Annotated in this window: 56 protein-coding genes, 5 tRNA genes and 1 pseudogene (2 of these 62 running past the window's edge); 24 read left to right on the top strand and 38 right to left on the bottom strand. The window is 70.9% G+C overall.

The window, feature by feature from the left end; all coding sequences use genetic code 11:
• The 3 genes in view from ACWH4W_RS03490 to ACWH4W_RS03500 are tightly spaced (each overlapping or abutting the next) and all read right to left on the bottom strand, a layout consistent with a single transcriptional unit that may run on beyond the window.
• On the bottom strand, positions 1-314 hold the 5' portion of the coding sequence (locus tag ACWH4W_RS03490) for an SDR family oxidoreductase (protein WP_473074379.1). The gene continues 571 nt to the left of window position 1, outside the view; 314 of the gene's 885 nt are visible here — the first part of the coding sequence; the start codon lies at positions 312-314; the stop codon falls past the left edge of the window.
• Complete coding sequence (locus tag ACWH4W_RS03495; RefSeq protein WP_473074380.1) at positions 311-1,249, bottom strand: alpha/beta fold hydrolase; 939 nt, start codon at positions 1,247-1,249, stop codon at positions 311-313. Before ACWH4W_RS03495 ends, ACWH4W_RS03490 begins: the two co-directional genes overlap by 4 nt.
• Positions 1,246-2,763: a flavin-containing monooxygenase gene (locus tag ACWH4W_RS03500; protein WP_473074381.1), complete on the bottom strand. Its 1,518-nt coding sequence runs from the start codon at positions 2,761-2,763 to the stop codon at positions 1,246-1,248. The genes ACWH4W_RS03495 and ACWH4W_RS03500 overlap by 4 nt, the downstream gene beginning before the upstream one ends.
• A gap of 176 nt (positions 2,764-2,939) precedes the next feature.
• Here ACWH4W_RS03500 and ACWH4W_RS03505 point away from each other — a divergent pair, with 176 nt between their 5' ends.
• Positions 2,940-3,560, top strand: coding sequence for a MerR family transcriptional regulator (locus ACWH4W_RS03505; RefSeq protein WP_473077402.1), 621 nt, complete (start codon positions 2,940-2,942; stop codon positions 3,558-3,560).
• Between the two features lie 39 nt (positions 3,561-3,599).
• Here ACWH4W_RS03505 and ACWH4W_RS03510 read toward each other — a convergent pair whose 3' ends face one another.
• The gene (locus ACWH4W_RS03510) at positions 3,600-4,106 is read right to left on the bottom strand and encodes a cupin domain-containing protein (protein WP_473074382.1); all 507 of its coding nucleotides are present in this window, start codon (positions 4,104-4,106) and stop codon (positions 3,600-3,602) included.
• A gap of 177 nt (positions 4,107-4,283) precedes the next feature.
• On the opposite strand from ACWH4W_RS03510, the gene pdxR reads away from it, so the two are divergent.
• Positions 4,284-5,720, top strand: coding sequence for a MocR-like pyridoxine biosynthesis transcription factor PdxR (gene pdxR, locus ACWH4W_RS03515; protein WP_473074383.1), 1,437 nt, complete (start codon positions 4,284-4,286; stop codon positions 5,718-5,720).
• Positions 5,721-5,814: 94 nt separating this feature from the next.
• Here the strand turns inward: pdxR and ACWH4W_RS03520 are convergent, their stop codons facing one another.
• Entirely contained in the window at positions 5,815-6,615 is an 801-nt protein-coding gene (locus ACWH4W_RS03520; RefSeq protein ID WP_473074384.1) for an exodeoxyribonuclease III, read from the bottom strand.
• A 51-nt stretch (positions 6,616-6,666) separates the two neighbouring features.
• Between ACWH4W_RS03520 and ACWH4W_RS03525 the strand changes: the two genes are divergently transcribed.
• Positions 6,667-7,146 (top strand): GNAT family N-acetyltransferase, encoded by a 480-nt coding sequence (locus ACWH4W_RS03525; RefSeq protein ID WP_473074385.1) that lies wholly within the window; start codon positions 6,667-6,669, stop codon positions 7,144-7,146.
• A gap of 66 nt (positions 7,147-7,212) precedes the next feature.
• On the opposite strand, the gene ACWH4W_RS03530 is transcribed toward ACWH4W_RS03525, so the two are convergent.
• Positions 7,213-7,575, bottom strand: coding sequence for a hypothetical protein (locus ACWH4W_RS03530; protein WP_473074386.1), 363 nt, complete (start codon positions 7,573-7,575; stop codon positions 7,213-7,215).
• A complete protein-coding gene (locus ACWH4W_RS03535; protein WP_473074387.1) occupies positions 7,575-7,910 on the bottom strand; it encodes a hypothetical protein in 336 nt (111 codons plus the stop codon). Before ACWH4W_RS03535 ends, ACWH4W_RS03530 begins: the two co-directional genes overlap by 1 nt.
• Positions 7,911-8,073: 163 nt before the next feature.
• Between ACWH4W_RS03535 and ACWH4W_RS03540 the strand changes: the two genes are divergently transcribed.
• Together ACWH4W_RS03540 and ACWH4W_RS03545 are read left to right on the top strand one after the other, a co-directional pair.
• Positions 8,074-8,370 (top strand): GntR family transcriptional regulator, encoded by a 297-nt coding sequence (locus ACWH4W_RS03540; RefSeq protein WP_473074388.1) that lies wholly within the window; start codon positions 8,074-8,076, stop codon positions 8,368-8,370.
• Positions 8,371-8,548: 178 nt separating this feature from the next.
• On the top strand, positions 8,549-9,241 hold the full coding sequence (locus ACWH4W_RS03545; protein WP_473074389.1) for a hypothetical protein: 693 nt from the start codon (positions 8,549-8,551) through the stop codon (positions 9,239-9,241).
• A gap of 55 nt (positions 9,242-9,296) precedes the next feature.
• On the opposite strand, the gene ACWH4W_RS03550 is transcribed toward ACWH4W_RS03545, so the two are convergent.
• The 7 genes from ACWH4W_RS03550 to galU form a co-directional block, all read right to left on the bottom strand.
• A tRNA-Ala gene (locus ACWH4W_RS03550) sits at positions 9,297-9,370 on the bottom strand.
• A 60-nt stretch (positions 9,371-9,430) separates the two neighbouring features.
• Positions 9,431-10,648: a divisome protein SepX/GlpR gene (gene sepX, locus ACWH4W_RS03555; RefSeq protein WP_473074390.1), complete on the bottom strand. Its 1,218-nt coding sequence runs from the start codon at positions 10,646-10,648 to the stop codon at positions 9,431-9,433.
• A 173-nt stretch (positions 10,649-10,821) separates the two neighbouring features.
• A complete protein-coding gene (locus tag ACWH4W_RS03560; protein ID WP_473077403.1) occupies positions 10,822-11,475 on the bottom strand; it encodes a GNAT family N-acetyltransferase in 654 nt (217 codons plus the stop codon).
• Between the two features lie 26 nt (positions 11,476-11,501).
• The gene (locus ACWH4W_RS03565) at positions 11,502-12,044 is read right to left on the bottom strand and encodes a MogA/MoaB family molybdenum cofactor biosynthesis protein (RefSeq protein ID WP_473074391.1); all 543 of its coding nucleotides are present in this window, start codon (positions 12,042-12,044) and stop codon (positions 11,502-11,504) included.
• Positions 12,041-12,556 carry a cyclic pyranopterin monophosphate synthase MoaC gene (moaC, locus tag ACWH4W_RS03570; RefSeq protein WP_473074392.1) on the bottom strand — a complete coding sequence of 172 codons (516 nt, stop codon included), beginning with the start codon at positions 12,554-12,556 and terminating at the stop codon, positions 12,041-12,043. Before moaC ends, ACWH4W_RS03565 begins: the two co-directional genes overlap by 4 nt.
• 86 nt (positions 12,557-12,642) lie before the next feature.
• Entirely contained in the window at positions 12,643-13,965 is a 1,323-nt protein-coding gene (gene glp / locus ACWH4W_RS03575) for a molybdotransferase-like divisome protein Glp (RefSeq protein WP_473074393.1), read from the bottom strand.
• On the bottom strand, positions 13,962-14,873 hold the full coding sequence (gene galU, locus ACWH4W_RS03580) for a UTP--glucose-1-phosphate uridylyltransferase GalU (protein WP_473074394.1): 912 nt from the start codon (positions 14,871-14,873) through the stop codon (positions 13,962-13,964). Before galU ends, glp begins: the two co-directional genes overlap by 4 nt.
• A gap of 167 nt (positions 14,874-15,040) precedes the next feature.
• On the opposite strand from galU, the gene ACWH4W_RS03585 reads away from it, so the two are divergent.
• Positions 15,041-15,613: a 5-formyltetrahydrofolate cyclo-ligase gene (locus tag ACWH4W_RS03585; RefSeq protein ID WP_473074395.1), complete on the top strand. Its 573-nt coding sequence runs from the start codon at positions 15,041-15,043 to the stop codon at positions 15,611-15,613.
• Between the two features lie 66 nt (positions 15,614-15,679).
• Here ACWH4W_RS03585 and ACWH4W_RS03590 read toward each other — a convergent pair whose 3' ends face one another.
• A complete protein-coding gene (locus tag ACWH4W_RS03590) occupies positions 15,680-18,526 on the bottom strand; it encodes a penicillin acylase family protein (protein WP_473074396.1) in 2,847 nt (948 codons plus the stop codon).
• 276 nt (positions 18,527-18,802) lie between these two features.
• Between ACWH4W_RS03590 and ACWH4W_RS03595 the strand changes: the two genes are divergently transcribed.
• The 6 genes from ACWH4W_RS03595 to mscL all read left to right on the top strand — a co-directional run bounded on the left by ACWH4W_RS03595 (position 18,803) and on the right by mscL (position 24,876).
• A complete protein-coding gene (locus ACWH4W_RS03595) occupies positions 18,803-20,344 on the top strand; it encodes a potassium/proton antiporter (protein WP_473074397.1) in 1,542 nt (513 codons plus the stop codon).
• Positions 20,345-20,568: 224 nt separating this feature from the next.
• A complete protein-coding gene (locus ACWH4W_RS03600) occupies positions 20,569-21,861 on the top strand; it encodes an MFS transporter (RefSeq protein WP_473074398.1) in 1,293 nt (430 codons plus the stop codon).
• A 67-nt stretch (positions 21,862-21,928) separates the two neighbouring features.
• The gene (locus ACWH4W_RS03605; RefSeq protein WP_473074399.1) at positions 21,929-22,246 is read left to right on the top strand and encodes an FmdB family zinc ribbon protein; all 318 of its coding nucleotides are present in this window, start codon (positions 21,929-21,931) and stop codon (positions 22,244-22,246) included.
• Between the two features lie 167 nt (positions 22,247-22,413).
• Complete coding sequence (locus tag ACWH4W_RS03610) at positions 22,414-23,247, top strand: S-methyl-5'-thioadenosine phosphorylase (RefSeq protein WP_473077404.1); 834 nt, start codon at positions 22,414-22,416, stop codon at positions 23,245-23,247.
• 378 nt (positions 23,248-23,625) lie between these two features.
• Positions 23,626-24,225: a hypothetical protein gene (locus ACWH4W_RS03615; RefSeq protein WP_473074400.1), complete on the top strand. Its 600-nt coding sequence runs from the start codon at positions 23,626-23,628 to the stop codon at positions 24,223-24,225.
• Between the two features lie 138 nt (positions 24,226-24,363).
• The gene (mscL, locus tag ACWH4W_RS03620; RefSeq protein ID WP_473074401.1) at positions 24,364-24,876 is read left to right on the top strand and encodes a large conductance mechanosensitive channel protein MscL; all 513 of its coding nucleotides are present in this window, start codon (positions 24,364-24,366) and stop codon (positions 24,874-24,876) included.
• A 75-nt stretch (positions 24,877-24,951) separates the two neighbouring features.
• Here mscL and ACWH4W_RS03625 read toward each other — a convergent pair whose 3' ends face one another.
• Entirely contained in the window at positions 24,952-25,128 is a 177-nt protein-coding gene (locus ACWH4W_RS03625) for a hypothetical protein (RefSeq protein WP_473074402.1), read from the bottom strand.
• A 43-nt stretch (positions 25,129-25,171) separates the two neighbouring features.
• Between ACWH4W_RS03625 and ACWH4W_RS03630 the strand changes: the two genes are divergently transcribed.
• Positions 25,172-26,224 carry a P1 family peptidase gene (locus tag ACWH4W_RS03630; RefSeq protein ID WP_473074403.1) on the top strand — a complete coding sequence of 351 codons (1,053 nt, stop codon included), beginning with the start codon at positions 25,172-25,174 and terminating at the stop codon, positions 26,222-26,224.
• A 263-nt stretch (positions 26,225-26,487) separates the two neighbouring features.
• Positions 26,488-27,234 (top strand): DUF6227 family protein, encoded by a 747-nt coding sequence (locus ACWH4W_RS03635; RefSeq protein WP_473074404.1) that lies wholly within the window; start codon positions 26,488-26,490, stop codon positions 27,232-27,234.
• 19 nt (positions 27,235-27,253) lie between these two features.
• Here ACWH4W_RS03635 and ACWH4W_RS03640 read toward each other — a convergent pair whose 3' ends face one another.
• Positions 27,254-27,541 carry a hypothetical protein gene (locus tag ACWH4W_RS03640; RefSeq protein WP_473074405.1) on the bottom strand — a complete coding sequence of 96 codons (288 nt, stop codon included), beginning with the start codon at positions 27,539-27,541 and terminating at the stop codon, positions 27,254-27,256.
• A gap of 309 nt (positions 27,542-27,850) precedes the next feature.
• Positions 27,851-29,380 (bottom strand): MFS transporter, encoded by a 1,530-nt coding sequence (locus ACWH4W_RS03645; protein ID WP_473074406.1) that lies wholly within the window; start codon positions 29,378-29,380, stop codon positions 27,851-27,853.
• 62 nt (positions 29,381-29,442) lie between these two features.
• Between ACWH4W_RS03645 and ACWH4W_RS03650 the strand changes: the two genes are divergently transcribed.
• Positions 29,443-30,414, top strand: coding sequence for a helix-turn-helix transcriptional regulator (locus ACWH4W_RS03650; protein ID WP_473074407.1), 972 nt, complete (start codon positions 29,443-29,445; stop codon positions 30,412-30,414).
• Here ACWH4W_RS03650 and ACWH4W_RS03655 read toward each other — a convergent pair.
• From ACWH4W_RS03655 to ACWH4W_RS03665, 3 genes are all read right to left on the bottom strand, one after another.
• Entirely contained in the window at positions 30,411-31,145 is a 735-nt protein-coding gene (locus tag ACWH4W_RS03655) for a TetR/AcrR family transcriptional regulator (protein ID WP_473074408.1), read from the bottom strand. The two genes, ACWH4W_RS03650 and ACWH4W_RS03655, sit on opposite strands and share 4 nt — an antisense overlap.
• 671 nt (positions 31,146-31,816) lie before the next feature.
• Positions 31,817-32,815, bottom strand: coding sequence for a sigma-70 family RNA polymerase sigma factor (locus ACWH4W_RS03660; protein ID WP_473074409.1), 999 nt, complete (start codon positions 32,813-32,815; stop codon positions 31,817-31,819).
• A gap of 598 nt (positions 32,816-33,413) precedes the next feature.
• Positions 33,414-34,199, bottom strand: coding sequence for a dioxygenase family protein (locus ACWH4W_RS03665; protein WP_473074410.1), 786 nt, complete (start codon positions 34,197-34,199; stop codon positions 33,414-33,416).
• Between the two features lie 261 nt (positions 34,200-34,460).
• Between ACWH4W_RS03665 and ACWH4W_RS03670 the strand changes: the two genes are divergently transcribed.
• The 4 genes from ACWH4W_RS03670 to ACWH4W_RS03685 all read left to right on the top strand — a co-directional run bounded on the left by ACWH4W_RS03670 (position 34,461) and on the right by ACWH4W_RS03685 (position 37,600).
• Complete coding sequence (locus ACWH4W_RS03670) at positions 34,461-34,979, top strand: MarR family winged helix-turn-helix transcriptional regulator (protein ID WP_473074411.1); 519 nt, start codon at positions 34,461-34,463, stop codon at positions 34,977-34,979.
• Positions 34,980-35,160: 181 nt separating this feature from the next.
• Positions 35,161-36,453, top strand: a complete 1,293-nt coding sequence (locus ACWH4W_RS03675; RefSeq protein ID WP_473074412.1) for a M6 family metalloprotease domain-containing protein — start codon at positions 35,161-35,163, stop codon at positions 36,451-36,453.
• Positions 36,454-36,534: 81 nt separating this feature from the next.
• On the top strand, positions 36,535-37,353 hold the full coding sequence (locus ACWH4W_RS03680; RefSeq protein ID WP_473074413.1) for an SAM-dependent methyltransferase: 819 nt from the start codon (positions 36,535-36,537) through the stop codon (positions 37,351-37,353).
• 174 nt (positions 37,354-37,527) lie between these two features.
• Positions 37,528-37,600: transfer RNA gene (locus ACWH4W_RS03685), tRNA-Arg, on the top strand.
• 124 nt (positions 37,601-37,724) lie between these two features.
• On the opposite strand, the gene ACWH4W_RS03690 is transcribed toward ACWH4W_RS03685, so the two are convergent.
• From ACWH4W_RS03690 to ACWH4W_RS03755, 14 genes are all read right to left on the bottom strand, one after another.
• Positions 37,725-38,198: a YxiG-like protein gene (locus tag ACWH4W_RS03690; RefSeq protein WP_380796658.1), complete on the bottom strand. Its 474-nt coding sequence runs from the start codon at positions 38,196-38,198 to the stop codon at positions 37,725-37,727.
• Positions 38,199-38,292: 94 nt separating this feature from the next.
• The gene (locus ACWH4W_RS03695) at positions 38,293-39,426 is read right to left on the bottom strand and encodes a tyrosine-type recombinase/integrase (protein WP_380796660.1); all 1,134 of its coding nucleotides are present in this window, start codon (positions 39,424-39,426) and stop codon (positions 38,293-38,295) included.
• Complete coding sequence (locus tag ACWH4W_RS03700) at positions 39,426-39,638, bottom strand: excisionase family DNA-binding protein (RefSeq protein ID WP_380796662.1); 213 nt, start codon at positions 39,636-39,638, stop codon at positions 39,426-39,428. The genes ACWH4W_RS03695 and ACWH4W_RS03700 overlap by 1 nt, the downstream gene beginning before the upstream one ends.
• Entirely contained in the window at positions 39,631-40,977 is a 1,347-nt protein-coding gene (locus tag ACWH4W_RS03705; RefSeq protein ID WP_380796664.1) for a replication initiator, read from the bottom strand. Before ACWH4W_RS03705 ends, ACWH4W_RS03700 begins: the two co-directional genes overlap by 8 nt.
• 111 nt (positions 40,978-41,088) lie before the next feature.
• Complete coding sequence (locus ACWH4W_RS03710) at positions 41,089-41,394, bottom strand: SpdD-like protein (RefSeq protein WP_380796666.1); 306 nt, start codon at positions 41,392-41,394, stop codon at positions 41,089-41,091.
• A gap of 20 nt (positions 41,395-41,414) precedes the next feature.
• Positions 41,415-41,570, bottom strand: coding sequence for a hypothetical protein (locus ACWH4W_RS03715; RefSeq protein WP_380796668.1), 156 nt, complete (start codon positions 41,568-41,570; stop codon positions 41,415-41,417).
• A gap of 15 nt (positions 41,571-41,585) precedes the next feature.
• On the bottom strand, positions 41,586-41,765 hold the full coding sequence (locus ACWH4W_RS03720; protein WP_037930767.1) for a mobile element transfer protein: 180 nt from the start codon (positions 41,763-41,765) through the stop codon (positions 41,586-41,588).
• Positions 41,766-41,780: 15 nt separating this feature from the next.
• On the bottom strand, positions 41,781-42,482 hold the full coding sequence (locus ACWH4W_RS03725; RefSeq protein ID WP_380796671.1) for a DUF2637 domain-containing protein: 702 nt from the start codon (positions 42,480-42,482) through the stop codon (positions 41,781-41,783).
• Between the two features lie 86 nt (positions 42,483-42,568).
• Positions 42,569-43,933, bottom strand: coding sequence for an FtsK/SpoIIIE domain-containing protein (locus ACWH4W_RS03730; protein WP_473074414.1), 1,365 nt, complete (start codon positions 43,931-43,933; stop codon positions 42,569-42,571).
• Positions 43,934-43,938: 5 nt separating this feature from the next.
• Positions 43,939-44,286 carry an SCO3933 family regulatory protein gene (locus tag ACWH4W_RS03735; protein ID WP_370163740.1) on the bottom strand — a complete coding sequence of 116 codons (348 nt, stop codon included), beginning with the start codon at positions 44,284-44,286 and terminating at the stop codon, positions 43,939-43,941.
• A 181-nt stretch (positions 44,287-44,467) separates the two neighbouring features.
• Positions 44,468-45,289, bottom strand: a complete 822-nt coding sequence (locus ACWH4W_RS03740; protein ID WP_380796675.1) for a protein phosphatase 2C domain-containing protein — start codon at positions 45,287-45,289, stop codon at positions 44,468-44,470.
• Positions 45,286-46,137: a sigma factor-like helix-turn-helix DNA-binding protein gene (locus tag ACWH4W_RS03745; RefSeq protein ID WP_370163742.1), complete on the bottom strand. Its 852-nt coding sequence runs from the start codon at positions 46,135-46,137 to the stop codon at positions 45,286-45,288. Before ACWH4W_RS03745 ends, ACWH4W_RS03740 begins: the two co-directional genes overlap by 4 nt.
• A gap of 175 nt (positions 46,138-46,312) precedes the next feature.
• Positions 46,313-46,702: an ATP-binding protein gene (locus ACWH4W_RS03750; protein WP_380796677.1), complete on the bottom strand. Its 390-nt coding sequence runs from the start codon at positions 46,700-46,702 to the stop codon at positions 46,313-46,315.
• Between the two features lie 97 nt (positions 46,703-46,799).
• Entirely contained in the window at positions 46,800-47,651 is an 852-nt protein-coding gene (locus ACWH4W_RS03755) for a helix-turn-helix domain-containing protein (RefSeq protein ID WP_380796679.1), read from the bottom strand.
• A 715-nt stretch (positions 47,652-48,366) separates the two neighbouring features.
• Here ACWH4W_RS03755 and ACWH4W_RS03760 point away from each other — a divergent pair.
• Together ACWH4W_RS03760 and ACWH4W_RS03765 are read left to right on the top strand one after the other, a co-directional pair.
• Positions 48,367-48,438 (top strand) — tRNA-Gln (locus ACWH4W_RS03760).
• Positions 48,439-48,477: 39 nt separating this feature from the next.
• A tRNA-Glu gene (locus tag ACWH4W_RS03765) sits at positions 48,478-48,550 on the top strand.
• Between the two features lie 447 nt (positions 48,551-48,997).
• Here ACWH4W_RS03765 and ACWH4W_RS03770 read toward each other — a convergent pair.
• Both ACWH4W_RS03770 and ACWH4W_RS03775 read right to left on the bottom strand, forming a co-directional pair.
• Positions 48,998-50,563, bottom strand: coding sequence for an SAM-dependent methyltransferase (locus ACWH4W_RS03770; RefSeq protein ID WP_380796681.1), 1,566 nt, complete (start codon positions 50,561-50,563; stop codon positions 48,998-49,000).
• The gene (locus ACWH4W_RS03775; RefSeq protein WP_380796683.1) at positions 50,556-51,221 is read right to left on the bottom strand and encodes a type II restriction-modification system restriction endonuclease; all 666 of its coding nucleotides are present in this window, start codon (positions 51,219-51,221) and stop codon (positions 50,556-50,558) included. Before ACWH4W_RS03775 ends, ACWH4W_RS03770 begins: the two co-directional genes overlap by 8 nt.
• A gap of 537 nt (positions 51,222-51,758) precedes the next feature.
• On the opposite strand from ACWH4W_RS03775, the gene ACWH4W_RS03780 reads away from it, so the two are divergent.
• The 3 genes from ACWH4W_RS03780 (at position 51,759) to ACWH4W_RS03790 (ending at position 52,719) form a co-directional block, all read left to right on the top strand.
• A tRNA-Arg gene (locus ACWH4W_RS03780) sits at positions 51,759-51,825 on the top strand.
• A gap of 184 nt (positions 51,826-52,009) precedes the next feature.
• Positions 52,010-52,276, top strand: a complete 267-nt coding sequence (locus tag ACWH4W_RS03785; RefSeq protein WP_473074415.1) for a hypothetical protein — start codon at positions 52,010-52,012, stop codon at positions 52,274-52,276.
• The gene (locus ACWH4W_RS03790) at positions 52,273-52,719 is read left to right on the top strand and encodes a hypothetical protein (protein ID WP_473074416.1); all 447 of its coding nucleotides are present in this window, start codon (positions 52,273-52,275) and stop codon (positions 52,717-52,719) included. The genes ACWH4W_RS03785 and ACWH4W_RS03790 overlap by 4 nt, the downstream gene beginning before the upstream one ends.
• Positions 52,720-53,020: 301 nt before the next feature.
• Here ACWH4W_RS03790 and ACWH4W_RS03795 read toward each other — a convergent pair.
• Positions 53,021-53,466, bottom strand: a pseudogene (locus ACWH4W_RS03795) (tyrosine-type recombinase/integrase) (its annotated part continues 52 nt past the right edge of the window); the annotation flags it as partial.

Consider the following 53,466-nt stretch of genomic DNA (forward strand, 5'->3'; position numbering starts at 1 on the left):
GCGTCCGGGTCGGACTCGGTGAACGGACCGCCCGTCGCCACACCGGCGTTGGCGACCACGATGTCCACCCGGCCGAACCGCTCCCGCACCTCCCCGGCGACCCGCGTCATCGCCTCGTGGTCGGTGACGTCCGCATACCAGTGGTCGCTGTCGCTGTGCAGCCGGGCGGAGACGTCCTTCAGCGCGTCCGGCTCCAGACCGACCAGCGCCACCTTCACACCGCGCGCGGAGAGTTTGCGGGCCAGCAGCTCCCCGACCCCGCGCGCCGCCCCGGTGACGACGGCGACCTTGCCTTCGAGACTGACCCTGCTCATGCGCTCTCCTCGACGGGTACGGCGGGCTGTCGGGCACTCACGTGGGCGGCGACGAGGTCCCGGATCCGCGCGGTGACCAGGTCGGGCGCCTCGACGGGCGTCATGTGGCCGACGCCGGGCAGTTCGGTGACGCCGCGGCAGTCGGGCAGCGCGGCGGCGAGCGCGCGGGCGTGCACGGGCGGGGTGAGCCGGTCGGCGGTGCCGACGACGATCTGTGCCGGCACCCTCACCTCGCGTACGGCGTCGTCGAGGTCGAGGCCGGCGAGCACGTGCGACCAGGCGTGGCGCACCGTGCGCGGGCAGGCGTGCACGATGCGGGCGCAGGCCTCCACCATGTCCGGCGCCGAAGCGGGGCCCATGGTCGCGTACTTGAGGATGCGGCGGGCGGTGGGCGTGACCGGGCCCAGCGGGAGGCCGCTGCCCAGGATGCGCGCGGTCAGCCAGGTCCGCGGCCGGCCCGGCCGCAGCGGCAGCACGGTCGACTCGGCGACCAGCCGTCCGCTGCCGGTGCTGCACAGCAGGACGGCGGCGGCGTGCTCGCGGAACGCGGGCCGGCCGGCGGCGGCCAGCACCGTCATGCCGCCCATGGAGTGCCCGGCGACCACGGCCCGTTCGCCGGGGGCGAGGGTGGCGGTGAGCACGGCCTCGAGGTCGTCGGCGAGCGCGTCCGTGCCGCACGCGGGGCTCGCCGGGGTGCGCCCGTGACCGCGCTGGTCGTAGGCGATCACCCGGTGGTCCGCGGCGAGTTCACGGATCTGCGCGGCCCAGAACGCGGTCGAGCAGGTCCAGCCGTGCGCGAGGACGACGGCGGGCGCGCCCTCGGGGCCGTGCGCCTCGACGTGGAGCGGGGCGCCGTCGGCGGAGACGGCGGTCAGCTCGCGCGCCGGGGCGGGCGGCGCGTAACGCCCGGTGGTGACGGGGGTGATACGGCTCACGCGGCCACCTCCGCGCTCTCCGCGCCGGCCTTTGGACGCTCCGCCGGGGCGCGCAGCACGGTGTACTCGGCGAGGTCGACGCGTCGGGTGGCGCGCCGGAACTCGGCGGTGGTGCCGGGCCAGATGGTGGTGTTGCGGCCGCTCGCGTCGAGGTACCAGCTGGTGCAGCCGCCGGTGTTCCACACCGTGCGCTTCATCCGCTCCTGCACCCGGTGGTTCCAGGCGCGCACCGCGCTCGGGCGGGCGTCGAGGGCGACCCGGCCCCCGAGGACGTCGAGCTGACGCAGGTAGTCGGCCATGTAGGTGAGCTGGGACTCGATCATCAGGATCATCGAGGAGTTCCCGAGGCCGGTGTTGGGGCCGATGATCGTCATCCAGTTGGGGAACCCGGCCGCGGAGGCGCCGCGCAGCGCCTGCATGCCGCCCGCCCAGGACTCGGCGAGGGTCCTGCCCCCGGGGCCGACGACCCGCTCGGCGATCGGCATGTCGGTGACGTGGAAGCCGGTGCCGAACACGATCGCGTCGGCCTCGGCCTCGGTGCCGTCGGCGGCCACCAGGGTGGAGCCGCGCACCTCGCTCAGCCCGCTCGCGACGACGTCCACGTTGGACTGCGCGAGCGCCGGGTAGTACGTGCTGGACAGCAGGATCCGCTTGCAGCCGATGCGGTAGTCCGGGGTGAGCTTGGCGCGCAGCGCCGGGTCCTTGATCGCCCGCGCCATGTTCCGCTTGGCGAGCTGCTCGACGAAGCCGAGCTCGCCCGGGTGCTTGGTGAACGCCTGGACCTGCAGCTCCCGGATGCCCCAGAGCACCCCGCGGCGCAGCTTGGCGGTGACGGGCAGCGCCCGGTGCACGGCGCGCTCGGCGGCGCCGATGGGCCGGTCCATGCGGGGCAGGACCCAGGCGGGGGTGCGCTGGAACAGGGTGAGCCGGTCCACCTGCGGCTGGATCGCCGGGACGATCTGGATCGCGGAGGCGCCGGTGCCGATCACGGCGACGCGCTTGCCACGCAGGTCGTAGTCGTGGTCCCAGCGGGCGGAGTGGAACACCTTGCCGGGGAAGGCGTCGAGGCCGGGGACGTCCGGCAGCTTGGGCTCGGACAGCGGCCCGGTGGCGGAGACGACGACGTCCGCGCTCCAGTTCCCGCCGGTGGTCTCGATGTCCCAGCGCAGCCGCTCGGCGTCCCACGTCATCCGCTTCACCTCCGCGTGGAAGCGGAGGTGCGGGCGCAGCCCGAAGACGTCGGTGACGTGCTCCAGGTAGGCGCGGATGTGCTCCTGGCCGGAGAAGGAGCGCGGCCAGTCGGGGTTGGGTGCGAAGGAGAAGGAGTACAGGTGCGAGGGCACGTCGCAGGCGCACCCGGGGTAACTGTTGTCGCGCCAGGTGCCGCCGACGCTGCCGGCCCGTTCCAGGACGACGAAGTCGGTGATCCCCTCACGGCGCAGCCGTACGGCGGCCCCGAGTCCGCCGAAACCCGACCCGATCACCGCGACCCGTACATGCTCGTGCTCGGCCATCCCAAAGCCTCCGCGCATCGCTCCGACCATGCCAGTGAACACTGGCGCAATGGGGAGCGTAGAGCAGTGCCGTACTCATGGGTAGGGGGTGCGCGAGGAAAGTTACCGTCGGTACGACCTAGGGTTCAGGTGTGGCAGACGACAGCGAGGAACCCACGCAGCGGCGCGAGTACCGCATGGAGGAGCTGGCGCGGCTCGCCGGCATCACCGTGCGCACGCTCCGCTTCTACCGCGAGCGGAAACTGATCCCGCCACCGCGCCGCGAGGGCCGCATCGCCTGGTACGACGACCACCACCTGGCCCGGCTGCGCACCATCACCGCGCTGCTGGAGCGCGGCCACACGCTGAACGGCATAGCCGAGCTGGCCGAGGCCTTCGACAACGGGCGCGACGTCGGCGACCTGCTCGGCATGGAGGCCCCCACCGAGGAGACCCCGGTCCGCCTGACCCCCGAGGAGCTCGCCGACCACTTCGCGGGCGAGGTCACCCCCGAGAACCTGGCCGCCGCCCTGGACCTCGGCTACCTCGGCGTCGACGGCGAGGAGATCGTCCACATCAGCCGCCGCCTGCTGGAGGTGTCGTCCGCACTGGTCCGCGAGGGCATCCCGCTCGGCGAGGTGCTCCGCGCCGGCGCGGAGGTCCGCACCCACGCCGACGCGCTGGCCGACCTCTTCGCCGGCCTGATCCTGCGCCACGCCCCGCAGGAGGCCCTCCACCGCCTGCGCCCGCTGGCCCGCAGCGTGGTGGACGCGGAGCTGTCGCTGGCGCTGGACCGGAGGCTGCCCCAGCGCGACTGAGCCGCGCCGAAGGCCGGGGGGAGCCTTCCCGGCGGCCGGTCAGACCCCGGCCGTCTCCGCCTGCCAGAGGGGGCTGGCGCAGTAGTGGTTGTCGTACCGCTCGGAACTGGCCTTGATGTCCTCGACGGTGGCCTCGCCCCGGTGGACGCGCTCCAGCAGGCGGTAGTAGTCGAAGCGGTCCATGCCGGGGGTGAAGGCGACCAGCACGTCGGCCTCCTCGCCCCGGGCCGGGGCGAAGGCGTGCGGCAGCCGCGGCGGCACCGTCACGAAGTCGCCCGCCTCCAGGGTGACGATCCGGTCGCCCAGCAGCACGCGCAGGCTGCCGCCGAGCACGAAGAACACCTCGGTCGCCCTGGTGTGGAAGTGGGCGGGCGCGCCGGGAGAGCCCTTGCGCAAGGTGGCCCGGTTGGCCGTCAGCGCTCCCTGGGTCCCGTCGGAGTCGGCGAGCAGGGTGATGAGACTGGCGGCCCCGTCCTGCAGCGTCTCGGCGGAGTCGGCGCGGACGAGGACGGGACGGGCGGACGTGTGCGCGGCGTTCTCGGACACAGGGTTCTCCTCGGGCGTGGTCGGGGCGGTGCGGCAACGGGGAGCGGCACCGCGCGGGCCCCTGCGGGCCGGCGCCGGGCCCCCGGCGTCGCGCCGGGCCCCCGGCGTCGCGCCGGGCCCCGTTCCCCGTGACCACCACGCTAGGCGTCACAATGACCCCGCGTAGGGTGCATTCCCGTGACGGATTCATGGGTCAATCACGCCGGGCGCACCGGCAACGACCTCCATCTGGACCTGGACCCGGCCGGAGGCGGCAGCCGCCGCGCCGTGCTCGGCCGTGCGCTGCGTGAGGCGATCAGGGAGGGACGACTGGCACCGGGCACCCGGCTCCCTCCCTACCGGTCGCTCGCCGCCGACCTCGGACTGGCCCGCAACACCGTCGCCGAGACCTACGCCGAACTCGTCGCCGAGGGCTGGCTGGTCGCCCGTCAGGGGTCGGGGACCCGGGTGGCCCCCGGAGCGAGGCCGGCCGCTCCCCCGCGCGTTCCCGAACCCGTGCCGGCCTCCCCGGAACCACCCGCCCACGACCTGCGGCAGGGACTGCCCGACGTCGCCTCCTTCCCCCGTGCGGCCTGGCTGGCCTCCGCCCGGCGGGCGCTGAACGCCGCGCCCCACGAGGCGTTCGGGCCCGGTGATCCCCGCGGACGGCCGGAGCTGCGGCGCGCCCTCGCCGGATACCTGTCCCGTGTCCGGGGCGTCCGCGCACGCCCCGGGGCGATCGTCGTGTGCTCCGGCGTCGCGCACGCCCTGCGCCTGCTCTTCGACGGCAAGGTGGTGCGCGGCCCTCTGGCCGTGGAGTCCTACGGGCTGCCGTTCCACCGGTCGCTCCTGGCGGCGGCACGGGTCCGGACCGTGCCCCTGACGCTCGACGAACACGGCGCGCGCACCGAGGAGTTGTCCACCCTGAAGGGGGTACGGGCGGCCCTGCTCACCCCCGCCCACCAGTTCCCCACCGGGGGAGCACTCCGCCCCGAGCGGCGGGCCGCCGCGGTGGACTGGGCGCGCACGGCCGGGGGCGTGCTGCTGGAGGACGACTACGACGGGGAGTTCCGTTACGACCGGGAGCCGGTGGGCGCCGTCCAGGGACTCGACCCGCAGCACGTCGTGTACCTGGGCTCGCTCAGCAAGAGCCTCTCCCCCGCGCTGAGACTGGGCTGGATGGTGCTGCCGGAGCACCTGGTGGAGCCCGTGCTGCGCGTCAAGGGGGAGCGCGAGGCGTGGGCGGGGGTCACTGACCAGCTGACCCTCGCCGATTTCATCGAGTCGGGCCACTACGACCGTCACATCCGCCGGACCCGGCAGCGTTACCGGGACCGAAGGGACCGTCTGGTCGCGCTCCTCGCCCGCCGGACGCCGCACATCGCGCCCACGGGCGTCGCCGCGGGCCTGCACGCGGTGCTGGACCTGCCGCCCGGCACCGAGCGGTCCGTGGCCGAGGCCGCGGCCCGGCAGCGCGTCGCGGTGGACTCACTCGCCGGTTTCCGGCACCCGGACGCCACCATGCCCGCCCGCGACGGCCTGGTCGTCGGCTATGCCGCGCCTCCCGACCACGGTCTCAAAGCGGCGTTCGACGCCCTCTGCGGCATCTTGCCTCCCCCGCCGGGCGGGGGGTGACGGCCACGGCCGCCCGGGCGCCCCAGGGCGGCCGCACGCTTGGCGGGGCCACGCGCGGGCCCGCGTGCCCGGCGGCTCGTCGCCCGTGGGGCGTCTACGCGTACACCACCGTCACCGGCGCGTGGTCCGACCAGCGCTCGGCGTGCGTGGCCGCCCGCTCCACGTACGCCTTCACCGCGCGGTCCGCGAGGCCCGGGGTCGTCATCTGGTAGTCGATGCGCCATCCGGCGTCATTGTCAAAGGCCCGCCCCCGGTACGACCACCACGAGTACGGCCCGTCGACGTCCGGGTGCAGGGCCCGCACCACGTCGACGTAGCCGCCCTCGGCCGGGTCGAGGACGCGGGAGAGCCACTCCCGCTCCTCGGGCAGGAAGCCGGAGTTCTTGGTGTTGCCGCGCCAGTTCCTCAGGTCGGCCTGCTCGTGCGCGATGTTCCAGTCGCCGCAGACCACGACCTCGCGCCCGTCGGCGGCGGCCTTCTCCCGCAGCTCCTTCAGGTACGCCAGGAACTCGTCCATGAAGCGGACCTTCTCGTCCTGCCGCTCCGTGCCGACCTCGCCGGACGGCAGGTACAGGGAGGCGACGGTCACACCGGGCAGGTCCGCCTCGACGTACCGCCCGCTGCCGTCGAACTCCGCCGAGCCGAACCCGACCCGGACCCGCTCGGGCTCGCGCCGGGTGTACAGCGAGACGCCCGCGCGCCCCTTCGCGGCGGCCGGCGCGTGCACCACGTGCCAGCCCTCGGGCTCCCGCACCGTCTCCGGGAGCTGCGCCGCCTCGGCCCGCACCTCCTGGAGGCACAGCACATCGGCGGAGGTACCGGCGAGCCACTCCACGAAGCCCTTCCTGGCGGCGGCGCGGAGTCCGTTGACGTTGACAGAGGTCACAGTGAGCACCAGGGCACGATACGGCACGCGCAGGTCCGGGCATGTTTTACGGTGTTCGTCATGGAAATCCGCCGGGTCCCCTACGACCACCCCGACGCCGTGAAACTGGACGCAGAGGTCCAGGCCGAATATGCCGTCCGCTACGGCGACGGCGGCGACGAAACCCCCATGGACCCCGCGGACTTCCGGCCCCCCAACGGCGTCTACCTGATCGCCTACGACGAACTGGGCGTCCCGGTCGCCTCCGGCGGCTGGCGCGTCCAGGACGCCAACGGCGAGGGCAACCGCGACGGCGACGCGGAACTGAAGCGCATGTACGTCGTCGAGCAGATGCGCGGCCGCGGCCTCGCCCGCCGCATCCTCGCCGCCCTGGAGGAGGACGCCCGCGCCGCCGGCCGCGTCCGCATGGTCCTGGAGACCGGCACCAAGCAGCCGGAGGCCATCGCCCTCTACACCTCCAGCGGCTACGAGCCCTGCGAGAAGTTCGGCTACTACCGCTTCCACGAGTCCAGCCGCTGCTACGCCAAGAAGCTGAGGTGAGGGGTACCGGGGGCGTGCCTCACCGGACTTCAGGCCGCGTACGGAGCGGGGCGGTGGGGACGCCGGTCAGGAGGACCGCTCCGGGGTGGGGGCGCCCCCGGGGTCGTCACCGGGCGTGGTGACGTCGTGGTCGTCGCCTCCGGCGGCGGGCCGGGGCAGACGTCGCCCCCGGGACTCCGCGATCCGCAGGGCGTCGGCGAGGCACTCGGTGAGCCGGATGGCGCCGTACCGCACCTCGACGTGCGGGGACAGCGGGTCCTCCAGCACGTGCCGGGCGCGCTCGAGCACGTCCAGGCCGTCGGCGAGTTGCTGAGCCTCCATTTCGTCGGCCAGCCGCGAGACGTATCCGTCCTCGCCCTCGGCGAGGAAGCAGGGCTTTCCGTCCGGCGTGGACCAGGGCAGCAGCCGGAGCGAGGCGTACGACTCCATCAGGCGGCCACCCTTCCCGCGCCGGTGGTGAGCTGGTCGAGGTCGATCCCGAAGTCGGTGGCGAGGACGAGGGTGGCCCTGCGGCGACGCCGCTGACGTGCGCGTTCCTGTTCGTGGGCGGTGAGGTAGGGGCGGACGAGCCGGGAGTCCGCGCCGTCGAGGGGGAGGTGCAGGCAGTACGGGGAGCGGTGGAGGGGGAGGCGGACGGAGTCGGCTGCGGGGGCGGGACCGGCGGTGAGGTACGCGGGGCGGGGGGCGCCTGCGCGGTGGATTCCGGTGCCGGGACCGAGGAGAAGGCCCAGCCGATGGGCGGGGCGGCGGATAAGGTCGTGCATGTCGACGCTCCTTCGTAGCGTGGGCCGCGCCCCGGGAGGTCTGGATCACCTCGCCGGGGTCTCTTGTTCTCCACCTTGCAGCAGGATGCGTTAGGTAGCAATAGGAAGCATGCGGTTGCACCCATACGTGGTGGGCTGCTTTTCCCCGCCTTAGCGTGCATCCATGGCTGAGGAGCGTGAGTGGAGACCCGACCCAACGAGTCATGTCTACGTGTATCTACAGGTCGTGCACCACATCGCTGAGCAGATCCGCACCGGGCGGCTCCCCGCGGGCGCACGTCTCCCTGCTGAACGCGACCTCGCGGAGCAGTACGGCGTAGCCGTCAACACCATCCGTCGAGCCGTCCGTGACCTACGCGACCAAGGACTGGTCATCACTGTTCCCATCAAGGGGACGTTCGTACGCCCTGAAGCACCCTCCAGCAATGCACCGGCAAACGAAGACGGGACCGCCGGCTGACGATCCCGTTTCACTGCTGTACCGCTGTTGCTCGGCGGCCCTTGTTCAGCACCGCACGGCGCATCGGACGCGGCGCCGGCGTGCCCAAAGCAGGGAGCGAAGGCCGCAGTTGGCGTCCCGTGAGGCATCCGTCCAGGTCACATAGCATGATCGTCCGTTTCTCATCCGAGGGGGCCTCATGCGAAAGATCCCGGCCGCTGTGACAGCGGCTCTGGTGTGCCTGGTGACGGGAGTCGCCGTGACCGGCTGTTCCGACGACGGCGCGGCAAAGTCGCGCTCCGCCGATCAGCTGCTCGACGACGCGAACGCCGCGATGAACGCGCTGACATCGGTGACCGTCGACATCGTCAACAGGACGACCGAGGACGGGGAGCTGTCCACCCGCCTCGTGACCGACCTCGAGGACACGTGCAGGTTCACCTCGAACGGGCCCTCGGGTTCCCGCCTGGAGCAGATCCGGATCGACGGGTCGGACTACGTGCGCCCGAACCGGGCCTACCTGGAGGAGTCGGGGCGGCAGATGTCCGGTGCGGGCGAGCAGGAGCGCTGGGTCAAGACCCCTGCGAGCGAGTCGGAGCCGGGTGACGGGCTCGCGCAGTGCACGTACGAGTTCGCCTCGTTCGGCGAGGCGGACGAGAAGGGCGGGCAGACCGAGGTCGGCGGGATAGCGGCGACCTCGCTGGAGGTGGCCGACGGCGAGGACGGCTCCTTCACCTTCTCCATCGCCGCCGAGAGCAAGCCGTACATCCTCAGGGTCGTCTACAAGGACGACGAGCGGGTCGTCACCACGTCCTTCAGCGCCTTCGACGAGCCGTTGGACATACGGCCTCCGGACGAGGCCAAGGTGCTGGACATGACCGGCATCGACTGACAGCCGGAACAAGTCGAAGCCCCGGCCGGGTGAACCCGGCCGGGGCTTCGTTGCGTGGACCTGAGGGGATTTGAACCCCTGGCCCCCTCGATGCGAACGAGGTGCGCTACCGGACTGCGCCACAGGCCCTTGCAACGAGTGAAACTTTAGCATCCCGATCGGGGTGCTCAAAAATCCGATGTCCGGGTGCTACTCGTTCGCGGCCTTGGGGCGGTCGCCGTCCTCGTACTGGTCGAAGAGCGGGGTGCGGCCGCGCTCGCGGGAGCGGCGGGCGGAGGCGGCGCGGCGGGCGTCGTTGCGGCCGTCGCCGGTGTCCTGGTCGTCGGCCGCCGGCGGCTGCGGCTCCTCGGCCGCCGCCTGCGTCCCGTCCACCGGTACGGCGCTGGAGCGGGCGGAGCTCCAGGCGTCCGGGGCGCCGAGGTCGACCTCGCCGGAGGCGCGCGGGGCGACCGGGGCCGTCACGTACGTGGGCAGCGGGACGGGGACCGGGTCCCAGCTGTCGCCGCCCTGGCCGGGGCGCCGGCTGCGCTCGCGCTGCTGGTCGACCCATTCGGCGTGGTCGGTCTGCTCGACCAGCGCACGCCGGTCCGCGGCGAGCGCGGACAGGCCGGGGTCGGTGTCGGCGCCCGCTTCCGGGTCCTCCGGTTCGTCCGGGTCGGTCTCGTCGACGGCGGGACGGCGGCGGGGCCGCCGCTCGCGCAGCCGCCGCGCGGCGGCCTCGGCCTGGCGGCGGTCCATCTGGTAGGCGAACCGGCGGCGCTCCTGGGAGCGCAGGTAGGCGATGTAGGCGCTGAGCAGCACGGCGGGCACGCCGGGCGCCCACAGGAACGCCAGCCCGCCGACCGCGGCGACGATCGCGCCGACCGTGAAGGCGAGGAACAGCATCGTGGTGGTGCGGCGGCGGCGCGCGAGCACCTGCGAGCGCCGGGCGCGCTCGGCGGCGGCCTGCGCGGTGCGGTCCCGGCGGGCGGCGTCCGGGGCGCGGCGCGCGGCGGGGACGCGGTCCTGTGCGGCCGGCCTCTGTGCGGCGGCCGGTTCGCCTCGCGTGGCGACCGCCTCGGCCGTGTGCGGTTCGGCGGGTTCCGGCTGTTCCCCATGCGGGGCCGGCACGGGTACCTGGGTCTGCGGGCGGGTCTGGGACACGGCGAAGGCCCGGACGTCCACCGAGTCGGTGATCGCATCCGGGTCGTGGACGCTCTGCTCCCCCTCGTCGGCGGAGCGCGCCCGCAGGTCCTTGGCGTACCGGCGCTCCATCCCCGCCCGTCCGGACAGCAGTCGGATGGCGGTGCTGAAGCGTTCCGTCGGACGTGCCTCGTTCAGCTCGTCCTGCCTACGGAGCCACATCGGCACCAAGTAGGCGGCCCAGGCCCCGACGATGACTGCGTAGATGAGGCCGCTGCTGCTCACGTCTCACACCGTAGAGGGGTTCGCACGGGGCCATAGGCCAATTGGGCCGGTGTGTCGCACGATCTGGCTGATATTTCGAACTTTTCTTGTGATGGACGCGATCAGACAGGGGCCGGAACACGGTAATTGCCGGCTCGCAGCCGGTCGTCCCGCGACGTAATTCGAACGTATATTCAATTACCGGGGCCGTGCGGGATTCCCCGGTCACGCCGTTCGTGTCCGGGCAGCTCATGGCGGGACCGCTCCTGCGCGCGGGTACGGCGCCAGCGGGCGAGCAGGCCGTCGGGGACTTCTTCCGCGGTGAGCGCGAACACGAGATGGTCGCGCCACGCGCCGTCGATGTGGAGATAGCGCGGACGCAGCCCTTCCGCGCGGAATCCGAGTTTCTCCACGACCCGGCGGCTCGGCCCGTTCTCGGGGCGAATGCACACCTCGACGCGGTGCAGTCCGACGGTGCGGAAACAGTGGTCGACGGTCATCGCCACGGCCGTCGGCACCACGCCCCGTCCGGCCACGGCCTCGTCCACCCAGTAGCCGACGTGCCCGGAGCACATCGAGCCCCAGGTGATCCCGGCGACCGTCAACTGACCGACGAGGCGGCCCTGGTACTCGATGACGAACGGCAGCATGCGGCCCGCCTTCGCCTCGGAGCGCAGGTGGCGCACCATCTGCCGGTAGGTGGGGCGGTGGGTGACCGGGCCGCTGGGCGTGGGCGGCGGGATGGTCGCCTCCCAGGGGCGCAGCCAGTCGCGGTTGCGGCGGTTCACCTCGCGCCAGGCCTTCTGGTCGCGCAGCTTTATCGGCCGGAGGACGATGTCGCCGTCCACCAGTTCCACCGGCCAGTACGGGGGGTTCAGCGCGCACCTCCGGCACCGGTGTCCGGGCGGGGGTGGTCCCCGCCGCGCAGCTGGTCCACGGCGTGCTTCAGCAGCGGCTCCAGGACGGCGAGGCCGTCCTTCACCCCGCCGCTGGAGCCGGGGAGGTTGACGATCAGCGTGCCGCCCGCGACTCCCGCGAGGCCCCGGGAGAGGGCGGCGGTGGGCACCTTGTCCCGGCCGTACGCGCGGATGGCCTCCGCGATGCCGGGGATCTCGCGGTCGATCACCCGGCGGGTGGCCTCGGGGGTGCGGTCGGTGGGCGAGACGCCGGTGCCGCCGGTGGTGACGACGACGTCGTATCCGGCGTCGACGGCCGCGCGCAGGGCGGCCTCCACGGGATCGCCGTCGGGGACCACCCGCGGGCCGTCGACGGTGAAGCCGAACCGCTTCAGGCCCTCGGCGATCAAGGGGCCGCCCGTGTCCGCGTAGACGCCGGCGGCGGCCCGGTTGGACGCCGTGACCACGAGCGCGCTGTACGGGGCGAGCAGCGCGCCGCCGACGGTCGCGTCAAGCGTCATGACCGGCTCCAGTCGCCCGACCTGCCGCCCGTCTTCTCCTCCACCCGCACGTCCGTGATGACCGCCTCCTTGTCGACCGCCTTGACCATGTCGATCACGGTGAGCGCGGCCACGGACACCGCGGTGAGCGCCTCCATCTCGACGCCCGTGCGGTCCGTCGTCCGCACGGTCGCCGCGATCTCCACGGCGTCGTCCGCGACCGACAGGTCCAGTCTCACACCGGACAGCGCCAGGGGGTGGCACAGCGGGATCAGGTCGGGGGTGCGTTTGGCGCCCATGATGCCCGCGATGCGCGCGGTGGCGAGCGCGTCGCCCTTGGGCACGCCCTCGCCGCGCAGCAGCTCGACCACGCGGGGCGCGACGAGCACGCGGCCGGTGGCCCGTGCGGTGCGCGCGGTGACGTCCTTGCCGGACACGTCGACCATGCGGGCGGCGCCCGCCTCGTCGATGTGGGTCAGACGGGACTGGTCGTCAAAGGTGCCGGGGGTGTCCCCCCGGGAAGGCACGGTCATGATCGTGTGGCGCTCCCGGTCGTGGCCCGTCGGGGTGCGGGGCACGGGCCTGCTGTGCGCGACACGCTACCGCCAAAGGGCGGTGCTCAGCCGAGCAGGACCACCTCGACCTCGGTGCCCGGCGCCACGTCCTCGACGTCCTCGGGGACCACGATGAGCGCGTTCGCCCGCGCGAGGGCGGCGATCAGGTGCGAGCCGGCCCCGCCGACGGGCGTGACCGTGCCGTCGGCGTACCGGCCGCGCAGGAACTGGCGGCGGCCCTTCGGCGAGGTCAGCGCCTTCTCGGCGGTCAGTTCGGCGCGGACCCGCGGCCGGTGGACGTCCTCGAGCCCCATCAGGGTGCGGATGGCGGGGCGGACGAAGAGCTCGAAGGAGACGTAGGAGGAGACCGGGTTGCCGGGCAGGGCGAGCAGCGGGGTGTGGTCGGGGCCGATGGAGCCGAAGCCCTGGGGTTTGCCCGGCTGCATGGCGAGGCGGCGGAACTCCACGCCGCTGCCGGGCTCGTCCTCGTCGCCCGCGTGCGCCAGCGCCTCCTTGACGACGTCGTACGCCCCGACGCTGACGCCGCCGGAGGTGACCATGAGGTCGGCGCGGACGAGCTGGTCCTCGATGGTGTCGCGGAGGGTCGCGGCGTCGTCGGCGACGGCGCCCACGCGGTAGGCGAGGGCGCCGGCGTCCCGGGCGGCGGCGGTCAGGGCGAAGCTGTTGGAGTCGTAGATCCGGCCGGGGCGCAGTGCCTCGTCGGGCTGGACGAGTTCGCTGCCGGTGGAGAGGACCACCACGCGCGGGCGGGGGCGCACCCGGACCGTGCCGCGGCCGACGGCGGCGAGCAGGGAGATCTGCGGCGGGCCGAGGACGGTGCCGGCCTCCAGGACGCGGTCGCCGGCCCGGACGTCGCCGCCCTGGGCGCGGACGTGCGCGCGGGCGGGCGCGGGGCGGTGCACGGCGACCTGTCCGGTGGCGCCGTCGGGGGCGAGGCTGCGGGCGCGCATCCCGGCGGCGGGGCCCTGTCCGAGTCCGCCGTCGGTCCACTCCACGGGGACGACGGTCTCGGCGCCGGGCGGCAGCGGGGCGCCGGTCATGATGCGGGCGGCCTGTCCGGGGCCGACGTGGACGGGATCGGCCGCGCCGGCCGCGACGTCGCCGACGACCTCCAGGGAGGCCGGGTACCGCTCGCTCGCGCCCGCGACGTCGGCGACCCGCACCGCGTAGCCGTCCATCGAACTGTTGTCGAAGGGGGGCAGGGAGACCGGCGCCGTGACGTCCTCGACGAGGACGCAGCCCTGTGCGTCGAGGAGGTTCAGCTCGATGGGTTCGAGCGGGCGGACGGTCGCGAGGATGTCGTCCAGGTGCTCGTCCACCGACCAGAGGCGGTCCGGTTCTGCGGTGCGGGGCGCGGCGCTGCTCAACGTTGCTGCATCTCCTCGGTGACGAATCGCTGGAGCCAGGTCCGGAAGTCCGGTCCCAGGTCCTCACGTTCGCATGCGAGCCGGACAATGGCACGCAGGTAGTCGCCGCGGTCGCCGGTGTCATAGCGGCGGCCCCGGAAGACGACGCCGTGCACCGGGCCGCCGAGGGTGGCGTCCGCGGCGAGCTGCTGGAGGGCGTCGGTCAGCTGGATCTCGCCGCCGCGGCCGGGCTCGGTCTTGCCCAGCACGTCGAAGACGGCCGGGTCGAGGACGTAGCGGCCGATGATGGCGTAGGGGGAGGGCGCCTCCTCGCGGGAGGGCTTCTCGACCAGGCCGCTGAGCCGGACGACGTCGTCGTCCGCGGTGGCCTCGACGGCGGCCGAGCCGTAGAGGTGGATCTGTTCGGGGGCCACCCGCATCAGCGCGACGACGCTGCCGCCGTGCTGCTGCTGGACCTCGATCATGCGCTGGAGGAGCGGGTCGCGCGGGTCGATGAGGTCGTCGCCGAGGAGGACGGCGAAGGGTTCGTCACCGACGTGCGGGGCGGCGCACAGCACGGCGTGGCCGAGGCCCTTGGGGTCGCCCTGGCGGACGTAGTGCATGGTGGCGAGGTCGCTGGACTCCTGGACCTTGGCGAGGCGCTCGCCGTCGCCCTTCTTCTCGAGCGCGGACTCGAGTTCGTAGTTGCGGTCGAAGTGGTCCTCGAGGGGGCGCTTGTTGCGGCCCGTCACCATGAGGACGTCGTCCAGGCCGGCGGCGACGGCCTCTTCGACCACGTACTGGATCGCCGGCTTGTCGACCACCGGCAGCATCTCCTTGGGCGTGGCCTTCGTGGCCGGCAGGAACCGGGTGCCGAGGCCGGCGGCGGGGATGACAGCCTTGCTGATCCGCGGGTGTGACTGAGACATGGCGGACACCCTAGCTGGTGTCTTTGCCCTGAATCTGCAGCTCCGCCGAAGAAATGCTCATATGAGCACATTAAAACAGTACGGGAATCGAGTTGAGACAGAACCAGAGCCAGCCCGAACCTGACAAGCGCACACGACGACGCGAAGTCCTCCGGGTGAGGTACGGGTTGACGGCCGATGACGTTCAGGGACACGCCGACGCCCTGGCCCGCCGGGCGCTCGCGCTGCCCGAGCTGGCCGGGGCGCGCACGGTGGCCGCGTACGTCTCGGTGGGAAGCGAACCAGGCACCCCCGCCCTGCTGGACGCGCTGCGCGCGCGGGGCGTGCGCGTCCTGCTGCCCGCCCTGCTGCCGGACAACGACCTGGCGTGGGGCGTGTACCGGGGGCCGGACTCCCTGCGGCCGGCGCGTCACGGCGGCGGGCGGATGACCCTGCTGGAGCCGGCCGGGGAGCGCCTGGGGCCCGACGCCGTGACGGAGGCGGACGCCGTGCTGCTGCCGGGCCTGTCGGTGGACGCCCGCGGCATGCGGCTGGGCCGCGGCGGCGGCTCCTACGACCGGGTCCTCGCCCGCCTCGACCGCGCCGGCGTCCGTCCGGCGCTGGTGGTGCTGCTGTACGACTGGGAGGTCGTCGAACGGGTCCCCGAGGAGCCGCACGACCGGCCGGTGCACGCGGTGGTGACACCGTCCGGGGTGCGCCGGTTCGGCCCTCCCGTGCCGCACCCGCCGGAAAGCCCCTGAAGACGCGGACCGGCCTCCACGCGCGCGTGGAGGCCGGCCGCCGGGTCCGCGGTGCGCGGCGGCGGGTCAGGGCTCGAGCACCAGGGTGTCGGTGGTGGCGTCCTCGACCGCCTTCTCCGAGTAGGCCCACTCCAGCAGTTCGCCCTCGGCCCACTTGTCCGTCTGGTCGACGTAGTGGTCGTTGTAGGCGTGGCCGGAGGCGCCGGTGAGGTTGATCCAGCGGGACTTGTCGAGGTCGTCGAGGTTGACCACCATCCGCATGGACGGCACCCACACCACGCCGTAGCCGCCGGCGGCGTTCCAGCCGGTGGCGTTGACGGTGGCCTCGCCGCCGCCGAGCTTCCACGGGCCGCGGTTGAGCACGTACTTCACGAAGCCGGGGCCCTCGGTGCCGAGCGTCTGGTTGTCCAGGAACAGGCGGTGCAGCCGGCCCCAGCTCCAGGTGTCGATGTCCTTGCCGAGCTTGGCGGTCAGCTCCCACCGGGCGTCGATCATGGCCCGCTCGAACAGCTGGTCGCGGTTGGCCGCGGCGGGCCGGGTGCCGCGCTTCGGCGTGGTCCACCACTCGCTGTCCTCGTCGGCCATCAGCCGGCGGACCACCTCGAACCAGCGGTCGCCGCCGTCCGGCTGCGCCTGGTCCGCGGCGCGCTGGCCGCATTCGCGGACCTTGCGCGCCTCGTCGGCCGGGCCGGTGGTGTCGACCGGGTCGACCCACAGGCACTGGCCCTTCACCCGCAGTTCCTTGGGCAGCTTGTGGCCGAAGGAGAGCTTGAGGATGTTGCGCCAGACGGAGTTGAAGTACGCGGCGGCGGCCGAGTCGGCGTCCTGGGTGTAGTCCCAGCCCTCCAGCAGCTTCTGCGCCTCGCGCACGTGCTCGTCGTCGATGTCGATCTTGAGCAGTTCGGGGACCAGCAGCTTGGCGATGGAGCTGGAGTTGTCCAGCTGCATCTGCCGCATGTCGTCGGTGGAGATCTTCCCGCCGTCCTTGATCTTCGACTGGATCAGGTCGTCGATCCGCTGGCTGCGGGCGCCGTACCCCCAGTCCGTGGTCAGCGTGTACGGGTAGTCCTCGTCGACGACGGCCTGGTTGGCGGTGACGATGTAGCCGCGCTCCGGGTCGTACTCGTAGGGCAGTTCGTCCTGCTCGATCCAGCCGGTCCACTCGTAGTCGGGGTCCCAGCCGGGGGCGGGCACCGAACCGTCGTGGTCCTCCGCCCGGACCGGGATCCTCCCGGGCAGGGTGTAGCCGATGTGGTTGTCGGTGTCCGCGTAGACGAGGTTCTGCGAGGGCACCTCGAACAGCTCGGCGGCCTCGCGGAAGTCGTCCCAGTCCTTGGCGCGGTTGATCGCGAAGACGGCGTCCATGGTGCGGCCGGGGTCCAGGGCGGTCCAGCGCAGCGACACGGCGTAGCCGTCGCCCCGGTCGGGGGCCGCGCGGTCGACGGTGGCCTTCTTGCCGGTCTTCACCAGGTCGTCGGAACGGTCCGACAGCAGCGGGCCGTTGCCGGTCTCACGGACGACGATCTTCCGCGAGGCGCCGCCGGCGACCTTGATGGTCTCCTCGCGCGTCTCGAACGGCACCACCTTGTCGCCGTACTGGTAGCCGTCGCCGGTGATCTTCTCCAGGTACAGGTCGGTGACGTCGACCCCGGAGTTGGTCAGGCCCCAGGCGATGTCCTGGTTGTGGCCGATTATCACTCCGGGCATGCCCGCGAAGGTGTAACCGGTGACGTCGTAGCGGCACTTGTCGGAGACGCTGCGGCAGTGCAGGCCCATCTGGTACCAGACGGACGGCAGCGAGGCCGACAGGTGCGGGTCGTTGGCGAGCAGCGGCTTGCCGGAGACGGTGTGCTCGCCGGAGACGACCCAGGAGTTGGAGCCGATGCCGTCGCCGTTGACGCCGACCGCGACGGGCAGGTCCTCCAGCACCCGCTGCAGCCCGGTGAGCTGGCTCTCGAAGCCGGAACCATCCGTCTCCGCACCGTTGCCGATCTCCGCGCCGGTGCCGTCGCCGGTGCCGTCACCCGTACCGGTGCCGTCGTCGAAACCGTCGCCCGCACCGGTGCCGTCCCCGGAGCCGGAGCCGGACCCGTCGCCGTCGCCGCCGCCGTCGCCCGAGCCGCCCCCGGCCTCGAAGGTGCCGCTGTTCTCGTCGTAGCCGCCCTCCTGGATGACCGGCTTGTTCCGGCTGTAGGGGTACGACGGGTACAGGTCGGCGATCTGCTTCGGGCCGAGACGGCTGGTCAGCAGCGCCCGGTCGATCTCGTCCTGCATGTTGCCGCGCAGGTCCCAGGCCATCGCCTTCAGCCAGGCCACGGAGTCGACCGGCGTCCACTCGCCCGGGGCGTAGTCGTTCTCGAAGCCCAGCGCCGCGTACTCCAGGGAGATCTCCTCGCCCTCCTTGCCCTCCAGGTAGGCGTTGACGCCCTTGGCGTACGCCTGGAGGTACTTCTTGGTGGCGGGGGCGAGCTTCTCCTCGTACTCCTGCTTCGCGATCCGGTCCCAGCCGAGGGTGCGCAGGAACGCGTCGTTGTCGACCTGGCCCGCGCCGAACATCTCCGACAGCCGGCCCGACGTCATGTGCCGGCGCACGTCCATCTCGTAGAAGCGGTCCTGCGCCTGGACGTAGCCCTGCGCCATGAACAGGTCCTCGTCGGAGGAGGCGTAGATCTGCGGGATGCCGTTGCCGTCGCGTTTGACGTCGACGGGACCGGACAGTCCCTGGAGGGTGATCGTCCCCGTGGTCTGCGGGAAGGAGGCGCGCACGGTGCTGACGGACCAGTACGCCCCGTAGGCGACGCCTCCGATGAGGGCCAGCACCAGGACGAGCACGACCAGACGGGCTTTGCGCCCCTTCTTCCTGCCGGACGTGCCGGCCTGCTGACCCGTGGAGGCGGTGGTGTCGGTGGGCATCGCTGTCCTTGCTGTCCTAACGCGAGCGGCAGGTCGAGGCTGTGCTTTTAACTGAGCGCTGGAGCAACGATAGGCGCAGGGCCCCGCGCCCCTTGACGCGGAGTGGGGAACCAGCCCGGACGGGCGTTCGATCTTGCCGTTCTCCGCGTCAAGAACGCGTCAAGAGTTAGGTAAGGTAACGAAGTAGTTCGCCGTGACATCGATGCGCCGTGACATCGAAGCGGTCCGCCCGGAAGCGGGCGCGTCGCCCGCGACGGACACGCGCTCCCTGCAGGGGTGCGCCCGGGCCGGGAAGGAACGCCGCTGACTGTCCACCACCTCAACCAGCTCCTGCTCGTCTGTTCGCTCGTCCTGCTCGTCGCGGTCGCGGCGGTCCGGATCTCCTCGCGCAGCGGGCTGCCCAGCCTGCTCGTGTACCTGGGCATCGGCATCGCCATCGGCCAGGACGGCATCGGCGACATCCAGTTCGACAACGCCGAGCTGACCCAGGTCATCGGCTACGCGGCCCTGGTCGTGATCCTCGCCGAGGGCGGACTGGGCACGAAGTGGACCGAGATCAGACCCGTCCTGCCCGCCGCGTCCGCGCTGGCGCTGGCCGGCGTCGCGGTGAGCGTCGGCGTGACGGCCACCGCGGCGCACCTGCTGACCGGGCTGGACTGGCGGCAGGCGCTGATCATCGGCGCGGTGGTGTCCTCGACGGACGCGGCGGCCGTCTTCTCGGTGCTGCGGAAGGTGCCGCTGCCCGCGCGGGTACGGGGCACCCTGGAGGCCGAGTCCGGCTTCAACGACGCCCCCGTCGTCATCCTGGTGGTGGCCTTCTCCACGGCCGGTCCGGTCGAGCACTGGTACGTGCTGGTCGGCGAGATCCTCCTGGAACTGGCCATCGGCGCCGCCGTCGGCCTCGCGGCCGGCTGGCTCGGCTCCTGGGGCCTGCGGCGCGTGGCGCTGCCCGCCTCCGGCCTCTACCCGATCGCCGTCATGGCCATCGCGGTCACCGCCTACGCGGCCGGCGCCCTCGCCCACGGCAGCGGGTTCCTCGCCGTCTACCTCGCCTCGATGCTGCTCGGCAACGCCAAGCTGCCCCACTGGCCGGCCACCCGCGGCTTCGCCGAAGGGCTCGGCTGGCTCGCCCAAATCGGCATGTTCGTGCTGCTCGGCCTGCTGGTCACCCCGCACGAACTCGCCGACGACATCGTGCCCGCGCTGGTCGTCGGGCTGGTGCTGACGGTGGTGGCCCGCCCGCTCAGCGTCGTCGTGTGCCTGACGCCGTTCCGGGTGCCGTGGCAGGAGCAGACCCTGATGTCCTGGGCGGGGCTGCGCGGCGCCGTGCCCATCATCCTGGCGACCATCCCGATGGTGCAGGGCGTCCGGGGCAGCGAGCGGATCTTCAACATCGTCTTCCTGCTGGTCGTCGTCTACACCCTCGTGCAGGGCCCGACCCTGCCCGCTCTCGCCCGGCTGCTGCGGCTCGGCGACTCCGGCGCGGCCGACCTGGGCGTCGAGTCGGCGCCCCTGGAGCGGCTGCGCGGCCACCTGCTCTCGGTCACCGTCCCGGCGGGGTCGCGGATGCACGGCGTCGAGGTCGGCGAACTGCGGCTGCCCACCGGGTCCGCCGTCACCCTCGTCGTGCGGGACGGAACGTCCTTCGTGCCGGTGCCGGAGACGGTGCTGCGGCACGGCGACGAACTCCTCGTCGTCGCCACCGACCCCGTGCGGGACGCGGCGGAGCGCCGGCTGCGCGCGGTCGCCCGGGGCGGCAAGCTCGCCGGCTGGCTGGGCACCGGCCGCGGCACCGAGGGGTCGCAGGCCGGACGCTGAGAGAGTGCTCACTTCCGCAGGCGTACGCGCCCCTGCCCCCTGTATCATGCAAGCGACCCCAGATCGAACCAACTCTGCCTGACGCAGAGCTGGCGCGACCGTATGGCGGCCGGGCGCCCCGAGCTGTGGCGCCGGTATCTACCGCAGTCAGCGCAAGAGGACAGCTCTCGGCGTGCCGCGCGGCCCCGCGCGGGGCGCTACCAGGTGGCGGAAAGGCACGGGCCGTGGCATCCACGGTCACCACGTCGAAGGACTCGGCGGCCACCTCCCGACCGGGATACGGCCGCCTGCTGCGCACCCGCGGCGCGTGGACGTTCCTGCTCCCCGGCTTCGCGGCGCGTCAGCCGTTCGCGATGCTCACCCTCTCCATCGTGCTGCTCGTCCAGCACACCACCGGCTCCTACGGCGCGGCCGGCGCCGTCGCGGCCGTCACCGGCGTCTCCATGGCGCTGTTCGCCCCCTACACGGGACGGCTCGCCGACCGCCACGGCCAGCGCGCCGTCCTGGTGCCCGGCGTGCTGGTGCACGCGGCGGCCGGACTCACCCTCACCGCGCTCGCGCTGAACGGCGCGCCCCTGTGGGCGCTGTTCGCCGCCGCCGTCCCCACCGGCGCCTCGGTGCCGCAGGTCGGGCCGATGGTCCGCGCCCGCTGGGGCGTCCGCCTCAAGGACTCCCCGCTGATGACGACCGCCACGGCCTTCGAGTCCGTCACCGACGAGTTCACCTTCGTCGTCGGCCCGCTGCTCGCCACCGCCCTGTGCACGACGGTCGACCCGTCCGCCGGCCTGGTCGCCGAAGCCGCGCTCACCCTGGTCGGCGGTCTGCTGTTCGCCGCGCAGAAGGGCACCCAGCCGCCGGTCGCCGCGACCGGCGACGGCCACGCGCGCGTACGGAACTCCTCCGCGCTGCGCGTGCCCGGCGTGCGGGTGCTGATCGTGACCTTCCTCGGCATCGGCTCCGTCTTCGGCGGCATGCAGGTCTCCCTGGCCGCGTTCACCGAGTCCATCGGCGAACCCGGCCTCAACGGCGTCCTCTACGGCGTCTTCGCCGCCGGCAACATGCTCGCGGGCCTCGCCTGCGGCGCGATCGCCTGGAAGGCCGCCCCGCAGCGCCGCCTGATCGTCGCCTACGCCGCCCTCGCGCTCGCCGCGTCCGCCCTGTGGACGGCGGACTCGGCGCTGCTGCTGGGCGCGCTCGGCCTGCTGGTCGGCATGTGCATCGCGCCGGCGCTGATCACCGGCTACACGCTCGTCGGGAGCCTGGTCCCGGCCGGCGCCCGCACCGAGGCGTTCACCTGGCTGACCGGCGCCGTCGCGCTCGGCCAGGCCACCGCCGTCACCGTCGCCGGACAGTTCGAGGACCGGCTGTGGGACGGCGCCGGATTCCTGGTGCCGATGGGCGGCACGCTGCTGGCCCTGGCGACCCTGCTGGCCCTGCGCTCGCGGCTCGCGGGTGCTCCGCGCGGGCGTACCGTCACACGTGGCATGGGTCACCGCGAGTCCGTCGCGGTGGACTAGGCCCTCGGAATGCGTCAGTATGGACCGTCGTTAGCACTCATTGAGTGAGAGTGCCAGGAGGAAGACAGTGCCGACCTACCAGTACCAGTGCACCGAGTGCGGCGAGGGCCTCGAGGCGGTGCAGAAGTTCACCGACGACGCCCTGACCGAGTGCCCCGCCTGCCAGGGCCGCCTGAAGAAGGTCTTCTCCGCGGTCGGCATCGTCTTCAAGGGTTCCGGTTTCTACCGCAACGACAGCCGCGGCTCCTCGTCGAGCTCCTCCACGGCGTCGTCGAAGTCCTCCGGATCCTCGTCGTCGAGCTCCTCGTCGTCGGACTCCGGTTCCGGCTCCGGATCGTCCTCGTCCGGATCCTCCGGCAGCTCGGCGAGCACCACGGCGGCGTAACCGCCTCCCGCGCACCGCGCAGGACCCTGTCGTCGTACGGCGCCGGGGTCCTCGGCGTATTCGGGGCCTCGGCGTTCGGGGGACGGTGACAGGGCTCACGGCGTCCGGGGAGGCGGCCGACCGGGCCCCGGCGTTTCCGGTGCCGCTAGGGTCGGGCCATGGCGAACATGGCGAACGCCGAGATCGGCGTGATCGGCGGATCCGGCTTCTACTCCTTCCTCGACGACGTGACCGAGGTCCAGGTCGACACCCCCTACGGGGCGCCCAGCGACTCCCTCTTCCTCGGCGAGGTGGCCGGCCGGCGGGTCGCCTTCCTGCCCCGGCACGGACGCGGCCACCACCTGCCCCCGCACCGCATCAACTACCGCGCCAACCTGTGGGCGCTGCGGTCGGTCGGCGTGCGCCAGGTCCTCGGCCCGTGCGCGGTGGGCGGCCTGCGCCCCGAGTACGGCCCGGGCACGCTCCTGGTGCCGGACCAGCTCGTGGACCGCACCAAGTCCCGCGCCACCACCTACTTCGACGGTCTGCCGCTGCCCGACGGCAGCATCCCGAACGTCGTCCACGTGTCCCTGGCCGACCCCTACTGCCCCGCCGGGCGGGCGTCCGCGCTGAAGGCGGCCCGCGGCCGGGACTGGGAGGCGGTCGACGGCGGCACCCTGGTCGTCGTCGAGGGCCCCCGCTTCTCCACCCGCGCCGAGTCGCTGTGGCACCGGGCGCAGGGCTGGTCGGTGGTGGGCATGACCGGACACCCCGAGGCGGCGCTCGCCCGTGAGCTGGAGCTCTGCTACACCTCGCTGACCCTGGTCACCGACCTCGACGCCGGCGCCGAGACGGGCGAGGGCGTCTCCCACGACGAGGTGCTGCGGGTGTTCGCGGCCAACGTGGACCGGCTGCGGGGGGTGCTGTTCGACACGGTGGCGGCACTGCCGGCGACGGAGGAACGGGACTGCCTGTGCGCGTCGGCGCTGGGCGGGACGGACCCGGGGGTCGAGCTGCCGTAGGGGGTGTTCGCTGCCGTAGGGGGCGTTCGCTGCCGTAGGGGGCGTTCACTGCCATAGGGGGCGTTCACTGCCATAGGGGGCGTTCACTGCCGTTTGGGCGGGGTGGGCTGCCGTGGTGGCGGGTGGGTCACCGTCGCGGTGTGGACGGGCGGGCCCAGGACGCCGGTGGGCGGGCGGGCCCAGGACGCCGGTGGGCGGAGGTGCCCGTTCGGGTGGCGGGGTTTTCCACAGGCGGGGACGCGTCCACAGCCCCCGGCGGGATTCCGCCGGGGGCTTCATCGTGGGGTGCGCAAGCCGGTTCGGTCCCTCGTCCCAGGTGGTGGTCCTGTGTCGCTGTCGCCCGTGTCGCCGATGCCGTCGGTGCCGTCGGTGCCGTCCATGTCGTCGACTTCGTCCGCGTCCCGTCGTTCTCCGTTCCCCTTCTCCTCCCCCGCCGTTCCGCGTCCGCACGGGGCGGATGTGCCGCCGCCGTGCGAGGTGCCGCACTTCGCCCCGGTGCGGGTGCGCGGTGCACTGCCGCTCGCGGGCCGGCTGGCGCGGCACCGCAGACGTGCCGTGGCGGTCGGGCTCGCGGTGACCGCGGCGGCGCTCGTGGCGGCGGGCCCGAGGGACACCGACCGGCCGCGCGGGCACCCCGGACCGGCCAGGGCCACGGGAGCACCGGTGCCGTCCGGCGGCGACGACCGTCCCGTACGGCAGCGGCGCGCGGGCGCGACGGTCACCGCGCCGGTGCGGATCGCCGACGCGGCCACCGTCCGGCTGCTGCGGCCCGGTGACCGGGTGGACGTGATCGCCGCCGAGGAGACGGTGTCGGGCGGTGAGGCGCGGGTGGTCGCGCGCGGGGCGCGGGTCACGGAGGTGCCGGAGCCGTCGGACGGCGACGGGGGCGCGCTGGTCGTCCTGTCGGTGCCGCGCGGCACGGCGGCCGAGCTGGCCGGCGCGGGCGCCACGGCACGGCTGGCGGTGACGCTGTGGTGACGCGCGCGGCGACGGACGTCGCCCCCGGCCGGCGGCCCCGTCCCGCCCTTCGGCGCGATTGGACAACTCGCCTCGGTCGTGACGTAAGTTGCGGAGCGTTTTGCTCCGCACGCTACGCGCAAGAAAAGAGGCCCCGTTGTGAGCGACCAGGAGAAGACCAGCCTCTGGCAGGGCTTCAAGGCCTTCCTGATGCGCGGGAACGTGGTCGATCTGGCGGTGGCGGTCGTCATCGGCGCCGCCTTCACCAACATCGTGAACTCCATCGTGGAAGGGCTCATCAACCCGCTGGTGGGTGCGTTCGGCACCCAGAACCTCGACAGCTACACGTCCTGCCTGAAGGGCCCCTGCGAGGGCACCGGGGACGCGGCGACCGGGGTGCGGATCCTGTGGGGCTCGGTCCTCGGCGCGACGCTGCAGTTCCTGATCACCGCGGCCGTCGTCTACTTCCTGATGGTGCTGCCCATGGCGAAGTACCTGGCCCGTGTGGAGGCCCGCCGGAAGGCGAAGGAGGGCGCCCGCGAGGTCGTCGAGGTCACCGAGCTGGAGGTCCTCAAGGACATCCGCGACGCCCTGGTGGCCCAGCGTGCGCAGGGCGAGGGCAGGAACCCGCGGGCCGGCGGCGGGGGCGAGCAGACCGGCGACGGCCGATAGGACACCCCGAGGGCGCACGGTTCGGCTTCGCCGTGGCCCGCCCGGCGGTCCCGGCCGGGCGGGACCGCCCTCCGGTCAGATGTGGTGGGGCGGCTTCTCGTCGAGGAAACGCTTCAGATCGCCGGCGCTGTCGCCGGACGGGCGATCGCCCCATCCGCGGTCCGTGTCGTCGGAGGACTGCTGGTCCAGCGGGTCGTCGAAGACCAGCGCGGGCTTCGGCTCGCGCGGCCGGGGCTCGGGGGCGGTGCTCATGCCTCCAGGGTACGGCCGGGGCCAGGGGGGCATGACTGCCCTCATGAAGGCTGACGCTCTGACGGATGTGCCCGGCGTGCGCGTGGGGCACGCGACGCGGACCGGCGACGGCTGGCTCACCGGCGCCACGGTGGTGCTCGCCCCGGAGGGCGGTGCGGTCGCCGCGGTGGACGTGCGCGGCGGTGGTCCCGGCACGAAGGAGACCGACGCGCTCGACCCGCGCAACCTGGTGCAGCGGGTGGAGGCGGTCGCGCTGACCGGCGGCAGCGCCTACGGCCTGGACGCGGCGTCCGGGGTGATGGCCTGGCTGGAGGAGCAGGGGCGCGGGGTGCGGGTCGGTCCGGAGCCCACGCACGTGGTGCCGGTGGTGCCGGCCGCCTGCGTCTTCGACCTGGGCCGCGGCGGGGATTTCCGGGCGCGGCCGGACGCCGCCCTGGGCCGCGAGGCGGTCGAGGCCGCAGCGGCCACCGGTCTCGGGGCGCCGGTGCCGCAGGGCTGTGTGGGTGCCGGGACGGGCGCCGTGGTGGGTCAGCTCAAGGGCGGGGTCGGCACGGCGAGCACGGTTGTGTCGTCGGGGGTGACGGTGGCCGCGCTGGTGGTGGCCAACGCGGTGGGGTCGGCGGTGGACCTGGAGACGGGGGTGCTGTACGGGGAGTACTTCGGAGGGCGGCCGCGTCTGCCGGACCCGCAGGTGCACCGGGCCGCGCGGCGACGGCTGGCGGATGCGGCCGAGCGCAACGCCCCGCCGCCGATGAACACGACGCTGGCGGTGGTCGCCACCGACGCCGATCTGACCCGCGCACAGGCGCAGAAACTGGCCGGCACCGCGCACGACGGCATCGCGCGCGCCGTCCGCCCGGTGCATCTGCTGAACGACGGCGACACCGTCTTCGCCCTGGCCACCGGCGCGCACCCGCTGGACGCGAAGGATCCGCTCGCGCTGAACGAGGTGCTCGCGGCGGGCGCGGATCTGGTGACCCGGGCGATCGTCCGCGCGGTGCGCGCCGCCGGCCCGGTGGACGGTCCGGGCGGGGCGTGGCCGTCGTACGGGGAGTTGTACGGCGGGGGGTCAGAGGATGTGGGGCTGAGGGGATGAGGGAGGGGGCGGGAAGGGGAGGGAGGGGGCGGACCCCCGGCGTGCGCGGACCGGCGCACAACGGGTCACGCGCTCTCTCCCACGCACCCCGGAAGTACCGTTTGACCAGGAACAATTCACGCCAGGGCAGGCTTCTTCGGGAACTTCTCGCGCGTTCCGCTCGTCGTTCGGGCAGACGTTTTCTCGGTTCCCGGACACGACGTCCGGCCGAGGGGCTACGGTATGCACCCACAAGGTGACATGCAGCAACGCCGGGAGAAACCTTGAGCGTTCCGTACGAGACGGCAGCGTGCGAACCACCTGACTCGTCCGACTCACCGGAGGAGCATCTCGCGCGCCTCCTGGGCCGCACCCTGAACTCCTTCGAGCTGCCGGACGAGACGATCCGTCGGCTGGACTGCGCGCTGGCGCACGACAGTTCTCTGCATTCGGCGCACCACAGCGCGGGTCTGCACCGGGAGACGTACCGGCACACCTGGCTGCTGGCGGACGGTTCGGCGCTGACCCTGTGGGAGCTGGTGCACAACACCGCTCCGGGCAGCGAGCCGCAGCACGAGGTGTATGCGGACGAGGAGGAGCTGCGCACGGCGACGGCGCGGCTGCCGTTGCCGCCGGAGACCCCGGACTTCGAACTGCCGGTGACGACGCACTCGTTCCCGCTGCCCGCGGTGCGGCACGTGTACGTCCCGGACGACTCCCCGGACCACGCCCGCCGCTTACTGCGCCGGGCGGAGAACGCGGACCGGCCGGACGCCGACATGGCGGCGCTGTTGTCGACGGCGTGCGCGCACCGCATCACCCAGGCGTTCGGCCGTCCGTCCCGGGCGGGCCGTGCGGCGCTGTGTTTCTCGCTCTACGAGCACGCGTTCCTGCTGGGTGACGGCGAGGAGGTGTCCTTGTGGGAGGTCGAGCACACGGTGACGCCGGACGGGCGGCACATGTGCGAGGTGTACGCCAGTGAGGATGCCGCGCGGCGGGCGATGGAGCGCCGGGCCGCGCAGGGCCGCTGACGCGGGGCGCGGGGGCGGTCTAGTCCCCTTCGGAGAGGCGCCGTACGAGGACGGCGAACGCGTCGCGTTCGGCCTCGGTGAGGCGTACGGTCTCGGTGCTCGGGCCGGTGGCCCGCTGGCGGGGGACGACGGGGACGCCGTGGTGGGCGTGCGGCGCGGTGGGCTCCGCCCCGGGGTGGTTGCGTGCGCGCCTGCGGACGCGTACGCGGCGCCGCAGGGCGTCGGCCAGGCCTGCCGCGCAGGCCACCGCCACCAAGGTGAGGACGGTGGCGCCCGTCGTCCTCGAGAGGGTCTCGTGCTCAGCCATGCGGCCCAGTACACACCACGGTCCGGGGCCGTGTACCCCGGATCGTGATGATCGTGATCTATATCGCATTAGGCATGAACCGCCCATGCACCCCCAAACGGACGCATCGTCACAAGGTCTGCGCGGCGACCGTTCCCTCGCTCCGGTCCGGTGCCGGGGCGGTGTCCGCGTCCGCCGCCGGGCCGGCCGGATCCACCGTACGGCGCGGGCCCTTGAGGGCGACGATCACGGAAGCCGCGGGGTGCGCGGGCGGCCTCGCCGGGCCCGTTCCCCTGCACACCTGCACGCCGGGGAACCGGAGAGGACCCGTCAGGGCACCAGTTGCCGCTCCTTCTCCCCCGTCACCGGCGCCTCCTCGACGCCCCCGCCGCCCTCGACGTGCTGCGCCGGACGCTTCGGCAGGGCGAACATCAGCAGGTAGATCGCGCCGAGCACCGCGGCCACCCAGCCCAGTGCGTGAGTGAAGCCGTCGACGAAGGCCGGGCCCACCCCGGCGGGCGCGAGCCGTTCGTCGACCACGCCGAAGAACACCACGGACACCAGGCCGAGGCCGAGCGCGTGGCCCATCTGCTGCACGGTGTTGATGAGTCCCGACGCCGATCCGGCGTGCTCGCGCGGCACTTCGGACAGCACCGCGTCCGTCAGCGGGGCCACGATCAGACCCATGCCGGCGCCCATGACGACCAGCGGGAGCGCCATCTGCCAGGAGGTGATGCCGAGTCCGTACCGTTCGGCCTCCGCCAGGTAGATCAGCACGCCGGCCGCCATCACCAGGGCGCCCGTCTGGAGCACCTTGCGTCCGAAGCGCGGGACCAGTCGCTGCACGGACACCGCGGCCGCCACCGACACCGCGACGGAGAACGGCACGCCGGTCAGTCCGGCGCGCAGCGCGCTCCAGCCCAGCCCGACCTGCATGTACAGCGTCCAGACCAGGAAGAACACGCCGAGGCCGACGCCGAACACCGTCTGCACGGCGATGCCCGCCGCGAAGCTCTTCACCCGGAACAGCGACAGTTCGATCAGCGGGGACCCGTCCCGGGCGCCCCTGGCCCGCTCGTACGCCACCAGGGCCGCGAACACCACGAGCGCGCCGGCCATCGACACGTACCCCCACACCGGCCAGCCCAGTTCGCGGCCGCGGGTGAGCGGGTAGAGCAGCATGAGCAGGGCGAGCGTGACGAGGGCGGCGCCGGGCAGGTCGAGTGTGCGGGCGCGCGGCGCCTTGGACTCGGTGATGAAGCGGCTGCCGAGGACGAGGGCGGCGACGCCGACGGGCAGGTTGATCAGGAAGATGGGCCGCCACTCCAGGCCGAACAGGTTCCACTGGGTCAGCAGCGCGCCGAGCAGCGGTCCGGACACGGCGCCCAGGCCGACGATGGCGCCGAACAGGCCGAACACCTTGCCGCGTTCGTGTGCCGGGAAGGTGGCGTGCACGATCGAGAGCACCTGCGGCACCATCAGCGCGGCCGTGGCGCCCTGGAGGATGCGGGAGGCGACCAGCATCTCGGGGTTGACGGCGAGGCCGCACAGGGCGGAGGCGACGGTGAAGCCGCTGATGCCGACGAGGAAGATCCGCTTGCGGCCGTGGATGTCGCCGAGCCGTCCGCCGGTGATCAGCCCGGCGGCGAAGGCGAGCGCGTAGCCGGCGGTGATCCACTGGATCTGGCTGAAGGTGGCGCCCTCGTCGCGCTGGATCGACGGGACGGCGATGTTGACGATGGTGACGTCGACGAGGTCCATGAAGGCCGCGGTCATCACGATGGCCAGCGCGAACCAGCGCCGGCGGTCGTCCGTGGCGGACTGCGGCGTCTGCGCGGGGGCAGGGTCGGTGGAATGCATGTCCGTGAAGCTAGGGCCACAGTAGGTCGGATCCCGTCCTAGTGGTGCGGCATGCTCGGTCCATGACGACGGACACTCCGGCCCGGCTGCTCCAGCTCCTCTCCCTCCTCCAGACGCCCCGCGAGTGGCCCGGCGGTGAGCTGGCCGACCGTCTCGGGGTCTCCCGGCGCACGGTCCGGCGGGACGTCGAGCGGCTACGGGACCTCGGCTATCCCGTGCGGGCGACGATGGGTTCGGACGGTGGCTACCGGCTGGTCGCCGGGAAGGCGATGCCGCCGCTGGTGCTGGACGACGAGGAGGCGGTGGCCATCGCGGTCGGCCTGCGGGCCGGCGCCGGGCACGCGCTGGAGGGCGTGGACGAGGCGTCGGTGCGGGCCCTGGCGAAGCTGGAGCAGGTGCTGCCCGGCAGGCTGCGCCACCGGGTCAGCACGCTCCAGGCCGCGACGACGCCGCTGACCAGCGGGGACGGTGCGACGATCGCCCCGGAGACGCTGACCGTGATGGCGTCCGCGGTGGCCGGGCACGAACGGCTGCGGTTCTCCTACCGGGCGGCCGACGGCACCGAGTCCCGGCGCCTGACGGAACCCCACCGGCTGGTGTCCACCGGCCGCCGCTGGTACCTCGTCGCCTACGACGTCGACCGCGCGGACTGGCGGACGTTCCGCGTCGACCGGGTCGGCGACACCTTCGCCACCGGCGCCCGCTTCGCACCGCGCGAACCGCCGACGGGCAGCGCCGCGGAGTACCTGCGCCGGTCCATGAACCGCGCGCACGAGTCGTACGAGCTCGTCGTCACGTTCGCCGCGCCCGTCGCGACGGTCGCGGCCCAGCTCCCGCACTGGAGGGACGCGCTCGAGCCGCTGGACGACAGCGGCTGCCGGCTGCGGACGACGGTGAGCGACCCCAAGGACTGGACAGCGGCACGTCTGGCCCTGCTGGGCCACGCCTTCACCGTCCAGGAGCCGCCGGAACTGGCCGAGGCGGCACGGGAGCTGGGCGCCCGGCTGACCGGGGCGGCGGGCGCCGCCGGCTAGGACGGACGCCTGTTCCCGGAACCGCCCCGCGCCGGCATCACCGCGTCCCAGGGGAAGTCCCGCAGCGCCGCCAGGTTGGCCGCGGCCAGTGCGGCCGGGCCCTCCGGACCCTCCGCCGGGCCGTCGCCCGCCGCCCAGCTCTCCATGGCCGTGCGGACGGCCGCGCACGCGACGGCCGCGGCGAAGCACAGGCGGGTGCGGGCGGCGACGTCGGCGTCCGGACGCGGAGGCCGGCCGTCGGTCAGCCGGTGGGCCAGCGCCTCCGCCAGGTCCCGTTCCGAGGTGCGGCAGGCCTCCGCCCACACCCTGCTCAGCGCGGGGTTGTCCGCCGCGAGCCGGATGAGGGTGCGCACCCAGTTCCAGGACTCCTCGGCGACCCCGAGGCCGGGTGTGAGGGTGTGGCGCGCGGCCTCCTCGAGCACGCGGGGCAGCGGTGTCCCGGCGGGGGCGGTGCGGACCGCGTCCACCCAGCGCCGGGCGCCGATGGCGTAGAGGGGGCCGATGGCCTCTTCCTTGGTGGCGAAGTACCGGTAGAAGGTGCGCGGGGCGACGCCGGCCGCGTGGGCGATGTCCTCGGCGCGGGTGGCGCGCGGTCCCTGCCGGACGAAGAGGGCGGCGGCGGTACGGGCGATGTGGAGGCGGGTCTGCGCCTTGCGCCGTGCGGTCAACGAGCCGTCGGCCACCGGGTCTTCGGGGAACGGCAGGGGCGGTGTCGGGGTGGTGCTGCTCACCTTCGGCAGGCTATGCCCATGTGGCACAATCTGCCATCTGGCGGGCCACCCCGGGGTTCAGGTCCGGGGTGACCCGCTGTGAGCGCGACCCGTGCCGGACCCGGCGTGAGAAGCCGTGGGCGGGCTCGAGAAGCCGGACCCGGCACGGAAAGGCCGTGTGGCCGTATGGGCTTGGGAAGCCGTGTGCGCGGCTTGAGAAGCCTTACGCGGGCTTGAGGAGCCGTGTGCGCGGCTTGAGAAGCCTTACGCGGGCTTGAGGAGCCGTGTTGCGGCGTGAGATTCGTGTGCGCGGCTCGAAAGCCGTGTGCGGCATGAGAACCCACGACCCGGCACAAGAGAAGCCGGGTCCGGCGCCCGGGGGGACAGGCGCCGGACCCGGCCTGGGAAGTCCCGGCGCCGGGGGGGTGGTGCGTCGGGACGTGGCGTGTGGGTCGGCCCGCGGGGCTCATGGCCCCGGAGGCTTGTCGAATACTGGGTTCGGAGGTCTTGTTCCCTGGCCCCAGCGGGTTGAAGCGGCGGGCTACGGCCATGTTTGCGCGGTCTTCCGCCACCCGGCGCACGCGGCACGCGCCCCTCACGCGACTGCGCGGAGCCCGGCCGTCACACGGGACGGGCGGCGGAGGCGGACGCACGCGGGGCCCGTCCGCCGCGCCGGCGGACGGGAGCGCCCGTCACGCCGCCGCGTCGAACCCGGTGCTGCGGGCCAGCTTCTTCAGCTCCAGCAGCGCGTGCTTCTCGATCTGGCGGATGCGCTCGCGCGTCAGGCCGTGCTCCTTGCCGACCTCGGTCAGCGTGCGCTCGCGGCCGTCCTCGATGCCGTAGCGCATCTTGATGATGGAGGCCGTGCGCTGGTCGAGGCGGCCGATCAGGTCGTCCAGCTCCTCGCTGCGCAGCAGCGTCATCACCGACTGCTCCGGCGACACCGCGGAGGTGTCCTCCAGGAGGTCGCCGAACTGGGTCTCGCCCTCGTCGTCCACCGACATGTTCAGCGAGACCGGGTCGCGCGCCCAGTCGAGCACGTCGGTGACGCGCTCCGGCGTGGAGCCGAGCTCGGCGGCGATCTCCGCGGGCTCGGCGTCGCGGCCGTGCTCCCGGTTGAACTCGCGCTGCACGCGCCGGATCCGGCCCAGCTCCTCCACCAGGTGGACGGGCAGGCGGATGGTGCGCGACTGGTCGGCTATGGACCGGGTGATGGCCTGCCGGATCCACCAGGTGGCGTACGTCGAGAACTTGAAGCCCTTGCGGTAGTCGAACTTCTCGACCGCGCGGACCAGGCCGGCGTTGCCCTCCTGGATCAGGTCGAGCAGCGGCAGGCCGCTGCGCGGGTACCGGCGGGCGACGGCGACGACCAGGCGGAGGTTGGAGCGGATGAAGACGTCCTTGGCCCGCTCGCTCTCGTCGACCAGGGCCTGGAGCTCCTCGGGGGTCGCTCCCACCTTGTTCTCCTCGAGGCCGTCGAGGATCTGCCGTGCGAACACACCCGCTTCGATGATCTGCGACAGCTCGACCTCCTTGGCGGCGTCGAGCAGCGGCGTGCGCGCGATCTCGTCGAGGTACATGCCGACCAGGTCGCGGTCGGCGATCTCGCCGCCATGGGCGCGAACACTGCTTGCCGAGTCGACCGTCTCGCCGGAGGCGGACTGACGACGGGCGACGGCACGGGTTGCCATGCGTGCTCCCTTGCGATGGTGAGGTCAGCGGGTGGTCCTGCGGACGCTGGTCACTGTCTTCAGGGTCTCTTCCGGACTCTGATCGGGTGCCCGCATCCGTAGGAAACAACGACTGGAATCAGGACAGAATTCCCAACACGCCCACCGATTTTTCTGATCATGCAGTACCCTGTCCGGCCACGCAGGGAGGTGTGGTGCCGCCGAGTCCTGCGGAGACGCAGGTCAAACGGGGAAGCGAGGGCGGCCTCGGGGCTCTCACCGGCCTCTGCGACCACGGCGCACATGAGACGGCCGTCACGTTCGACACCATTCCGTTCACTCCGGCGGAGCGACGCCCCTGGCTGCTCTCTCTCCCTGTAGACGGCCCCCGCCGCCCGATGGTTGCCACGGCCGCCGGGACAGGTCGCGTACCCCGGGAGACGGCCGGTCAGACCCTCCGGGTCCCGGAGTACGCCACGTCGAGCCCGTTCCGCCCGAAGCCCGCCCGGCCCGGCGCGAGAGGAAGCCGTGATCCCGGGCCGGCGCGAGAGGAAGCCGTGATCCCGGCCCGGCCGTGGCCGGCCCGGGATCACGGCTCTGCGCCGGCCTCCGCTCCGCCTCAGCCGAACTGCACCGACCGCTTGGCCAGCCCCATCCAGAACCCGTCGATCACGGACTTCTGTTCCCCGAGCTCGCCGGTCGCGTCGGCGGCGCCCATGGTGACGAAGAGCGGGGCGAAGTGCTCGGTGCGCGGGTGGGCGAGCCGACCCGCGGGGGACTTGCGCAGGAAGTCCAGCAGCGCGTCCACGTCCCGCGCCCGGAGCGCCTCCCTGCCCCACGCGTCGAACTCGGCCGACCATGCGGGGATGCCTCCCTGGCGCAGCGCGGCGAGGTTGTGGGTGAAGAACCCGGAGCCGACGATCAGCACGCCCTCGTCGCGCAGCGGCGCGAGCCGGCGCCCGATCTCCATCAGCTTCACGGGGTCGAGGGTCGGCATGGACACCTGGAGGACGGGGATGTCGGCCTCCGGGTACATCTCGACGAGCGGGACGTAGGCGCCGTGGTCCAGGCCCCGGTCGGGGACGTCCTGGACGGGGGTGCCGGGGGCGCGCAGCAGCTTGCGCACGGACTCGGCGAGCTCGGGGGCGCCGGGGGCGGGGTAGGTGACCCGGTAGTAGTGCTCGGGGAAGCCCCAGAAGTCGTAGACGAGGGGGACGGTCTCGGTGGCGCCGAGGGCGAGCGGGGCCTCCTCCCAGTGGGCGGAGACGACGAGGATCGCCTTGGGGCGGGGCAGGCCCGCGGACCAGGCGGCCAGCTCGCCGGGCCAGACGGGGTCGTCGGCGAGGGGCGGGGCGCCGTGGCTGAGGTAGAGCGCCGGCATGCGCTCCTGAGTGGCGGCGGTCATGACGGCGACTCCTTTCTGCGGTGTGGCTGCGGTGTGGCTGTGGTGTGCCTGCGGTGCGGCTGTGGTGTTTTCGCGGTTTCTGCGGCGCGTCCGGCGACCGTCGTCCGGTGACCGTCACTCGGTGACCGCCGCTCGGCGGTCACCGAGCGGTGGTCACCGGGCGGTGGCCACCGAGCGACGTACTTGAACTCTCAACTTCTATCACCGACCGTACGCCTCATTTGTTTAAGCTTCAAGAAGAGCATCCGTACAGTGGAGTACATGAACACGGCACCCGCACCTTCGGCAGCCGCCGGGGAACCGCGCTGGCTCACCGACGAGGAACAGCGCGTCTGGCGCGCGTACGTCGACGCCACCACGCTCCTGGAGGACCACCTCGACCGTCAGCTCCAGCGGGACGCGGGCATGCCGCACGTCTACTACGGCCTGCTGGTCAAGCTGGCCGAGGCGCCCCACCGGCGGCTGCGCATGACGGAGCTGGCGAAGGACGCCAAGATCACCCGCTCCCGCCTGTCGCACGCGGTCGCCCGACTGGAGAAGAACGGCTGGGTCCGCCGCGAGGACTGCCCCTCCGACAAGCGCGGCCAGTTCGCCGTGCTCACCGACGAGGGCATGGAGATACTGCGCCGCCACGCCCCCGGCCACGTCAACGCCGTACGGCAGGCGGTGTTCGACCGGCTCACGCCGGAACAGCAGAAGTCCCTCGGCGAGATCATGGGGATCATCGCCGAAGGACTTCAGCCGAGCGGAGCCGGCGCGGACCTGCCCTGGCTCCGCTGACACCGCGGGAGGACCTCCGGTCCCGCACACGGGAAGCCCGTACGTGACTCAGAGCACATCCTGAAGTCCAGCGCACCCCACGATCGGACCACCCGGCGAGCGCACCCCCGGCCCGTGACACAGGGTGATCGAAAGGGTGCAGTCGGAGACGGTGGCTGCCGTGCGGAGCGGAGGTTTCCCTATGCAGCCGCGTCCGAGCCGAGGCCGGATATCCCCGCGCCGCCTGGCCGCCCTGGGCTCCGTCACCGCCCTCACCCTCGCGGTCTGCAGTTCGGCCGGCAGCGGCCGCCTCTCCCCCGCGACCACCGCCCCCGGCGCCGGCCCGAGCGCCCTGTCCCGCAGCTCCGCCCACGGGCCCTGCATGATCGGCAGCGACCGCGACGTGCAGATGTCCGAGGGCATCCCGACGAACCCCGGCTACACCCGCTCCACCGGCACCGTCCGTGCCCTCACCCTGATGATCGACTTCCCGGACGCGTCCGGCGAGGGCGACGCCCTCGACCGCTACCGCGAGTTCTTCCCGCAGACCCGCGAATGGTTCACCACCAGCTCCTACGGCCGCCTCGACTACCGCCCCGAACTGCCCGTCCCCGAGTGGCTGCGCATGCCCAAGCCCTTCCACCAGTACGGCATAGAACGCGGCGCGCCCTTCGACCCCGGCTACCGCGAGCTGGTCCGCGACATCGTCTCCGAGGCCGACGCGGAGGTGGACTTCCGGGCGTACGACCTGGTGAACGTGCTGGTCACCCCCAACGCGGGACCGGCCGCCCTGGACACCGTCCTGTCCGTCACCTTCGCCGGCAACGACGAGGCCCCCACCGCGGACGGCAGGCCCGTCTCCAACGCGTCGTTCGTCTACTCCCGTCAGGACGACGGCTCCGGCTCCTACGACCGCACCGGCTACCGCGTGCTCCCGCACGAGAACGGCCACGTCTTCGGCCTGCCCGACCTCTACACCGCCGAGGGCGGCGGCGCGGTCGGCCACTGGGACATCATGAGCGAGGACTGGGGCGCCAACAACGACTTCCTCGCCTGGCACAAGTGGAAGCTCGGCTGGCTCGACACGGCCCAGGTGAGCTGCGTGGCGCAGCGCGGCTCACGGGAGTACGTCCTGACCCCGCTGGCCCGCCCGGGCGGGCCCAAGCTGCTCTTCATCCCGCTCGACGCGCATTCCGGGTACGCGGTGGAGCTGCGCACCCGCGCCGGGAACGACGAGGCGGTGTGCCGGCCGGGCGTCCTCGTCTACCGGGTCGACGCGGACGTGGACACGGGCATGGGCCCCATCACCGTCCACGACGCGACCCGGGACAGCGGCGGCTGCACCCGGGCCCCGAACGTCCACGCGGAACTGTCGGACGCGACCTTCACCCCGGGCCAGAGCTTCGTGGACCGCGAGGAGGGGATACGGGTGGCGGTGCTGGCCGGAGGCGAGGACGAGTACCGGGTCAGGGTCACCCGCGCGTCGACGCCGTGAGGCGCTTGATGCATCCTCATCTCAACTTCCCCCGCTAGGTTGCTCCTTGACAGCTGCCGGCCAGCTCTGGAGGACGACGTAGTGACGGAGATATCCGCGGCATCGCTCGAGGCACGCAAGCGCGTCAGGACCGACCAGCCGCACACGGCCCGCATCTGGAACTACTGGCTGGGCGGCAAGGACAACTATCCGGTCGACCAGGCGGCCGGCGACCAGATCCGCAAGCTGCACCCCGGCATCGGCGACTACGCCCTCGCCGACCGGCAGTTCCTGGGCCGCGCCGTGCGGCACCTGGCCGGTCAGTGCGGGATCCGGCAGTTCCTGGACATCGGCACCGGCCTGCCCACCGCGGACAACACCCACGAGGTCGCGCAGCGCGTCGCCCCCGACTCCCGCGTCGTCTACGTCGACAACGACCCCATCGTGCTGGCCCACGCCGAGGCGCTGCTCACCAGCACGCCGGAGGGCAGCACCGCGTACCTCGACGAGGACCTGCGCGACATCGACGCCATCCTCGAGCAGGCCGCGAAGACGCTGGACTTCAGCAAGCCGGTCGCCCTCGTCCTGCTCGGCGTGGTCATATTCATCGAGGACGACGAGGAGGCGTACGGCGTCGTCCGCCGCCTGATGGACCGGCTGCCGTCGGGCAGCCACCTGGTCCTCTCCCACACGATCACCCGCCCGGACATGCCGGACGTGGACGCGGCGGTCGCCTTCTGGAACGAGAACGGCACCCCGAAGCTGACCCAGCGGACGCCGGAGGCGGTGGTCCGCTTCTTCGACGGACTGGAGCTGCTGGAGCCCGGGGTGGTCTCCTGCAACCACTGGCGCCCGGAGAATGCCTCCGAGGACCTCCCGGCGGAGGTGGCGATGTTCGGAGGGGTGGCCCGGAAGCCCTGAGGTGCGAGGGCGGGTCGGGGAGGGACGGCCGGCCCGGGGGCTCTCCTCCCCGTCCCCACCCGCCCGGGCTCCGATCCGGTACCCTGTGGATCGAGCGCCCCGGCGGACGCCGCTGCCCCCGTGACCGGGCCCGCGGCCACCGACCAGGACGCTCACGGCTTGACCGCCGACCACGCCTTCGTAGCTCAGGGGATAGAGCACCGCTCTCCTAAAGCGGGTGTCGCAGGTTCGAATCCTGCCGGGGGCACAGAGAGAAGGGCCAGCTCGGGAGGGGTTTCCTCCCAGGCTGGCCCTTCGTGGTGTCCGGGGTCGTGCCACACGCGTGCCACTACGCCCGTTCGGCAGCTCGTCGGAAGGGGAAGGGATGCCCGCTACTCCGCGACGAAAGGCGCATACCCGACCGCCACCTCACTGACCTGCAAGTCCGAGAAGAGCAGCGTGAGACGGTGCGCGTTGGTTTCGATGCGAACCTCATGGAAGTCGATCCCCACGGCTTGCGCCCAACGGTGGGTCGCTTCCGATGGCGGGAGGACCTTCGCACCTGGATACAAGGAGTGCCACTTCACGCCCCAGACGTATCCGTCGAGGTCGACGCCGGTCTCATGGTCGATGAGGCGGTCGTCCAAAGAGACCCTCCAGGTCTCCGGCAGTACGGACGATTCGCACCGGGCCTCGATGCAGTACCGGAAGAGATACCGCAGATACGCCGGCTCGACACCGGTGCGGGGATCCGCCGTCACGTAGACGATGACCTCGTAGTCGCGCATGTAGCTGGTGTATCCGTGGTGGACGACGGCGTGGTCGAAGATCTCGTCCAACATCTGTTCAAGCACGGCGGCGTCCATGCGACCGTTTCTATCCCACGCGATCAGCCCCTGACAGCCGGATATCTACCGGTGCCAGGGGCTGAGGACTACACAAGGATCGCTCGAACACGTGTTAGCCGGGAGCTTCCTTTCCCCCACCTTCGCGGATCATGGCCCCGAGTCGATCGGCGATGGCGCGGTCACGGTCGCTGGTCATGTGCTGGTAGATCAGCGCGGCCCGGGAGCTGCTGTGCCCCATCCGCGTCATCAGCTCCCGTGTACTGGCCCCGGCCGTCGACGCAAGCGTGTTGCCCGTGTGCCGAAGATCGTGGAAGTGCAGCTCGGCCGTGACGCCCGCAGCCTTCCGGGCCTTGACCCAGTCGTCCCGGAAGTTGCTCCGCCGCAGTTGCCCGCCCTGCGGCCCGACGAAGACGTGCCCGTCGCGGCCGGGAGCGGCGAAGTGCTCCAGGTGGTGCGTGACCGCATCGAGCAGCTCGGCGGGGAAGGAAACGGAGCGCACCCCGGCCGCGGATTTCGGCGCCTTGTCGAAGAGCCGGCCGTCCTGCAGCTCGGCCTGAGCGCGCCGCACGGTGACGGTCAGCCCCTCCAGGTCGATATCCCGGCGCCGCAGGGCCGCCAGCTCCCCGAACCGCAGGGTGGTGAAGGCCGCCAGGAGCACGAGCAGCCGGTAGCGCGGCGCGATGGAGTCGGCGACAGCGAAGACCTCCGCCACCGTGAGGACCGGCCGCTCGGGCACGTCGTAACGGTCCGCGCCCTTGATCCGGCACGGGTTGCGCCGAATCAGCTCGTCGTCCACGGCCGTGTTCATCAGCGCACGCAGCAACTGGTATGCCTTGACCACCGACGGCTCACCGACGCCGGCCGCGAGAAGCTTTCCGCGCCAGCTGCGCACGCGGGCCGTCGTCACGTCGGCCATGCTTCCGGCCCCGAAGGTGGGCAGGATGTGCAGCCGCATCACCGACTCGTTCCGCTCGCGGGTGCGGTCGGCGAGCTTACGGTCCCGCAGCCACGCGGTGGCGTACTCCTCGAAGTTCACCGCCCCGGCGTCCGGGTCCGACCACTGCCCGCGCGCGATGTCCGACTCGATGTGCGTCAGCGCGACTTGGGCGTCCGTCTTGGTCGGGTAGGTCTTCTCCGCCGGGCGCAGTTGCCCCGTCTCCGGGTCCCGGTAGCGGACCTGCCACCGGCCGGACGGAAGCTGCCGGACCGAACCGAAGTCCCGACGCCTCCCCTTCTTGTTGGCCATCAGGCAGCCCTCCGCAAGGAGCTGCGCCGGTAGCCGATCGGCTGCACCGTATGGGCGTCGATGAAGGCGTTCAGTGCGCTTTCCGGGATACGGACGTGCCGACCGACCTTGACGAACACAATGCGTCGCTCGGCGATCAGGCGACGCGGGAAGCGTTCCGTGGTGCCGAGGAGTTCGGCCACCTGCCCCACGCTCAGGTAGCGGTCAGCCATGTGCGGGTTCTCCTTCCGGTGAAGTAGCAGAGTTGCGAGTAGTGGCAAGCCAGGTCTCCGCGGCCGTCAGGCCGGTCCCGGCGAAGCGCCAGTGCGAGAGGACGAGCACGGTGTCCGGGTCGGGCAGCGGGTGGCCGGCTTCGGCCGCGCGTTCGCGGGTGAGGGCTTCGTTGTGGTCGGCGCGTTCCTGGCGGAGGGTGCCGAGGGTGACGGAGTAGGCGCGGGACTTGGTGGAGAAGTGGCCGCGGAAGCCGAGCATGTGGGCCCACTTGCGCAGGCGCAGGTCTTCGAGTTCGGGCAGGGCGCCGAGGTGCCAGCAGGTGAGGATCATCTGCCGGGCGTGGTCGGTGACGCCGGAGCCGATCAGGTCGGTGATCGGGTTTCTGATGGGGCGGTCCAGGGTGCCCGCGGTTTCGGCGCCCTTGGTGGCGTACTTGGCGATGTAGGCGGCCACGGCGCGGCTGGACAGTTCCGAGGTGCCAGTGAAGTCGGCCGAGCGAATAGGGCGGATGTCGAGTTGTTCGCCGAAGCGGAAGGCGTACGCGTGGCCGTCGAGGATCGGGCCGGGTGTCTCGGCCGTCCGGGCCGCCGAGCGGATCGCGTCGGTGAGCAGTGCGGTCGTGGCCCAGGCCGGCGGGGTGTCCTCGGCGCCGTCCGGGCCGTCGAGGCGGATGACGGCGTGGAAGTGGACGGCGCCGCGTCGCTGGTACTCGGCGACCTTGGCGTAGGAGACCTTGAGGCAGTGGCGCAGCGCGGAGCGGCCGATGCCTGCGCGGGAGGCGAGGTGCTGGCGCAGGTAGGTGGTGAAGCGGCCCCACAGTGCCCCGGCGTGTGCGTTCCACAGGACGGCCGCGCGGTAGTCGTATCGGTCCGGGTCCAGGGGCGTGCCGAGGGAGGGGTCGTCGTCCGGGTGGAGGCGTCCGCAGCGGCACCGGCCGCCGCCGGGGCGGTTGTGGACGGGGCCGAAGGACGGGGCGGTGAAGGTGGCGAAGACGCGCGGGTGCTGGGCGACCGACGGCCCGATGCCCTTGCCGCCGCTCAGGCCAGCCGTGACCAGGTGGAACGTGTCCTTGCGGTACACCTCGGCGCAGGTGGCGCACCGTGTGGCGCGGCGGTTGTTGCAGCGGATGAGGAGTTGTCCAGCCGGAAGGTCACGGTCGACGACTTCCCGGACGATCTCACCGGTGGCGGCGTGGACGTCGAGCCGGTGGCCCTCCATCCGTACGGGCCGCTCGCAGCCGCCGAGGTGCTGGATCTGGTGGGCGTAGGCGCTGAGGTCGCCGTGTCGGGCGAGGGACGCAAGCTGGCGGATGGCTCCGGCCGGAGCCGTGGAGTGCATGTGCGGTTTCCTCCTGGCAGCGAAGTCGGGGGTTCGGAGCGATAAGCACCCCCCGATCTGTCGAGGGGGCTAGACAGTGCGGGCAAGCCGGGCGGGCAGAAGGCGATGAGGTCAGCGGCGGTGGAGAAGGGAGCGGAGGACGACGGCGCACACGGCCACGGACGCGGCCGTGATGGCGACGGCGAGGAGCATGGAGACCAGGACGGCGCCGACGACCAGGACCACGGCGGTACCGCCGCCGACGAGGGCGAGCGCAGTGCCGAGGGTCAACTGGACGGCCGGGCGTGACGGCGCCGGGGGCACGGGGGTCGGCTGCCGAGTCGCGGCAGCCGGAGTGATGGTGGTCGGCTCGACGACGGCCGGCGGGGTGACCAGGCCGGTCGGCTGGGGCATGGTCGGAATTCTCGGCTGGAACATGAACGGGTCTCCCTTCGCAATTACTTGACGGCGGTGTCGAGGACGGGGGCCAGCAAGCTGTCAGCGAGGAGGTAACCGCCGAGGAGCAGCACGACGATGAGCCACCAGGGCGGGCGGATGAGCTTGACGCCGAGGACTCCGACGACGAGCAGGGCGAACCAGAGCGGAACGTCCATGGCGGTGGTCTCCTATCAGGCCGAGCAGCGGTGGGTACGGGCGGCGAGTTCGGCGGCGGCGCGGCTGTCGTACTCGGCGGAGAAGTCGCAGCGGGGCGCGGTGCAGGCGGCCAGGTGGCGGTTACGGCCGCGGTCGATGTACGAGGCGACGTTGACGGGGCCGATGCGGCGGACGTTGCGGAAGCGCGGGTTCATGGTGGTTCTCCTCTCTCAGAGGTGAGCGGCGACGGATGCGGTCATGGACGGGGGCAGGCCGAGCCGGGCGCGCACGGCGTCAGGATCGGCGGGGCGACCGGTGGTCGAGCGGTGCTCATCCGCCAGTGCCCGGACGCGGTCGACGAGCGCGGGCGGAAGGGCAACGGCCGGAGCAGGTGCCGGGGTCGAAGCGGCAACCGGTTCGGCGGCAGGCTCTGGAGTGGTGAGCGGTGCCGGGCGTGAGTCCCGGTCGGGCACCTCCATGGCGACGGGTGGGGCGGGGCGCTGCTCCGGTTCCGCGTCCGTGGTCGACGCGGCCGGCCCTCTCGGCCCTTCCTGAGTGTGTGGTGCGTGGGCCAAGAGGGTTCCGCCGAAGAAGGCGACTGCGGGCCAACCCGCGACCGTGACGCGGAGCCAGGCCGGTACGTCGTCCAGGTCGAGGAGTCCGGCCGTGGCGACGTTGGCGCCGAGAGACGCGGCCAGGGCGATCAGAAACCACAGCCGCGGGCCACCGGCCGCCTGTCCTGCTCGCTGCGACTGACGCATCCGGCGCCAGGCGGCGACCAGGAGCAGGTCGACGCTCACGGGGTAGGCCCATGCCTTCCAGCCGTCCTGTCCGGCCGCCGCAGCCAAGTCATGCAGGTGAGAGAACGACAGAGCACCGGCAATAACGGCCTGAACGATCACGGCGTCCACGCGAGCCAGGTGAGCACGCATCGACTCGACTCCTTCCGGTTTCGGGCATGGGAGGGGTAGGGACGTGGCGTGAGGCGGTCACGCCGACCGTGGGAGCAGGGAGCGCGTTACTCGGTCACCGGGCGAGCAGCGGTGGCAGTAGCCGAGGACGAGGACAGCTTGGCCGCCTCGGTGACGACGGGCCGGAAGGAGTCGAGCCGGGGCAGTTCCGGGACCAGGGCGGCGGTGTCACGGCAGACGGCTGCCGCGTCGTCGAGGGTGAGGTGTGGCGAGCGGACGCGGGACCAACCGCCGGAGGAGTCACCGACGACGGCGACGCCGGGCCGCTCGGCCGGGATCGAGGTCGCGGCCAGGGCCGCTTCGGGGGAGACGTCGGCCAGCGCCATGTTCGCCGAGGACTCGTCGTTGACGCGGTGGCAGACCCGGCCGGTCAGCTGAGCGCGAAGCATTGTCGCGCCCTTGCCGAGTTCGGAGCCGAAGCGCTGGCCGCAGGCCTCCAGGTAGATGCCGGCCGCGCGGCCGAGCTGGGCGAGGCGGATGAGCTTGGTGACCATGGCGTCCCGCCGCTTCTCGTCGTCCTTGTTCGCGGCGAGGAAGAGTTCTGCCACTTCGTCGACGACGACCACGACCGGCACCGGCCGTACGTCGTCCGGCAGCCCCCACACGTCCGAGGTGAGCACGGCGTCCGGGCCGGCCACGCCCGAGAGACCGATCAGGCGGAACCGAGCCTCCATCTCCTCCAGCAGCGCGTCGAGGAGATCGTTGGCCCGGTCCGGGTGGTCGGCGAGGGCGGACAACCGGGGGGCGAACGGCGCCAGTTCGACGCCCCATTTGCAATCGATGCCGACGAGCACGACCGCTTGCCGGGCCAGGCCGCACAGCAGGTTGCGCAGGTAGACGGACTTGCCGGACTGCGTGGCCCCGAGGATGAGTTCGTGCGGCACGGTGCGGAAGTCCCGTACGTGCCATGCCCCGTCTTCGCGCAGGGCGAGGGGCAGGCAGAGCAGTTCGTTGGTCTGCCGACGCCGGGCGGGACGGACCTCGGCGAGTACGTCCCAGCCGACCAGGCGCAGTTCGAGGCGTCCCGGCTTGGTGGAGCGGACGTGCACGGCGTGAGCGCCCCAGGCGTGCCGTAACCGATCGGCCGAGGCGGTGAAGTCCTCGGGCGCCTGCCCGGCCGCCAGACGCAGCCGCATCACGAGACCGGATCCGGTCGGCCACGGCAGCGAGTGACGAGGCGGTACGGGAGCCGCCTGCCACCCCACCACTCGGGCCGTGGCCCGGCGGATGGCCGAGGCGGGAACCGTCAGGCCGCACGCATCCATGGTCGCCCGGTAGGAGGTGAGCACCCGCAGCGCGACGGCCGGATAGCCGATGAGCCACCAGAACAGGACCGGCAGCCGACGGCGGAGAACGAGCAGCGCGGCCAGGACCAGCAGTACCGGTAACAGCACTCGGACGATGTCAGCCATGACCGTCAGCCCTGAGCCGGTGCAGCGGCGTTGACCATGACAGCGTCGGCCCGGTAGGCGATGCCGTGCCGGGCCCGCCCGCCGAACTCGCTCTCCCAGGGCCGGGCCACCAGGCCCGACAGGAAGACCGGTGCGCCCATCACCAGGCCCTCACCGATGCCCTGTTCCGGGACGGTGACTTTGATCATGTCCGAGCCGCCGGCCGCGATGAACACCAGCTCCAGCGTCATGAGCCGCTGATTGGTCACCGGGTCCACGGCGACTTCTCCGGTCTGCCGGTCCCTCACCTTGACCTCGGGCAGCTTGGTGACGAGGAGCGTCGCGTCCGAAGTGTCCACGGGGATGACACGCATTTCAGAACCTCACTGGATTGTGGGCACCGGTCGCCCGGCACCACGCGAACTGAGTACCCCCCTAGACACCGCAAGGGAGGATGACCCCCAACTGTCTAGGGGGGTTGACGACCACCGTAAACCGACACCCCGTCAACTGTCTAGGGGGGTATACGTGCGTGTCCCGGCGTCCGCCGAGGCCTTACCGCAACACCCAGTGAAGGACGGTGGCGTCGTCCCGCGCCTTGCCACGCGGCCAGCGTCGGCCGTCGGGATCACCGGCCTCGGTTTCACGCACGCGCTGGATCAGCTCATCCGGCCCGGAGGAGTCGAGGACGGTCAGGGTCTGCCGCCAGTCGTCGAGGCCGAAGCGGTCGACCAGTCGCGTTGCACCATCACTCATCAGCGTCACGGATGCCAGCGACTCAAGCGGCACCCGGCCTGTCAGGGCGTGCTCGGCCGCCCGCGGGTCGGGACCCGCAATCCAGAAGCCGCCCGGCCGGTTACGGAGCTTCGTCAAGGCGTCCCGGTACTCGGCGAGCGCAGCCGAGTGTTCAAGCGAGCCAGTAGGTAGCGCATCGACCGGCTCACGCAGCCGCTTACCGACCTCGTCCAGGCGCCGGTCGACGACAACGTCCGCACTCCCTCTCGTATCCGCGAGGAGGAGCGAGGAGTCACCAAGGACGAGGTACTCGAGGAGTCCCCCACCGGCTCGTACGGCGACGACCGTGCTGGTCGGACTGGCCCGGTAGGTCAGATCGCACGTGTCCTCGTGCAGGGCCCGCACGAGGCCGATGGAGTCGGCCAGGCAGTCAGCGAGCGACCGGGCCGGCTGCACGATGATACTGCGCAGCAGCAGGCCGCCCAGCGTCGAGGAGAACCAGGCGACGCCATGCGTACACCCGGTCTCAGCACCTCCAACCCCGGCACCATCGAGAAGGACCGCCGCGCCGGGAGCGGCAGCGGCGAAGTCCTCGTTCTCCCGGTCCGGTTCAGCGGGTAGCGAGGCGAGGGCGATCCTCACCCCGACGTCTCCTCGTCGTGCCGGTACAGGGGGCAAATCAGCTCGACGGACTGCGGTTCGCTGGTCTCGGGGTCGTACTCGACGCCCACCAGCGTGGAGAAGCGGCGGTCCCCCACCTGCCCCCACAACGTGTTGAGGTCGTTGGCGAGCAGCTGCACGACACCGAGGGAACCTTGCGTGTGGATACCGGCGATGGCAAGCAGCGAGCCGGAACCGTCCGGGCGGGACAGTCGACCAAGGTATCCGACGTCATACGGACGGGCTGGATCACTGTCCTGACCCGACCGGTGCACGGCACCGGTACGGCCGTCGACCACCGTCCAAGGCCCGTCTTCGGCGCGCTCCCAGCGCAGTACGGGATCCTGCGCGTACGTCTCCCACATCTCCTGAGACATGCGCGGCCCGCAGACGACGACCAGGCCGTCCCGGTTGAGGTCGATCTCACCGCTCACCGGTACGTGCTCCGAGGTGACGTCAAGCCCGTACGACCGCGCCAGGTCTTCCAGGCGCTTGCCGGAACTGACGTCGTCCACGGCGACAACCGTGCGCCCGCGCTCGTCATCACGGCGCAGCGGAGTGGCGACCGTGACGGCGCCCCGTCCGAGGAAGGCGCCTTCCGGTGCCGGACCGGTGTGCCGGATCTGGTGAATGCGCCCGCGGCTCAGGCCAGCCTTCGCCGCGATCTGTGCGTATGACAGGCCTTGCGCGTGGAGGTCCTGGACCACTCGCCGGCGGAGCCGGGCCAGTTCGGTCACCTCTTGCTGCGCGTCGGCCAACCGGGTCGTGACCTCGCGCAGGAGCAGGTACGGATCATCAATCGCCATGATCCGTTGCAGCTCGTCCGACATGACCTCACCTCCTAGCAGTAACCAGGAGTCTAGGGCCCTAGACGGTATGGGCGGGAGACGCCGTCCCGACCGGACACCGATCACGTAAAACCTGGCACGCCGCCGAGGAACACCCCGGGGACTCACCCGCCACTACCCGCGAAGCGACCACAGGGCACGGCCAACCAGAGGACGGTCACACGCCCTCCCGCGCGAGATCAGCCCACACCGAGCGGCCCTCCGGCCAGGTCTTCACACCCCAGTCCTTCGCGCAGGCGGCGATCATCCTCAACCCGCGGCCGCCTTCTTCCTGGCCAGTCGCATCACACAGGTGCGGTACGCAGTCGCCGCCCTGGTCCACCACCTCGATGCGGACGAGGTCGTCACCCAGGCCGAGCACGACGAGGAACCAGCCGCCGACCGAGCCACTCAGCGTGTGCCGCACGGCGTTGGTCGCAAGCTCGCTCACGACCAGGACGGCATCGTCGACGGGCCCCTGTTCTTGCAGCAGGGCAGCGATGAAGTGACGAGCATGTGCCACCTCTTCAGGAAGCCCGGGGAAGGCACGGCACCACTTGGAACGCATGGGACTCTCCTCACCTACGTCTAGGGGGCTAGACGGCCCGACGGCAGAGTATTCCCATGCGCGACCAGCAGGCCAGGCATCGTGAGGAATTATTCCTCTAAGGGGTGACGCTGTCTCCCAAGTCGCGGAACTCCTTCATCACGAGCAACAGCAGCTCCCGCACCTCATCACCGAAGACTGCGGCCTGCTCGAAGCGGCCGAACGTCTCCTCGTACGAGGCCACCTCAACAGCGTCGCCGGACACGCGCTCACCACCGATCGTCTCCAGCACGACGGCCCGCTGATCGCACAACGTGAACCCGTGATGAGGCAGGACCGGCACCGGCCGCCGCCAGGGGATGACTCCGAGCCGTACCGTGCTCAGACTCTCGATTGCCAGCAACCGGTCGAGCTGGGCGAGCATGAGAGCCGGGGTGCCAGGCCAAGTCCGCAACACGCCTTCCGTGAGTACGAACACCGACTCCCGCCCCGGCTCGTACAACACGCTCTGCCGCTCCACACGAGCAGCGACAGCCCTGCCGACTTGCTCAGCCGTTGCGGTCGGCGCGCTCGCGAAGACGTGCCGGGCGTACTCCGCACTCTGAAGCATGGCCGGGAGAACGACACATTGGAACGAACGCACCAGTTGAGCGGACCGAACCTCCTCATCAACCGTCGTGCCGGCCGGAGTAGCACCGCCCGCCGATTGGTCAGAGTCGGACGCAGCCTCCACCGCGGCCAGGAGCTCCCGGACTTCCCCCGCAGTCGACTCGTCGAGGCCGAGGGCACGCGAGAGCCTGTCGAGCACATCGGCACTCGGAACCATGCGCCCGGTCTCGACCTTGGACACCGTCGGCTGTCCAACTCCAGCCCGCTGCGCCAGCACCGCACCCGTAAGGCCGGCCTCTGTACGAAGCCCGCGAAGACGCGCCCCGAGCACCTTCGTCCGTTCTCGCCGTTCACTCCCCATGCCCAGGGTTCTACACCACGCGCAAGCAGCAGCCGGGTTTGCTATGCCCTGCCAACCATCAGCTGGGACCGAACTGTCAAGCATCTACCGGGACCGGACAACGGCAGCAGCCCGAGCATGATTCAAACTTTCTCTACTGGTTCAAGGCGGCTCGCTCCGCTCACCGCGCGCGGCCCGGCCCCCGGCCGGGCCTGCGCTCCTGTCTCCGCCCCGCTCCAGCCCGGCCGGCACCCGTGCCGCGCTCTACAGCGATCAGCCGCCTCAAGTCAGAGAAGGGGTACGTCGTGGCTGGGACGGTCGTCCCGTACCACTGTGATCACCTAGAGCCACCTCGCACACTCGGCCGGAGATCTCACCCGCCAGCCGCTCAGTGGTCCCGCACAGCGAGCGATCGCGTCCACCCGTTGTCGGTGCGCATGGGATCCAACGCAAGAACAACAGACTTTCCGAGGCAGTAGACACTGAGGAAAAACCGACTCCTCCCAGCATATCCGGACCAATACGGAGGAGATCGCCGGTACGTTGAGCAACTCGCCGCGCAAGGACTCAGCTACACGCCCGCCTGCTACGCCCCAGCAAGCCGCCGTGCTGACGGGTTGAACCTGGCCCGTCCATCGTCGGGTAGTATTCCTCCTGGGTCGCAGGGCACGAGCCAGCGGCTCAAAATCTCAGACGCACGGTTAGAACAAGGTCTCCCCGGGGACTTGGCTTCCAGTGGCCTATGATGTAATTGGCAGCACGACTGATTCTGGTTCAGTTAGTCTTGGTTCGAGTCCAGGTAGGCCAGCTCGCAGAGCTCAACCGTACTGTGGATCTCATTCCGCAAGCCCCCGTTGTGTAGCGGCCTAGCACGCTGCCCTCTCAAGGCGGTAGCGCCGGTTCGAATCCGGTCGGGGGTACGCGAACGAAGAGCCCCTTCCTCGGGAGGGGCTCTTTGGCATGGTTGCGGTCCATCCCGGCCGTCATCGCACTGGAGGGACCGTTGATTGGCGGCCACAGCCTCGCCGCAGGTACAAAATGATAAATTGCAGAACTAACGCCAGGACCTCGGTTTAGCGCAGAACGTCTCACGCGTTTTGGCGGAGTGAGTCCTCGACAGAGGCTGAGACCGGGGCAGGTGCAGCGAGACACACACGCGCCTGATCGGTCGGCGCCCCGCCGTCCTGGCTGACTTTCGCCGGCTGAGGCACAGACGACCCCAGGCGGGCGCAGCCCTCGCTTATGGACGGCACCTCATCCTCTTGACTCTGTCACTGAAACTCCTGGCCAAAGTCATTGCGCCGACCTGCGACGGGCAAAGCTAAGCAACGCGACAGCCTTTCCCCCAATTCGGCGAATAAGCACTCTCAAAAGAGAGTTTCGGCAGTCACCGGACTAAGAGAAAATTCTCGTTGCGGACTGATTGAACTACTCCAAGATTTCTGGAGCTTCATAATTCCCGCAAGTACAGCTTCACGCGAGCATTCCAGCTGTAGCGCCTGACACATCTTCAGGGAAGAGTTCACTAGGGCCTCTTGGGGAATCCCTCGGATCAGAGCATTCAAATCGACCCTCTGCAAGAGCTTCTTAGTCACTGGCCGTTTGGCGTCCGTGAACACCATAGAAGCTAGGAGTTGCGTCGCGGCCTCGGAGGAAAGCAGCGCGGCTACCACGGCACACTCGATCCCGTCTGCGAAGGACAGGAAATAGCAAGTGTCGTCGAACACGACGGGCTTTCCATTGATTGGCCCAATCGCCCGGAACTCAAGACTTTTATGCAAGCCCGAGATCGCAACCTTGTAAGGGGAAAACGTGTAATCTCCCAATCCGAAGATGCAGAATCTAGGCCGCGCTCGATAAATCGACGACTTACGCCCATCGAGCACTTCAGCATTCTTGTTGAGATACGCCCAAAGTTGCGGCGCCTTGGTCGCGAGAAGCATAGTATCATCCGAAAGACGGCGCTGCGGAACTACCATCCACTTAGACAGGGAGGTAATGCGACCTCGAAAGACATCGGTGCTCTTTAGAAGAGGAAAGAGATAATCCTCTTCTACATGAATCTTCTCCCCCTCTTTCGTTACAGGTCCGTTGTCCTCGCGGAGTTCCATGACGCGGGCTGCGTCATGCTTAACGCCTTGACGCCACTCCATAGGGCATACTCCGTCAGCGTAGCGACTCCGCTCGTACGCGTCGACGTCCGCTACCAGGCGCCCTCCAATCACTCCCATACGACGGGTCGCAGATCTCTCATCGAGGGCCTCATAGATGTCACAGGTGTAATTCTTTTCCCCCTCCGCGACCTCCACGGTAAACAAACATGCATCCACCATCGCACCGAACCAGCGTTTGGCATCGATATGATGGATAGTCGACTTCTTAATAGGCCATTCGTTGTCTGCGCAGAAGCTCAAAACATTCCTAGCGACCTGCGTCTTACACAGCATTGAGATCGTTGGGTTTTGACTCATTAGCTCAGCAATAAGCTTGAGCCAAATGTACTCAGCGATGTCAAAATTGGATGCGCCAGTTATTGCGTCGATGCCGCGAAGATTGCGAATATTCTCCCTAATTGGCTTGTTTTCTGAACCAAGCACAGTCAGTTGAGAGTTTGTAACCCACGGAGGATTACCAATTACAAGAAGAGGTGAGTCGTCTCGCTTCCAGCGGACATCGTGGGCAAGATTCAGGTCGAAAATATTGCGCTCAAGAACCTCACTGACGGATTTTGACTGCAGGACGTATTCTGGCTGAACTTCAATGCCGATGGTCTCAGCTTCGGGAAACGACTCCTTGGAAGCGAGGAGAAAGTTACCGAGACCGCACGTCGGTTCAAGAATGCGTTGCCAGTCACGGTCACGCCCTAGGACACCCAGCACTTGGCGTGCCAGTGGAACAGGGGTCTGAAAGTCGCCGAACTCGTTGTTAGGCAAGGAGATCCTCCAATCCTGAGATTTCTTCAAACGTGTCAACCATCTTGATTGCACGCCCATACTGAAGCCGCCATTGCAGGGCGTTAGAGATAGTTAGAACCCCTTGCACAGGTGGATTATCAAGGAGGCGAACGGCGAGCTCTCGGCGACTCTCTGGATCTAGTGGAAGGTTCCGATCCTCCAAGTATGCATCGATATCATCCACGATCGCCTTCTCTTTCACTAGGCGACAGATCTCTTTTGTCAGCTGAAAGTCGGAGGTCCTCTGATCCTCAATAAAGATTACATGCCTGAAGTTAAGACGCGCGGCTCGCTGTTCGTGATCATCAATCTTCTCGTACACCATAAGAAGTATGTGATAACCCAGGCCATAGACCTTCTGCTGGGCACTCCTAAACGGACAACTCGACTGCGGCTGTCTTATTGACGTGAACTTCAGATCCACATTGAGGTCGGGAAAATCAATGCCCTTGGCGGCGTTCCCCGGCCTATGCTGATAGTTGAGAGAGATGAACTCATTGAAGGCCGATTCTGCGTAAGTCCCAACAGTTTTTCCGTCATTCACGCCATACAGTTGAGGCACGCCAATGTAGTTATGCTCATCAGCGAACAACTTCGCTGCATCCTTGAGCGTCTCAATCGTCAGTGGCTCTTGCATGAGTTCCCCTCCCGCCGTCAACCTGCTGGCATACTAGCGGTAGAGCCACCTAACGCTCACACAACGATCGAAGGAGCTGGCAGGACACGGTGGCGACTCCCGGGCGCGCACCCGGTGGGCCTTCTGCCGAGGCAGAGACGCAGGCGGCGTTGTCGAAAGCTGGGACGCCGACTGCCTCCCCGGCCCCGTCGACCGCAGCGCTAATTGTGGACTATGCGTGGACCGGCTGCGGATGGCCAGCTGAGCCCAAGCCCCGCGGGCTGGTGAAAGTAGCCGTGGCGGAAGAGGCCTTCCGAAGCCATGTGACGCTCCGTTCGTCGCGGAAGGACCGACCGACGGCACCCGACAAAATGGCTGAGGTCGGCGGGGGTACAGCGAGGCATACGCGCGCCAGGTCGGCCGGCTCACCCACCGTCGTGGCTGACTGTCGTCGGCTGAGGTTCGTGCCACAACCGTGCCAGATGCAGGGGACAGCCACGGTCAACACCGGTGTCCTGCGGTCGAATAGCCGCTCGCTTCCTCGGCCGGTGAAGCGGCAGCTCAGCCCGCAGATCACCCAGCCTCTCTCCTAAAGCGGGTGTCGCAGGTTCGAATCCTGCCGGGGGCACAACGCGTTACCGCTCTGACCTGGGGTTTCTTCCCCAGGGAGGGCCCCTACTCGGCCTCGGACTCCTCGTCCGGGGCCGTTTTGCGTGAGCGGACGGAGAGTTGATCTCCCGAATATCTCCCAAAGGATCTGCATCACCCGGCACGGCCTCCGAGCCGGGCGAACATGCCATACTTGAAGTATGGCAACCCGGAAGATCACCATCACCGTGCCGGAAGAGCTGGTGGAATCGATCAAGGAGCGCGTCGACGCACGCGGAGTGTCCGGCTATATCGCGGCCGCCGCCGCTCATCAGGACGCCATGGACCGACTGCGCGAGCTGGCCGGGCGCCTCGAGGAAGAGCACGGCGCCGTGACGGACGACGAGCAGCAGGCAGCGCTGGACCGCATCGCCGCCATTGACGGCTGGCATGACGAGCAGCGATCACATTCGGACGAGACCGCGTGAGCCGCACCGCCCGGGCGAGGCTGCATCGGCCGCGACAGCGCGTCTTCGTGTTCGACTCCGAGGCTCTCTCCAAGGCGGTTCAGGGCGATCGGGAGATGGCAGCGCTGATCAAGACGGCTCCACGGCTCGACATCCCGATCGTCACCTCGGCGCTCACGACCTTGGAGGCATGGGACCCTCGCGAAGCGTCGAGGCAGGCACTGTGGAACTGGACGCTGTCCCGGATCCGCGTCGTGCACACGGACGACCAGGTGATCGCCATGGCGCGCGACATGCTGAAGACAGCCGGCCTGCATGGGCACAAGTACGCCATCGACGCAATTCTGGCGGCCGTGGCCGGGCAGGAAGCCGCGCAGGGAGCTGAGGCAACCGTCTTCACCCCCGACACCGACGACATGAATCAGCTCCTCGCCGGACACTCCGTACGAGTCGAGAAGGTCTGACGAGACGCCGCCCACACTTCACTCCGACGACTCGCCGGCTCCCCCGACTGCCCGCTGGCCGTACACCGACAGGCACCCTCCGTTACGGGTGTCAAGCCGACCGCCGGGACGGAAAAGCCCAAGCGCGCTCTACAAGTTGCGGAGGTACGAGGACATCGGCCCAGAACCAACCGTCACCGGCCTCACCGATGATCGTGGACGGTCGATCGCGCCGTCACCCCGCAGGCGGCTCAGCATTACTGACGGAGACGATCAGATACGGGTCAATCTGCAACCAGAAGGCACCGCCGTCCCGTTGGACGACGAGCTTGGCGACGTTCCGCGTGATCAGTTCCTCGCGGTACGCGGAGGAGAGTGCCGAACGCAGCACGCGGTGTGCCTCCTTGGCCGTCGCCGCGGTGGTCTTCTCCTCCAGGCGGACGAGGAAGCGGCGCACGTCGGCGACGCCGAGGGATTCGAGCCGCTTGGCACCGAGGAGCGGCACCAGGTAGAGCCGGACGTGCGCTTCGTACTTGTCGTACGTGCTGAGCTTGCGCCGGGGCTTGATGACGTTGTCCAGCCAGTACGGCAGCCACTCGGCGAGCCTGGCCGACCGGGTCGGCACCGGCACGCCCTGGTCGACCTTGTCGAGCAGTTCCCGACGCTTGGCGTCGCACTCGGCCCAGGTCTTGCCGTAGGCGTACTTGCGGGCACGGGTGCCGTCCGGCTGGAGGACGTACACCGCGCACGGGAAACGGCCGTCCTTGC

This window comes from Streptomyces sp. DSM 120436, assembly GCF_055778765.1.

What these genes read in the sequence shown, in the direction of transcription:
- ACWH4W_RS03705 (WP_380796664.1), bottom strand. Translation starts at nt 40,977, where the DNA reads ATGCACTCCACGGCTCCGGCCGGAGCCATCCGCCAGCTTGCGTCCCTC.
- ACWH4W_RS03525 (WP_473074385.1), top strand. Translation starts at nt 6,667, where the DNA reads ATGGAAATCCGCCGGGTCCCCTACGACCACCCCGACGCCGTGAAACTG.
- moaC (WP_473074392.1), bottom strand. Translation starts at nt 12,556, where the DNA reads ATGACCGTGCCTTCCCGGGGGGACACCCCCGGCACCTTTGACGACCAG.
- galU (WP_473074394.1), bottom strand. Translation starts at nt 14,873, where the DNA reads ATGTCTCAGTCACACCCGCGGATCAGCAAGGCTGTCATCCCCGCCGCC.
- ACWH4W_RS03500 (WP_473074381.1), bottom strand. Translation starts at nt 2,763, where the DNA reads ATGGCCGAGCACGAGCATGTACGGGTCGCGGTGATCGGGTCGGGTTTC.
- ACWH4W_RS03720 (WP_037930767.1), bottom strand. Translation starts at nt 41,765, where the DNA reads ATGAACCCGCGCTTCCGCAACGTCCGCCGCATCGGCCCCGTCAACGTC.
- ACWH4W_RS03775 (WP_380796683.1), bottom strand. Translation starts at nt 51,221, where the DNA reads ATGCAAGAGCCACTGACGATTGAGACGCTCAAGGATGCAGCGAAGTTG.
- ACWH4W_RS03755 (WP_380796679.1), bottom strand. Translation starts at nt 47,651, where the DNA reads ATGGGGAGTGAACGGCGAGAACGGACGAAGGTGCTCGGGGCGCGTCTT.
- ACWH4W_RS03725 (WP_380796671.1), bottom strand. Translation starts at nt 42,482, where the DNA reads ATGCGTGCTCACCTGGCTCGCGTGGACGCCGTGATCGTTCAGGCCGTT.
- ACWH4W_RS03695 (WP_380796660.1), bottom strand. Translation starts at nt 39,426, where the DNA reads ATGGCCAACAAGAAGGGGAGGCGTCGGGACTTCGGTTCGGTCCGGCAG.
- ACWH4W_RS03700 (WP_380796662.1), bottom strand. Translation starts at nt 39,638, where the DNA reads ATGGCTGACCGCTACCTGAGCGTGGGGCAGGTGGCCGAACTCCTCGGC.
- ACWH4W_RS03735 (WP_370163740.1), bottom strand. Translation starts at nt 44,286, where the DNA reads ATGCGTGTCATCCCCGTGGACACTTCGGACGCGACGCTCCTCGTCACC.
- ACWH4W_RS03665 (WP_473074410.1), bottom strand. Translation starts at nt 34,199, where the DNA reads ATGACCGCCGCCACTCAGGAGCGCATGCCGGCGCTCTACCTCAGCCAC.
- ACWH4W_RS03505 (WP_473077402.1), top strand. Translation starts at nt 2,940, where the DNA reads ATGGAGGAGCTGGCGCGGCTCGCCGGCATCACCGTGCGCACGCTCCGC.
- ACWH4W_RS03730 (WP_473074414.1), bottom strand. Translation starts at nt 43,933, where the DNA reads ATGGCTGACATCGTCCGAGTGCTGTTACCGGTACTGCTGGTCCTGGCC.
- ACWH4W_RS03630 (WP_473074403.1), top strand. Translation starts at nt 25,172, where the DNA reads ATGAAGGCTGACGCTCTGACGGATGTGCCCGGCGTGCGCGTGGGGCAC.
- ACWH4W_RS03565 (WP_473074391.1), bottom strand. Translation starts at nt 12,044, where the DNA reads ATGACGCTTGACGCGACCGTCGGCGGCGCGCTGCTCGCCCCGTACAGC.
- ACWH4W_RS03675 (WP_473074412.1), top strand. Translation starts at nt 35,161, where the DNA reads ATGCAGCCGCGTCCGAGCCGAGGCCGGATATCCCCGCGCCGCCTGGCC.
- ACWH4W_RS03535 (WP_473074387.1), bottom strand. Translation starts at nt 7,910, where the DNA reads ATGCACGACCTTATCCGCCGCCCCGCCCATCGGCTGGGCCTTCTCCTC.
- ACWH4W_RS03615 (WP_473074400.1), top strand. Translation starts at nt 23,626, where the DNA reads ATGTCGTCGACTTCGTCCGCGTCCCGTCGTTCTCCGTTCCCCTTCTCC.
- ACWH4W_RS03645 (WP_473074406.1), bottom strand. Translation starts at nt 29,380, where the DNA reads ATGCATTCCACCGACCCTGCCCCCGCGCAGACGCCGCAGTCCGCCACG.
- ACWH4W_RS03540 (WP_473074388.1), top strand. Translation starts at nt 8,074, where the DNA reads ATGGCTGAGGAGCGTGAGTGGAGACCCGACCCAACGAGTCATGTCTAC.
- ACWH4W_RS03545 (WP_473074389.1), top strand. Translation starts at nt 8,549, where the DNA reads ATGCGAAAGATCCCGGCCGCTGTGACAGCGGCTCTGGTGTGCCTGGTG.
- ACWH4W_RS03745 (WP_370163742.1), bottom strand. Translation starts at nt 46,137, where the DNA reads ATGTCGGACGAGCTGCAACGGATCATGGCGATTGATGATCCGTACCTG.
- ACWH4W_RS03750 (WP_380796677.1), bottom strand. Translation starts at nt 46,702, where the DNA reads ATGCGTTCCAAGTGGTGCCGTGCCTTCCCCGGGCTTCCTGAAGAGGTG.
- ACWH4W_RS03690 (WP_380796658.1), bottom strand. Translation starts at nt 38,198, where the DNA reads ATGGACGCCGCCGTGCTTGAACAGATGTTGGACGAGATCTTCGACCAC.
- ACWH4W_RS03670 (WP_473074411.1), top strand. Translation starts at nt 34,461, where the DNA reads ATGAACACGGCACCCGCACCTTCGGCAGCCGCCGGGGAACCGCGCTGG.
- ACWH4W_RS03590 (WP_473074396.1), bottom strand. Translation starts at nt 18,526, where the DNA reads ATGCCCACCGACACCACCGCCTCCACGGGTCAGCAGGCCGGCACGTCC.
- ACWH4W_RS03625 (WP_473074402.1), bottom strand. Translation starts at nt 25,128, where the DNA reads ATGAGCACCGCCCCCGAGCCCCGGCCGCGCGAGCCGAAGCCCGCGCTG.
- ACWH4W_RS03710 (WP_380796666.1), bottom strand. Translation starts at nt 41,394, where the DNA reads ATGTTCCAGCCGAGAATTCCGACCATGCCCCAGCCGACCGGCCTGGTC.
- ACWH4W_RS03785 (WP_473074415.1), top strand. Translation starts at nt 52,010, where the DNA reads ATGGCAACCCGGAAGATCACCATCACCGTGCCGGAAGAGCTGGTGGAA.
- ACWH4W_RS03610 (WP_473077404.1), top strand. Translation starts at nt 22,414, where the DNA reads ATGGCGAACGCCGAGATCGGCGTGATCGGCGGATCCGGCTTCTACTCC.
- ACWH4W_RS03530 (WP_473074386.1), bottom strand. Translation starts at nt 7,575, where the DNA reads ATGGAGTCGTACGCCTCGCTCCGGCTGCTGCCCTGGTCCACGCCGGAC.
- ACWH4W_RS03715 (WP_380796668.1), bottom strand. Translation starts at nt 41,570, where the DNA reads ATGGACGTTCCGCTCTGGTTCGCCCTGCTCGTCGTCGGAGTCCTCGGC.
- ACWH4W_RS03640 (WP_473074405.1), bottom strand. Translation starts at nt 27,541, where the DNA reads ATGGCTGAGCACGAGACCCTCTCGAGGACGACGGGCGCCACCGTCCTC.
- ACWH4W_RS03660 (WP_473074409.1), bottom strand. Translation starts at nt 32,815, where the DNA reads ATGGCAACCCGTGCCGTCGCCCGTCGTCAGTCCGCCTCCGGCGAGACG.
- ACWH4W_RS03650 (WP_473074407.1), top strand. Translation starts at nt 29,443, where the DNA reads ATGACGACGGACACTCCGGCCCGGCTGCTCCAGCTCCTCTCCCTCCTC.